Below are 56516 nucleotides of genomic sequence, written 5' to 3'. Positions count from 1 at the left end.
TGGACAAATCATTTCCTGAAACAAATTGAAGAGGATGGTCCATGGGCAAACTGGGAACTTTTTAAGCTAGCGATTGAAGCAGAAAAGCACACGACCATTCCTTCATTCACCGGGTTGCTTGCACCTGCCCACCTTCCACACTTAACACCACATCCGTATCAGCTCGACACGGCTCGCCGTGTCGTCGAGGAAATGAATGGTAAAGCTATCCTCGCGGACGAAGTGGGTCTTGGGAAGACGATTGAAGCCGGCCTTATCATTAAAGAGTATATGATTAGAGGATTAGTTAAAAAAGTTTTGATTCTTGTACCAGCGTCCCTTGTTTCGCAATGGGCCATTGAATTGAATCAGAAATTCTATATCCCTGCTGTTGTGCAAAGGAAAAGCTATGTATGGGATCAATGTGATGTGGTGGTTTCATCAATCGATACGGCGAAGCGTGAACCTCACCGCTCTATTGTATATGAACAGCAGTACGACATGGTTATCATTGATGAAGCACACCGATTAAAAAACAGTCGAACCAAAAACTATGAGTTTGTTCAGCACCTTCCAAGAAAATTTTGCTTACTATTAACCGCAACACCCGTTCAGAATCGATTGGAAGAAGTATTTAACCTCGTATCATTACTTAAACCAGGTCATTTAGGGAGCTTTGAACAATTTGAAAAAGAGTATAAAGGAAAAGAAAAAAGTGTGGAAGATGAAGAAAGACTAAAAAAACTCATCCAAAAAGTCATGGTAAGAAACCGCCGGGAAGATACAGGAATGGATTGGCCTGAACGTATTGTCGAAACTATACCGATTACTTTAAGCCCTGAGGAAGAAGCGTTATACAGGTCAGTAGAAGCATTAAAAAAACAGCCAGTAGCCACTCGTAGTCAGTTTTCAATTATTACCCTACTCCGTGAAATTTGTTCCAGTCGTGAAGCAGCTTACATGACGTTGAAAAAAATGATAGAAAAAGAGCCGGCCAATGAGTCTGCTAAAACCATTATGCTTGATCTAATCAAAAAAATTGAAGGGGTACCAACAAATTCGAAGGCCGTGAAAGCACTTGAACTCATCCAGTCAATCGAAGGGAAAGTCATTATCTTTACTGAATATCGCGCCACTCAACTTTACTTGCAATGGTTTCTTAAAGAGCATGGAATTACATCCGTACCGTTTAGGGGTGGATTTAAGCGCAGTAAGAAAGACTGGATGAAAGAATTGTTTAAAAATCATGCGAAAGTGTTAATTGCGACAGAAGCCGGTGGTGAAGGAATAAACCTTCAGTTCTGCCAGCATGTGATCAATTATGATCTTCCATGGAATCCAATGCGCATCGAGCAGCGAATCGGACGGATCCACCGTCTGGGTCAAGAAGGTGACGTCCATATTTATAATTTCGCAACCAAGCATACCGTTGAAGAACATATCCTAACGTTGCTCTACGAAAAAATACAGCTATTTGAAAGCGTCATCGGCCAGTTAGATGAAATATTAACTCGACTTGGTATGCGCGACATTGAGCATCATATATCTGATATTTTACTTCACTCCGAGAGCGAGGGTGAAATTCGTATTAAAATGGAAAACATTAAAGAACTGATTAACTACCAGAAAAATCAACAGGAGGAGTCCAATGAGACAAGAAAATATTCATAATTACCTCCGCTCATATTTTATAGCAAATAACTGCAGCATCATTAATGAAAAGCCTGGTGTTCTCGCTGTACAACTTACCGTCGATCTTGATAAAGAATTAATGAATCGACCATTTTATTGGCATTATCTTGAAAAGACTGGCGGAACTCCGAGGCCAATGACACTCTCACTTATTACAAATCAAGATGCAAATGAAGAAAAAGGAGAATTCATTCATTTTGGTGCACCAAGGCTTCATCAGATCTTTTCTTCAACAAAAAAGTTGGCTTCGTCCATTCGCTTATATGAGGATGTCCAGACCAATCACCACCGACACCTCCCCCTTCACCCATGGCTCGGCTTGAATATAAAAGTATCTTACCAATGTGATCGAAAAAAACACCGATTGGTCTCGCTCGGTCTTCACCTTGTTAGCGGTGCGGTGGTAGATGATTTTCATGAGTTGTTACTCTCAAAACCGTTAACCCCAAAAATTCCTGACTATACGTTTACGATTAGCCCTATTATTAAACCAGCCAGTGGATTATCACGTCTAGAAGAAGTCGTTAACATGCTTATTTCAAGAGAAGATCACAGCTGGGCGGAAGAAGCGAAAAAGCGGTGGGCAGCTGATCAATTACTGCTCGACCATTTTTATGAAGGAAACAGAGATGCCCCAAGCTATATGGTTGAGAAAGAGGCACTTCGTAATCAATATGAACCCGTGATTACTCTCGATATCATCAATGGAGGAATCTTCTATCTAACGCCTGGTATAGAACAAAGAGTTTAAAGAAAAAGACTCGGACAGGGTTGTCCGAGTCTGCTTTACCGTTTTCTTTTGGTGAAAAACATGGAGATGGCCATTGGTATAATCCCAAACCACCGAAATAGAAATGGTTGTTTTGCCGCTTTGCGCTCAGCGCGCTGATGCTGTCGGTCTTCCTTTGGTTGATCAATATATGATACAACTTGCTGTGTCATGAATTTAACTAGATCATTTGATGACATCCGTTTCACCCTTTTGTTTTTGATGTTCTACATTCAGGATGCCCGAACTCCCAGCTATTTAACCAATGGCCCTTTGAATTTGTTTTACAATTTCAATCACGGATTGATTGGTCGTATCAATTTCATAATGCGCTTCACGATACAATGGAAGTCGCTCTGAAAAAATGGCTTCCACTTTTTCTCGTTTGTTCTTCCCTGCGAGCAATGGTCTTGAAGTATCACCTTCAAGACGGTTAATAATTTCGTCTGGATCGCAGTGCAAATAAATTACCGTTCCATTTTGCTTCATATAAGTACGATTAGCTTCTTTTAACACAATGCCACCGCCTGTACTAATAATGACTCCCTGTGTTGGAAGGTCATGAAGAGATTCAGATTCATACTGTCTAAATGCCGTTTCTCCTTCTTCTTCAAAAATGGTAGGAATCGTCTTTCCAGTACACGTAACGAGATGTTCGTCCGTATCAATCGCTGGTACAGACAATACACGTGATAATTCCTCTGCAATCGTTGTCTTACCGGACCCCATAAATCCTGTTAAGTAGATGGCTTTCATCCTGTTTCTTCTCCCCATTTTACGACTTGTTTCTCTTGATCATTGTAGCGAAATGTTGCCCTTACCCTGGTCTTTTCTTGTGGGAAACCAGTTAATTCACGATTAATTCATGTTCTGACGTTCTCGATATGACCGCTTCTATTGTGCCTTCCTGATAGGAAAACGTTCTATTCTGAAGAGGTATGGCTTGATACTGTATATACGAAATTGTATCTTTCATACCGAGGACTATCAAGGATTCCTTTCTAAGTTCCTCCTCTTCACGATCGAGAAAATTCCGCTCATTCTCTGTTATCGTACACAGGTGCAGTACAAAACCTATAACGAGCGTACTGATAAGCATCATTGTAGCTGTAATATATCCCTTTTCATTGTGATAATTGTGCCATCTGGTATTCGAGGCGCTTTTCTTTTTTGCCATTAATAAGCTCCACCTCAATTATGACTTTTCTTCCTAAACTCTCACACTCCATCTCCTTTACATTCTGTAGCACAATTTCATGCCCTGTCCCATTCACTCTCCGTCTGATCGACGTACCATAACGTTCATAAAGTACAATCGATCCATCCGACTTAACTATTTCAAGACTCACACCTACAGTCGATACCTTCGAAGCTTCCCTGACCTCTTTCGAATCAAATGAAAAAACAGCTGTGCTTCTTCATTTTGAAGATCATCACCAGTACTTTTAACTGCAGCATTCATTAAAAGTGGGAGAACGGTAGCAATTGCCATGAAAATAGTAATTGTCAGTATTAATTCCAACAGTGTAATACCGCTCTCATCCTTCATCTGGAAGACTCCGACAAATAGATGTTCTCCGTTTTCTAACGTCTTCGAACGAAATACATAATTGATCAGTGGACATTTGGAACAGGTAGCTCACTTCTTTACGAGAGAATTCTGAAGGCGGTGACAGACCTTCTAAAACAAACTCTAGCCAGTATTGATCAAGCAGCATGACCGCCTCTCTCCGCTCACTTATCGCTGAACGTTCTTCATAAAGATGCGTATAAAGAGGAAGGATACTGAGTGAAAGTACTGTAAGGATTGAGAGGGCTGTTAACGCATCTAACAGAGTGTAGCCCCTACAGCTTTTGAATATAGAAACGACCGCTTCCGATTTGTACAACAAGCTTATATGCCTTCTCACATCCTTAATATAAAGTGTTCCTGCTTTTTGAACATTTCCATTCCCACCATAAACAATTTGATACCCTAATGTTCCCATTGATGGAAATTTGTTCTGGAATCTGAACCGTCTTTACCACGGTTGATGAATTACTTAGAATGCTATACGTATGCGCTTCAGATGAGATGGAAAAACGATGGGCTTTTCCATCTGTATACGCGAGCTCTTGCGTATATCGAATATCTGCTTGAATCATTTCGAGGAACTGTCTTGTCGATGAGGATGACTGTGTTGGAGTGATCTGAATGAAGATTAAAGCAAGAAGAATGGAGAGGATCGTGAGGACAATCATCATTTCAATAAGTGTATAGCCAGAGGAAGTACCATATTTACGGTGTAGTTGTAGTGCCAACAGTTACTTTTCCTTCAGAAATTGTTAACGTTTCTCCCCCGGGGCACTTCGCTTCATCCGTATCTAAATACCCTCCACTTACTAATTCATCGATAGTAGTAGGCAGTGCACCTGTATCTGCTTTAAAAGCTGCCACCTGGGTTTGAGCAACTTTAACGGTCGCTTCACAGCTCTTTGCTTCCACGACGTCGTTATTCTTCGTCAAGCTCGGCACTGCAATAAGTAAAAGCACCGAAATGATCATAATTGCAATCATCATTTCAATAAGTGTAAAACCCTTTTCCTGTTTGATCCAGCACATTAATTTTCTCATTTTTTCATTTCCTTCCTAAATGGATTGTAGATAATAAAACATCGGCATAAGAATCGACATAAACATCACCATGACAACTAATCCCACCCCAACAAAACTAACAGGCTGAAGGATCACAAATCCTTTCTTTACTAATTCTTCAAATCTTTCCCCCACCACCTCCCCATATAAAATAAGTTCATGACCAAGGTTTCCACTAGCCTGACCGTGCATCAAGATTTCCTTAAACTCTGGCACATAAATTCGACGATTTTCAAACAACATTTCGAGCCTCTCCCCCTTCATCAATGAAAGAGAAACGCGCTCCGCCTCTTCTTGAAAAAAACGAAATGAGACTGCCTTTTAAGCAATTCGAAAGCCTCTGATATAGATAAACCACTTTGTAAAAGCAAACCGAGATGCAAGGATGTATGGTGAGTAAGATACAGAGGGATAAAGAGGTTCACAAATGGAACCTTACTGTAGAAAATCATTTTGTGGACTGCTGAAGTTCGTTTATTTTTCATCAACGATAGGAGATAAAAGGAGATACACAATATTAGAATGACTACTGCGATCGCAGGGGTAAGACGAACCAGTTCCATAAACAGTTTTGAAATGAGCGGAAGTGGAACTTCGAGGGAATCATATAGAGTGTTAAACTGAGGTAATAAATACTTCCCAACAACAAATAGCATAAGGGCTGTCATCCAGAACAGTAAAATCGGATACGCAAGCGTGCTTCGTAGTCTTTTTTGCCATTCACTTCTGGTTTTCATTAATTGACCGGATGAGGATATACCAGTGGCAAAATCTCGCTGCTCGGACATGTATAAGTATGAAAGAATGTCAGCAGGGAATTGAAATTCAGCCAGTACATCGTGAAATGAATCACCACCTTTAAGACGTTGAATAATTATTTCAATCTTTTTGCGTGTATGATCATTCTGGTATAGAGCATATACTTCCAATCCTTTACTGAGTGAATACCCTTCTTCGAGCATTTTTCCTATTCTACATAGAAAATCAGCTTTTCGGTCAAGCTTCCATTTGGATCGTTTCACGGTTCCATAACCCCAATTCCTTTTCTACCGTTCCTTTTTGAATATAGCCGAGCGCATATGCCCTTAGAATTAAATCTTTCATGGTGGACTGACCGGGGATTGAGAGCAGTTCTGGTTCACTGAGGGCTTTCTGAAGATGGAGTCCTGCGAGGATTTCAACGACTGCTAGTTTTCTTCGCGTTCTCCGTTTTAAACATTCAAGCGAGCAAACTTCACAATATGGACATTTAAGGGGAACCAACCTTTGAGTCGCTACACCTCTTAGTGTCTGTGCAATGTTATGAAGAGGAATGCCGAATTCAAGTAGTCTTGGAATGCATTCGAGGGTACTACCGGTATGCAGAGTTGAAACGACAAGATGTCCTGTCATACTTGCTCTTATTGCTAATTCAGCTGTTTGTTCATCTCGTAGGTGTGGGTTTCATCTTGGGGAAGGATTCGAACGACAAGACTTTCGTTGTAAGAAGTGGGGATGGTGGAGAGACGAAGATGAAGCCTGCGCGGATAGAGCACCATATCCATCGCGCCATTTTGCGGACGACGCTTTTCACCAATGTCCATTCCGCTCAAGAACTTAAAGTGGGATAGCAGCTTTTCACTAATGGTCATCGGAATCCACATGGCATCATAAAGGCGATGGTCAACCCGAAACTGGATTAGAGTACCCTTTTCTTTTGGATGAAAATGAACATCAGATGCTCCTACCTCGATCGCTTGTTTAATAATATCTTTACCTTTTTCTTCAATACTAAGCAAGTACACACCTTCCTTTCTAAAATGTGGAGTAGACACGGTTTTCGAACCGTAAGAAGAAGGATTCGCCAGGTAACAGGTAATTCCTTCTTCATGAAAAAGTTTTTCTCAAGCAAGGGTCTCCATAAAACGGTTCACCGAGTCGTTAAAAGCAGATTCTTCTTCAAGAAATGGATAGTGATTACTGTAATTAAACACGACGAGGGAAGCATGAGGGATTCGTTCAGCCATTTCTTCAGAAAATGGAAGCGGGCATTGCTCATCATGTTTCCCACACATGATAAGTGCTGGCGCAGTCACCTTCTGGAGCTGCTTTGTCACATCAAATTGGAGGATTTCTCTTGCAAAAAAGTTCATGCGCTCTGTTGCCATCTTTTTATGTATCGATTTTGAAAAATAATGATGATAGCGTTCAGGTCGATAAAGTGATAGCTTTGTTCGTTCGCTTGAAATCATTTTCCTCTCTTCATTATCCAGTTTAGAATCTTTTAAAGCCTCGATGTATTGCTGCATCCTTTCATATTGAGGGTGGTCTTTGTGATAAATACAAAAGGATGAGGACGTTGCATATTCCCGTGCTGCAGCCCCAACAAGAATCAGCGCGTTAAGCGACAGTGAGGCATGAATACCATACACACAACCTAGCATTCCACCAGTAGAATGACCTGCAAAAACCCACCGGTCAATTCCAAGCGCTTCACGAATACTTTCTAGATCAAATACGGTCTCTACCATCAATAATTCATACGGGGCCTTCACTGCATCAGAACGCCCTGTTTCCTTCAAATTAACTAAATAAACGGTATAATGATCTGTAAAAGCTTCTCCAAAGTAATCCCCGCTTTCGTTAAACTCTGAATACAGGTGTGTGACGCAAAGTGGTGGTCCGTTTCCTCTAGTGAAAACTTCAAATGTTCCCCTGTTAGTCTGAATCAATTGCACATCCCACTTCAATGACAACTCTCCCTTTAGCTTTAGTCAAGGACTACGGCAGTGCCATACGCAATAATCTCAGAAGCACTTGCCATAACTGCTGACGACTGAAGCCTGAATGCTACAATCGCATTTGCACCCTTTCCTTCGGCATCCTTCACCATTCTGGCAATTGCACGTTGCCTTGCTTCCGTCATCATTTCGGTATACTCCGTTATTTCACCCCCAACAATCGTTCTAAGACTTGCAAGAATATCTTTTCCCACGTGTTTCGATTGAACGGTGCTCCCTCGAACATAACCGATTACTTCCTTTATTTCTTTATTCGCAACACCATCAGTAGTTACGATAATCATCCTCTTTCTCCTCCTTTTCAACGTTTCGTTTGTCTTTTAGTAAGGCAATAATTAATAGAGTTAACATCCCCAGATAACCTATTGCAAGTAGCGGTACCCATGAACGATTGACAAACAACATCACAACAATTAAAACTTGAAATACAGCTGAGAAAAAGAGAAGCAGTGTTTTCACCAGAACGGTCACCCACATTCTTCTTTCAATACTATTTATATAATTCAATATTCACAAACGAAAACCTTGAATTTTCTGTTAAACATTTCTACTATTTATTAAAAAAGCGACACGCGGAAAATTTTCCGCATATCGCTGTGACATGGATTATGCTGTTATCTTATTCATTAATGGCTTAGGACATTACATTAAAATCTCACCATTTACAAATTATTCACAAATCAAAAACAGGTTTTTGCAAACCTGCTTTTAGAATAGTGTATAAGAATGTCATCCTTGATTATACTATGTCTTATAAGACCTATTGGGCTATAGCCAAGCGGTAAGGCAACGGATTTTGATTCCGTCATGCGCTGGTTCGAATCCAGCTAGCCCAGCCACCATTTATCAAGAAACAACAGCTAGCTTCTTTTTGCGTTGTTTCAAGTTCTGCAAACCGGATTTATTGTAACCTACAATTAACTTCTTACCATTAGTAACAATTGGTCTTCTTAATAACTTCGGTTCATTGTGCATCAGCTCAAGCATTTCTGTCATTGTTAAGTTCTCAATGTCGATATTGAGTTGTTTAAATGAACTGCTTCTTTTCGCTAGAATTTCTTCAATACCTTCCGTGGATAGGGTGATGACCTCTTTCAATTCATCAATCGACGGTGTGTCTTTAAATAAATGACGTTCTTCAAAATCGACACCATTTTCTTTCAACCAGGCTTTTGTTTTCCTGCATGACGTGCAACTCGGATACGTATAATACTTCAAAGTATCTTCCATTTTTGAGTCCTCCCCGTTTCGTTTTCCGTTAATGACTATCTTCACCATATTATACAACGATTAAACAAACGTTGTACAAGAAAAAGATTTGTATTTTTGTGAACGATTTGGGATAATAAATTGGAACCCTTTTCAAGGTAGTAAAAAGCAAGTCACAATTTTGCCATGAGACTAGCATTTACTTTTTAACAACAACTCATATATAATACGATATGTATGGGAATGAACGAGCAAGGGAGGAACTCATTATGCCTAGAATGTACCGAGTAATTGCTTTCTGGACTGGCATTTTCTCGCTTATGGGCTTTGTCGGTGATATGCCTGTACTTGGATTGCTATTCCTTGGCCAGACCGGCATGTTTTTAGCGTTAAGTTACTTGAACTTCACAGAGCGTACTTATTTGTATATTTTTGGAGTATACTTAACATTATTTATGGTCGGTTTTTCCTACTGGTCAGTGTTCATGATGTCACCTGGATCAGGCGGACATTAAAAGAATGTATAAAAAAGACGACGCTACTGCAGCATCGTCTTTTTTAATTCTCTCTTTTTTCTTGCACGATTACTCGAAACTGATTTGATTGTGAGAGCCACCTTATGGCTCGGTTCTGCCGCTGAGTAGGTGAAAATGGATCTTCAGGACTCGTTTCTTGAATAAAGTTCAACAGACCGTGTTTTAATAGAAAGGCGCCCTGGTATTCACATGAAAGCCAGGTAAGACCGCGCTGTTCTCCGATTTTCTTAACCGCATCGATGTGAATATGTGTCGTTAAATCTATTTTGCCTGGAGTTAACAGGGGATCACCGATTATCTGATGGTTACTGTAACCGCGTAAACTCCCGTTTCTTCGCGCTGGATGTTTCCACTCTTCATTTGTATAACCATAATCAATTGTATATACCCTGCCATTTGAAATCCAGGTCCCTACATCCTTTAACCACTCTGTCATCATCAATGGTATTTCCATCCGCTGACCCTCTTCAATCGAACTTCCATAGTCCTCGATCCAACTCACGATTCTTTTACTTGTACAGGGTTTGTACATATCTATAAGCGTTCCTTGATTATCCAGTCCTACGCAAACTTCTAAAAGCTCACCATCATACTTTTCTACGACACGAACCGGGAAGGCATCAAGCAATTCATTAGAAATAAGAATACCATTTAAACGGGGCAACCTTTCTTTAAGATCCCTTATATTTCCATAAAGAGTCACAGGATGTGATACTGTCAGTTTCTTTATTAACTTTTGATGAAAGGGGCTTGATTCCACTACATAATACTGAATCTTCTTGTAAAGTGAATGATTAATTTCCTTTACTTCATCAAGGAAGGATTGAATAAATCTTCCATCCCCAGAACCCACATCCACAATGACAGGCATTATCTGATTTTCTTGAATGGCTTCTATAAGTGCCCCTGCGATCACCCTGGCAAATACGCCATGCACGCTTGACGAAGTATAGAAATCTCCTTCTCTCCCTGTTTTTTGCTTTTCTACATTGTAGTATCCATAGTCTTTGTCATATAACGCAAGTGACATAAACCTTTCATAAGTGATAGCTTCGTCGAGACTCTGCTCAATTTCGTCTTTAATCCTACTCAGGAGTTGCATCATTTAGAGAGAAAATCCATTAAGAAAAGGATTTCCAGCCATCTCATCCTCAATTGTGGTGACAGGACCGTGTCCCGATGCTACAATTGTTTGCTCTGGTAAGACGAGAAGACGATTATGTATACTTTCAATCAGCTGCTTGTGATTACCACCAGGAAGGTCCGTTCTTCCAATGCTCCCTGCAAATAGTGCATCTCCCGAGAAAACAATGCCAGCTTCCTTAAAGTAAAACGATACGCTACCAGGTGAATGTCCCGGAGTCTCAAATACACTAAACATAAATGATCCAACCGTCATGTCGCATTCATTTTCAATTAAATAATCTGCTGGTTTTCCTTCAATATTTTCTACTATAGGAAACAATTTCGAGCCATTTAATGAAGCATCTGAAAGCCACTTTTCTTCAAATTTATGGAGATAAACCGGGATATTGTAGGCTTCACGAATAAGATCAACTGCACCAATATGGTCAAAGTGTGCATGGGTTAATAAAATCGCTACCGGCTTTAATTCTAACTTTTCTATTTTCCTCTTAATCCTTCCTCCTTCTGCACCCGGATCAATTAAGAGGGCTTCTTTCTTCTCATTCCAAATCAATCCTGCATTAGCCTGAACAGGTCCAACCGCCATCTGTTTCCATTCCATCTCATTCGCCTCCATTGAAAGATTATGTTTCTTATTCTACACTATACAAAAGATTGTTCAAAAGGAGACGATTGCTATGGAAACGGTTTATGGCGTTGAAATGAAGCCACCGATTGGAAAGCTGCCGGGTTTTATTGCGCAAATCATCAAGAAAACAGCTGAGCTTGCTACAGTCATGGATCGAGATAAAAGACTGGTCATCATCTCTAATAAAGAAGAAGCTTTGACACTTCAAGATTACTACCTATCTAAAGGTGTGTTTGAAGAATTCTATTCTCTTCTCCCCCTTTCTCCGAACGCAAATCCCTATGCATCTTTTTATGATTATGGTTTTGTTTCCCAGAATACTAACTATTTTCTATATGAAAATTTGGTTTCTTACTTCATCATATCAACAGGTGTGGAGGAACAGATTGAAATGGCACAACTGCAAATGGATGAACACGTGATCGCGAAGGACGACGACGTTTTTTACATTGACCATATGCACACCGAACTAATGGAAGGAATTGCACGGGCATACCAGCTTGAACTTACATTTTTGCCGGAATAACGCCTCGACAAATGAAAAGAAAACGGTTAAAATAAGAAAGGACTTATTGTACATACCATGCAGAAAAATTTAGAGTTAACCATGCCGTAACTTGCTCGTTTCCGGGTATACTGATAAAAAGTGCATGGATAGGGAGGTATTCCAAATGGGGTTATCAATTATTTTTGCAATCGTTACATTATTTTGTGTATGGGGCATTTTCCGCTCTTTACGTGAAAAAAACTTTATGGGTCTTGCCTTTGCAGGATTAACGGTGCTTGTCTTTGGCGCTTTTACTGTAGCTACAGTGATCGACATTCTTTTCGGATCCGGGGGCGGCGGAGGCCACTAAAAAACAGCCAATATGGCTGTTTTTTTACTGGCTTCCTTTTTTATACTACTTCAGGTGTCTCTCGACTGATTCAAGCTTGTCGTCCATTTTTCCTTTTTTATCACGTCTATCATCAATACGGATATTCGTTGCTACCCGTTCAATTCCAGCTTGAAATGGCGCTTCATGAATGGCCTGTACCACCTCAAGAAGATCAGACAGTTCTCCTTCAATTAGCGTACTCATAGGGGTCAGGCGATACGTAACCCGATCGGTAAACGTTTCTAAGACCTCCTGTACATTTGCAACATACCTACTCACACTTGGTGTTTCTGTTCCTATCGGAATCACAGTGACATCTACTATAGCCATGATTAATTACCTCCTTCATTAGAAATAAGCTGCATATTTTGATTATAGAAGAATCGATACGTAACAAGCGAAATAATCATTGCACAAATCGAAACCGATGAAAAAATACTAATGGAAATAACAATCTGATACCGGATCGCTTCAATTGGGGAAGCTCCTCCAAGTATTAAACCTGTCATCATTCCCGGCAGCTGTACAAGACCAATTGTTTTTAATCCATCCACATTTGGAATCATGGCAGCTCGAATCGTTTTTCTAATAATCATTTGCGATGCTTGAGCCGGATTAGCCCCCAGTGACAGTGCAGCAAGGATCTTCCCCCTGCTATCATGAAATTCATTTTTCATTCGCTCAAAGGCGAGTCCAGATGCTACCATACTATTCCCGATAATCATTCCACTCATAGGAATCACCTGTTCTGATTGGAACGGTATAATATCAAATAGGATCCATAATGATAACACAAACACTTCAATCAGTATCAATGAACCCAATGATAACATAAATGCGTGTGGAATCCCTTTTCCTCTTTTCCCCGCCTGTTTGGCAGCAATCACCAGCATGATAGCTATCCACAAACCTATTCCCTGCCAGTCTGGCATTGAAAACAAAAATGTTAATATATACCCTATAAAAAAGAGCTGAATAACGCCTCGGAAGGAAGACCAGATCGCTGATTTACCGATTCCAAGGGAAAAAAGGTAGGAAAGTGATACCGGAATCATCACAAAAAGGATCATTGTTAATAGCGAGAGATTCGAAATCCCCGTCATGTGCTAGCCCTCAAGAAAATGCGTTAGAGCTTTTGATTTCGGGTGATGAAATAACTCTTCTGTTTCTCCCCGCTCTTCGAGACGCCCTTCATACATAAACAGCGTGTATTGTCCCAATCGTTCTGCCTGCTTTAAATCGTGTGTAATCATAAGAATTGTCTTCCCTTCTTCATAAACGAGCGTATGTAATAGTTCTTCCATCCACTCAACTGTCCTCATATCAAGAGCGCTTGTTACTTCATCTAACAGAAGCACATCTGGATCATTTGCAAGTGTTCGAGCAAAAGCGACTCGCTGTTGTTCCCCTCCTGAGAGATGCTCGACGTCTTTCATTAGAAATTCTTCATGGAGCTGAACTTTTTTCAAGAGTGCTATTCCCTGTTCCTCATCCCAGTACTTTTTCAGATCAGGACCAAATTTTAAATTGTCTTTTACGGTACCGTCAAATAGATGCGCTTGCTGAAACACCATTCCAATGCTGCGTCTTAATTCATCAATCGGATAATCGTCAATCTTCTTCCCTTTTACATAAATGTCTCCCTGGTCTGGATCCTCCAGTCTGTTTAATAACATTAACAGACTACTCTTTCCGGAACCCGAAGGACCGATAATGGTGGTTAGTGTTCCCTCCTTCAAAGCAAAGTTCACACCTGTCACACGTTCACTTTTCACTTTTTTCACTTCAATTATTGGTTTCATAACGTAACCTTTCCTGAAAATGGCTTATGATTATCGTTTATATCATACCCCAATTCTATACACTATCTCGAAGATAACACTCACTTGATTTTAAATCACCTTTTGAAAAGAAAAAAATAACCCTGCATTTAGCAGAGTTACTCGTTTTCTGAATTAAACTCGTTTAAACGATATGCGGCATGATTTGTAGGACCTATTCCTTTACCTATTGGTAAGGAATGTGTAATTGCAGACGTAATAAATGCTTTAGCTCTTGAAACAGCTTCAGGTATGCTTTTATCTTTTGCTAATTCTGCTGCAATACACGCTGAAAACGTGCATCCCGTGCCATGTGTATGTTTGGTTTCGATTCGCTTAGATTGATAGTGATAAAATTGCTCGTTCACATACAGCACGTCGATAGAATTAGCCCCCTCCATATGGCCACCTTTAATCAACACGGCTTTTGACCCACATTGAGCAAGTTCTTTTGCAGCAATTTCCATTTCTTCAATCGAAGCAATCTTCATGTTATTTAGCATTGCTGAGGCTTCAGGGACATTTGGTGTTATCACAGCACCAAGCGGAAGTAATTTTTCTTTCATAGCAAGAACCGCATCCTTTTGTAGTAATGATGCGCCTCCTTTAGCAATCATGACAGGATCTATCACAAGGTTTGAAAGCTGATATTCCCTTATTTTTCCAGCTACAATTTCGATAATGTCACTTGAGAAAAGCATTCCTGTTTTGACTGCATCGGCTCTGATGTCTGATAGGACAGCATCAAGTTGGGAGCGGACTGCCTCCACTGACTGAGGGAAAACCTCATGAACTCCAAGCGTATTTTGAGCAGTTAATGCTGTAATTGCACTCATGCCATATACGTCTCTCTCCTGAAACGTTTTTAAATCGGCCTGGATTCCAGCACCTCCGCCACTATCAGATCCTGCGATCGTAAGCACTTTTTTCATTCGTATCTTCTCCTCTCTATTAACCCTAAAAACGATTTGGTCTAAATCGATCAATAGAGACCATTTGCGGTTCTCCTTCGATTTCATCTGCAACAATTTTTGCTGTAATCGGACTAAGAAGAATTCCGTTACGATAATGTCCTGTAGCTAAAATAACCTCTGGATTCTTTGCGATTCTTCCAATAAGAGGAAAACCATCCTGTGTGGCTGGTCGCAAACCCGCCCATCTATGAAACGGTGCTTTTCCGATAAGTCCAGGGATTACTTTTTTACTCCATTTTTCCAGGCGTCCAACCCCATGCGCCGTTACATTTGTATCAAACCCAGCAATATCTTCTGAAGCACCAGCTACAAGTGATCCGTTGCCTTTTCCAACTAGATATCCCTGACTGGTGAAAATGATATGGTTCAGTTTCGGCCCATCATAAGCGCAAATTTGACCCCTTATCGGATAAACAGGAAGTGAGAAACCAAGTTTTTCTTCCCACTTCATGGACCAAGCACCAGTACAAATAACGTTTATATCCGCTTCAATCTGATGTTGATCAGTTACAACTGTACGATTAACAAGATTTGCTTCACCAGCACGCTCGATTACCCTGACACCAAGATTTCTGCAGGCTTGCAATAACGCTTTTACATAATCAGGGGCATAGATATGAGACTCCTCCGGACACCATAATGCAGCTACAATCTCTTTTGAAAGTTCTGGCTCTTTTTCCCTGACTTCATCACCTGAAAGAATGTAGGATTCAACTCCGAAGTCTTTTTGCCAGCTTTGTTTTGTTTCCAGTGACAAACGGTCAGCTTCATGATAAATACAATAAAGGCTTCCACTCTCGTTATATTCAAAATCCATTTTAGACACCTGTTTAATCGCCTTCTGCCATTCAGGATACAATTGGAGACTTTTTTGACAGAGTCTAAAAAAATCATCAGGATCTTCCTCAATTTCGGAGTATGGGGCCAGCATTCCTGCAGCAGCTCCAGAAGCCTGTCCCCCACATTCAAAAGCTTCTATCACGGTTATGTCGTGCCCTCTTATAGCGCACTCATAAGCAATGGAAAGGCCGATTACCCCTCCACCTACAATCGAAATTTTCGCCAAGAAGTTCCCTCCTTCCACGTACTATATGGGGCTACTAGCAGTCGCATATTTTTTCTTTGGAATTCTACCAGCTAAGTAGGATAATCTCCCCGCATGAATAGCCAGTTTAACTGCTTCAGCCATTTTGACGGGATTTCTGGCTTTTGCAATGGCTGTATTTAGAAGCACACCATCTGCACCAAGCTCCATTGCTTTTGTAACATCAGCAGCCTCCCCCAACCCTGCATCCACAATGACAGGTACAGAAAGCTGTTCTGTAATGATTTCAATATTGTAAGGATTCAATATTCCGAGACCAGTACCAATTGGAGAACCTCCAGGCATGACAGCTGATGCACCAGCTTCCTGTAGTCGGTAACAAAGAGCCGGATCGTCCGATGTGTAAGGAAGTACGATAAACCCTTCACTGGCCAGAACCTCAGTCGCCTTCAGCGTTTCAATAGGGTCTGGCAGAAGTATTTTTTCATCTCTACTAACCTCGATTTTGATCCAATCACTTAGCCCTGAGGCGCGTGCAAGGCGAGCAATCCGTATGGCTTCCTCTGCAGTTGTAGCACCTGAGGTGTTCGGTAAATAATGAAATGTTTTACCTTCCATATGCTGAAGGATCGCATCTTCGTCAGGGTTTTGTAAATTTACTCTCCGAATCGCAAAGGTGAGAACATCGGCTCCTGAAACCTCAATGGCTTGATTTTGAACATATGGATTTGGATATCTGCCTGTCCCGAGAAAAAGACGCGATGACAACTGCTTTCCTGCAATGGTTAACTTATCGTTCATAAACTCATCCCCCTCCTACGAAATGAACTAACTCAATTTTCATCCCATCACTTACTTTCGTTTCAAGCCACTGTGATCGATCAACAATGTTACCTTCCACTTCAGTTACTACGAGGCCCTCCTGTAATTCAAAATGAGCAATAACCTCCTGCAAATTTGTCACATTAAGTTCATAAGGCTCACCATTAATAAATAATGTCATTGATTGGACGCCTCCTCAATTGATTGGTTGAACATCTCACATGTTCCCTTTACATCTTCACTACCAACAACTTCACTGATCACACATATCCGGTTTGCTCCTGCTTTCACTACCTCAGCGACATTATGAAGTTTAATTCCTCCAATAGCTACAAAAGGAATCGTAATTTCCGATGCTACTTCTTTTATATAAGCTGTTGTTACTGGATCTACAACATCACTCTTGCTATTTGTAGGGAAAATAGGGCCAGCGCCTATATAATCTGCCCCGCCCTTTTCCGCTTCACGAGCTTCCTCAATTCGATGAGTAGAAATACCAATTATTTTATTTGGTCCAACAATTGTTCTTGCGACTTCTAAAGGCAAATCATCCTGCCCGAGATGAATACCATCTGCGTCAACCGCAAGTGCTACGTCAATATGGTCATTCACAATGAAGGGGATGTTGTATTCTCGCGTTAACTCTCTTAGCTTCTGCGCTTTCTCAAGAACAACCTTTTTAGAACTAGTTTTGTCACGTAACTGAATAATTTCTGCACCACCACATATGGCTTCTTCCATTACTTCACTTAGATCGCGTGCTGGATGAAACTCTTCTCCTGTAATCACGTATAATTGGAAATCCTTCATCATTAACCTCCTCTATTTATCTAAAATGTTTTATGACCAACACTGGAATATGAGACCCTCGTCCCCTTCTAAAATAAACACATCTTAGAATAAAAGATTCTCTGCACGTAAAAATGCCCTCATTCCGCGTTAGGAATGAGGGCAGTATAAACACCGCTACCGACTTCCCTACGCTGGTATCAACCAGATCAGGTTCAAAAGGGTAAAAGAAATAGTAGTTTCTTTTTCTCAGCCCCCCTATTATGCGGGCACCCCTAGTCACAAACATTATGAAGTTAAGTTTATTATTACAAAAAGAACGGAAAAAAACAAGCAAACTACATGTATAAAGAAGAGAGAAAGATCCCAATTGTATCTTGATAAATTTTACTGAACTGCGAAATTGGAAGTGGGTTTTCTCCTTTACCTATTTCCACTGTAAATCCTGGCTGTCTAAATTCTTTAATAAACCAATCTTTGTAACCTGCAAAACTATCAACGTACCGAATTCCTCTATAACCGCTAAGCCTTGAAAATTCATTTACAAGAATTTCTGACTCAGGCGGTTCAAGTCCTTCGTAACCCCAAAAAATCACTTCTCCCTGCGAGTGAAAAGCTAGCGCGCGGTTAAAATTTTTTCTTCTTGTAAGATCAGCAATAGCAATGGCTTCCGGCTCAGTTAGCGGTTCTGTTCCAGGATAATTTCTTGGAGAGGGTTTTTTGGGTTTACGCTCTGCTTCTACTTCCCACTTAGCCGGATACTGATTGTTTAAATCTACACCTCTGATGTTCGCTTTCCACCGATTAAATTGATCGCTTCCGTTGTTTATGTTGTCGGCAATCGTTCGAAACGGTTCTTCTTCAGGTAAACCGTTTATAACAAGATCCACCCCATCAGGATTAACCATCGGAACGACTGACAATGAAGTGGATTCATACAGAGGCGGGACAACTACCCCACTTAACATCTGTGTATTGGTTAATTCTCGTGCATAATCATCTATAAATTTCATTATGAGCGTCGAGGTAAGCCATTCATTTGCATGAAAAGAGCCATTCATGTGCACCTTTTTTTCCCCTTTACCAATTACTAGCTCCGGTAGTGGCTTTCCCATAACTGATTCACCAATCACCGCTCGTTTAATAAATGGATAAACTGCTAAAAGTTTACGAATGTCGGTTACCATTACATTGTAATCATAGTTTTGATTCGGGTTAATAAGCGACCATGTCACTCGAATTGGGATATCAACTTTTTCCCCAGGGACGAGCGCAAAAGGGTTGGTATCATTGATAAGGAGCACGCCATCAAGCGGAGCTCCATACCAACCCGCTATTTTCCAGAGCGTGTCCCCTTTTTTAATGGTATACCGTTTTGTAACATATCCAGGAATTAAAATGACATCACCAATGACAAGCTGATCTGGATTCTCGAGATTATTACTATCTAAAATAAGCTTGAGTGGCACTTGAAAAACACGACTGTATTTCCAAAGAGTGTTTCCGCTTTTCACTCTGACTCTCATCTTATCCCCCCCACATCCTTTTTCATACTAAGATATGAACAATCACCATGAACCTATGCATAAAAAAAGAAACCATGCAGAGCATGGTTTCTTCAGCTTATTCCTATTCATCTTCTTTTGTATTTCCCTGTTGCTCATCATGCTTTCCTAAAAAGCGTAATAAATCACCATAGACAATCTTGTCTGAGTAGGCAAGGTCAGTTTTTGCTTTTTCCATGTATGGCTCACAGGAAGCTTTATCCGTTTCCTCACCTGTTTCTTTATCATAACAAACGTTGCTTGTATACACATAATCTTCTGTTATAAAGCTACCATCACGAAGAATCGTAAAGTTGTCTTGCTCTTTGGCAAACAAGTCATTACCGAATTTAATCATGTCCTTTGTTTCAATTCCAAGAAGGTGCATAATTGTTGGTTTAAGGTCAATCTGTCCGCCAATCTGTTCCATTACTTTCCCTTCCTGTCCCGGAATGTGAATAATCAAAGGTACTTCTTGTAATTGTGTGGATTCAAATGGCGTAATTTCTTTTCCAAGAAACTCGCCCATTGCTTTATTGTGATTCTCTGAAATTCCATAATGATCACCGTACATCACAAAGATAGAGTCCTCATAAAGCCCTTCTTCTTTCATGCGATCAAAAAATTTCTTGATCGCTTCATCCTGATATCTTACAGTCGTGAAAAAGCGATTGACGGTTCCATCATCAGATGTCCACTCGGGAATATATTCATCTTCAGCTTCCAACGTAAACGGGAAATGGTTTGTCAGTGTAATATACTTTGCATAGTAAGGCTCGGGAAGCGTTTTAAGATATTTAATTGACTGATCGAAGAAATACTCGTCTTTTAGACCCCAACCAATAGAATTATCAGGTGTTACTGTAAAATCATTGATGTCATAAAATTTATCATATTCTAGAGCATCATACATAACATCGCGGTTCCAGAAACTTTTGTTATTTGCATGAAAAACAGCATTATAATAACCATTTTCGCTTAATATTTCAGGAGAAGCATTGTATTCATTACCTGAGTGTGTAAAAAATACTGCTCCACTCGGAAGTCCGTAAAGGGAATTCTCAAGAATAAACTCTGAATCAGATGTTTTTCCCTGAGCAGTCTGGTGATAAAAGTTAGGGAAATAGTAGCTCTCATCAATCAAATCATTTAGAAAAGGTGTAATTTCTTGTCCATCAACTTCCTCATTAATAACAAAATTTTGAGTTGATTCTAGTGAAACAAGAATAATATTCTTCCCTTCTGCTTTACCGAACATTTCCGGATCAGGCTCAACGTGATTGGCCTTTACGTAGTTCTCAATATCGACAATTTCACTTCCGTCAGCAAATGCTCGCTGAGCTTTTGCTTTCGACTGAAGAACAGCATCATAAACGTGATAATTGTATGTGCCGATGTATTTAATTAACATTTCACGGTCAAACGTTCTCGTCAGTAGCTGAGGACGCTCAGTTTCAGCAAGTCCTACGTTAATGGCGAAGAGTGCAATTGCACTAGCAAAAACAATGGCAATTTCCTTCTTTTTCACTTCATATGCTTTCGTTTTGCGAACGATTAAATAAATAGCAAGAATAACAATATCCATGAATAATAGGAAGTCGTAGCCACTGATAAGTTCTTGAATACTGTTGCCTAGTTCCCCCATGTTATTCGTTTGGAATAACAATGGAATGGTGATAAAGTCTGTAAATTCTCGGTAATAGACAACGTTAGCAAAAAGAATGAACGAACCGATAAAATTAATTATAAGTAGAACCCTGTTGCGATACTTTGGTGAAGCGAATAAGGCAAAACCAAGGAACAGCAGGACGGAACTTACTGGATTAAGGAAGAGAATAAATCCTTCCATTTTATTTTCAGGTTCAATGTTAAATGCAAATTCATAGACAAGATAAGTTTTGAGCCATAGCAAAAATGCTACGAGTAAAAAGAATGAATACTTGTTTTGTAGCTTTTTCATAATTTTTCTTAGTACCTCCTTAGTTGATATAAGGAAAAGCTACCATTCGTTTCTCCGACCATACATAAACGCTATCATAGTATGTTTTAGAAATTTTTTCAACTAACTTTAGTCCTTATTTTATAATTTACTTTTTGATTAGATGCCTATTCTCTTTTCCGCGTCCGTTACTAATAACGATTGAGAATGGGGAAAAGTTTCATTCAGCGTCATTTTCCACAAAAAAAAGAAGAGATCAGGCTCTGCTGACCTCACTTTTACCCTTATATGACAAGGTTAAACGCATTCAACTAGGACTATTTCATCAATTTCGTTTTCACAAGCCATGCTCCACCAATTACTCCTGCATCGTTTCCAAGTGTAGCAATTGCAAAGTCTGCCCCTTCTTTAACTCTAGGTAGTGCAAATTTCTCAAACTGCTCTTTAAGAGGAGTCAGAAGGGCTTCTCCCGCTTTTGAAACGCCCCCGCCAATGACAATTTTTGATGGGTTAATTGAATTAGCAAGATTTCCAACAGCCAGCCCGAGATGGAATGTCACATTTTGCACAACTTCTACAGCATACTTATCCTTCGATTGTGCTGTTTCAAAAATATCACGGGCAGTTAACTCGTTATGCTCTTTATATCTAGCATATAGTAAACTATCTTTATGAGATTCAATACTGTTAAGTGCGATACGGACAATACCCGTTGCAGAGGCAACTGTTTCAAGACAACCTGATTTACCACAGTTACAAGGCGCTCCACCCTCTGGTATGGATGTTATGTGACCGATTTCTCCAGCCATTCCATTTGTGCCATGAATGATGGTACCGTTGGTAATAATCCCACCACCAACACCAGTTCCAAGAGTAACACACAATAAGTCTCTTGCACCATCACCAGCCCCTCGCCACATCTCACCAAGAGCTGCTATATTCGCGTCGTTATCAATAATAACAGGAAGACCTGTTTCAATCTCCAATTTATCTTTAAGAGGGAAGTTGAGCCAACCTATATTCACAGCCTGATAGATAAAACCAGTTTCCATTTCAATAAAACCAGGTGCTCCCATCCCAATACCTGCAAACTTATCTTTGGTTATATCCATTTCCGCCATCTTATCGTCAATCGCTCTTGCGATGTGCACCGTAATATGTCGACCTTCTTCGGATTTATCCGTTGGAATTTCCCATTTATTTAAAATCTCTCCGTAATAATCTAGGAATGCAAGCTTAATAGTTGTTCCACCTAAATCGACACCAATCAACCACTTCTCTTCTTTCATCTTCATCCACCCTTTGAACTAAGTATTATTTAATTTAATGGAAATCCTTTTTTCTTGAGAAACTTCTTCATATAAGTGCGAACTGGTTTTGTTAATTTATGAGCCATCAGTGAAGACCATCCCACTGTACGCTCTCCACTAGTTCGATCTGAATAATAGGCCGAAATCGTTTCATCGTACTTTCTTAATCCCTCTTTAAAGGCATCAGGATTCTGTTCATACTCATCCACATGATATATGTTCTCTAGAGGTAAGCGAGGTTTTATATTCGGATCTTGCGCAGGATAACCGACACATAGTCCAAATAACGGAACGACGTAATCAGGAAGCTGTAATACATCACTTACTTCTTCAAGATCGTTCCGAATTCCACCGATATAACAAATACCTAGACCCATCGACTCTGCAGCTATGGAAGCATTCTGGGCTGCTAATGCTGCGTCAATTAAACCCACCATGAATTTCTCTGTTGATTCAGTTGTTTCCTTAACAGATGTTCCATGCATCTCTGCTGCAGCATGGTGACGATTATAATCCGCACAAAAAACAAAGAAATGTCCATTCTTCTCCACATAGCTCTGGTTTCCAGCCAATTGTGCTAGCTTTTTTTTCTTCTCTTGATCTTTCACACCAATAATCGAATAAGCCTGTATGTAACTCGACGTGGAAGCTGCTTGAGCAGCCTTAACGAGAGTATGAACTTGTTCATTCGTTAAAGGTTCATCTTTAAATGACCTTATCGAACGGTGTTCGAGAATCGTTTCAATTGTTTCGTTCATGTTTGTCTCTCTCCCTGCCTATTTCATTTCGCAAAATCATTCTCGCAACAAGATAATTGTCTTGTTCGAGAATCTTCATTTCATAAAGCTCCTTCAGCTCTTCCTCCATTAATTCAAGATCGCCTAACCTGCTTCCCGTATAAACGATCATGCCAAAACGCTTCAGAAGCTGTTGAACATCAAAAAAAGTTTTCATTTTCCTCACCACGTTTATTATAGCAATCCATTACATTAAAAAAAACGTTTCAGCATAAATAGAACGCATTCCACTTACTAAAAGGAATGCGTTCCGCACTTATCGGTCTGGATCTTTTGGGTGTAGAACAGTAGGTCTTCTATTTTTTACAGGCATTGGAAAACGGAGAAGCACATCTCTGAACGCTCTGTAAGAAAACGGGATGAACGGCCAAAGATACGGAATGTGGAAGGACTTAGTTCGAATTAATAAAATCATCCAGAGGGTGAATCCGACTGAGAAACCTATTACACCAAACGCAGCCGTTATAACTAATAAGGCCAGTCGAAACAGTCTATTTGCAAGACTTAATTCATAAGAAGGTGTTGCAAATGTTCCCATCGCTGCGAGCGCAAGGTAAAGGATAACTTCATTTATGAATAAACCCACTTCAACAGCAACCTGACCTATTAGTATAGCTGCAACGAGACCAAGCGCTGTCGCTAGTGAGGTTGGTGTATGAATCGTAGCCATTCTTAAAATATCAAGCCCAAGCTCAATGATAATAAATTGCACAAAAATAGGAAGTGTCCCCCCTTCATCCACACCAATGAACTGCATGTTTGAACCAAGTAGTCGTGGATTAGATGCGAACAAGTACCAAAGAGGCAGGATGAAAATACCTATCCAAACCGCAATAAAACGCACTAGCCTCAAATAGGCACCTACAAGTGGTTTCTGTCTATATTCTTCCGCGTGCTGAAGATGATGCCAGAAGGTGGTTGGAGTGATTAATACACTTGGAGAACCATCTACATAAATCAACACATGGCCTTCATATAGATGAATTGCTGCTGTATCAGGGCGTTCTGTATACCTTACGAGCGGATAGGGATTTAATGGTCGCCCACATATAAATTCTTCTACCGTTTTCTCCCCCATCGGGAGCCCATCTGTGTCAATTTTACTCATCGAATCTTTTATTTTCTTAACAATTTCAGGGTCTGCGATATCCTCGATATAGCTAATACATATGTCTGTTTTGGACCTTCTACCTATTTGCATATATTCCATCCGAAGTGTTTTGTCCCTTACTCTTCTTCTCGTAAGGGACGTATTAAATACAATGGTTTCTACAAACCCATCACGAGCACCCCTTGTCACACGTTCCAAATCTGGTTCCTGCGGGCCTCGTACAGGATAAGTTCTAGCATCAATCATAATGACTTCGCTCATGCCTTCAACAACAAGTGCTGTTGGACCAGCGAGCACTAAGTCCATGACAACATCCAAATCCTTTTGACGGTCAATTTCAACATAGGGAATATGAACTTTCATTAATTTCTCTAGTGGGTCTGGTTCAAGCTGTTCAGGTTCCAGCCTTGAAAGAAGTTTCATGAGATAATGAAGAATATCATCTTTTACAAACCCATCAATTAAAAACATCGCCATTTTTCTGCCTGCGTACTCAAGATCAAGTTGAATCACGTCAAAGCTTTTTCCAACCCCAAGCTCGGTATGCAGGAAATCTATATTCTGCTCAAAGGATTTAGCAACTGGGTGTATTATTTTTTTATCAGACATAGGTCCCCCTCCTCATATCCATCATTCACCAATCGAATCTATTGCATACCTGCTGGATAATTGGGCATATAAAAAACCAACCTCGGGTTCTGAGGCTGGTCAATGTAGGTTAATCAATCATAGAAGACAGTAAATATTTATAAATTAAATTTGCTGTATGAAGCATAGAACCTTTATGTGTACGTTCATAGGCATGTGAAGCATCAATTCCTGGCCCAATGAGAGCGTGCCTGACATCCGCTCCTGCTCGAATCGCTGCAGAAGCGTCCGAGCCATAATAAGGATAAATATCCAGTTTGTATTCAATGCTTGATTCCTCTGCAAGTTTCACCAGGTGCTCCCTTAACCGATAATGATAAGGTCCACTCGAATCCTTCGCGCAAATGGAAACCGTATATTCATCAGAAGCTTGTCCATCTCCAAGTGCCCCCATATCTACAGCTATGTATTCAACCGTTTCAGGCGGAATATTCGAATTCCCTCCGTATCCAATTTCTTCATTATTCGAAATTAAGAAATGAGTTGTATATGGGAGCGTTAGATTTTCTTCTTTAATTTTTTTGATATTTGCCAGAAGGAGAGCTACGCTCGCTTTATCATCAAGGTGTCTAGACTTAATAAAGCCACTTTCTGTAAGTTGTACGCGAGGATCAAAAGCTGTAAAATCACCCACTCGAATTCCAAGGTTCTGAACATCTTCTACAGAAAAAACTCGTTCATCTAGACGAACCTCCATATTTTGCTCATCGCGTTTCACATCTCCATTGTTTTTGTAGACATGAACAGATGTCTGATGCAAAAGAATCGTTCCAGAGAAACGCTTGCCTGATCCAGTAATAATCTCACAATACTCACCTTCAATAGCGTTAAAGCGGAAACCACCAATAAGAGACAACCGCAAGCGACCGTCACTTTTGATTTCCTTAACCATCGCCCCCAGCGTATCAACGTGAGCCGTTAACATACGATGTTTTGAAGTGTTCTCCCCTTCAATCGTCGCGATAAGGCCACCTTTATTGTTACGTGAAGTTGCGACTCCAAGCTCCTGCATCCTTCCATCTACCCAGCTGATCACTTCGTCTGTATAGCCAGAAGGACTGGGAATACTTACTAAATCTTTTGTTGTGTTTAGAAGTTCTTCTGCATGAAAAAAATCATTCATTGTTTTCATCCTCTCTGTTAGCTTCAAAATTTGTCTCTTTGTTATCCCTTTCATAAAAAGAGAACTTTCATCATAAATATGATGACAAGCTTAAAGATTTGGAGGTTAGGGATGATCAAAAAAGGGCACTACATCATAATGATTGGTCTGATTGGGGTTTTTGCTCTCATCCTTGTCAACACAAACAGCAATCCGATTAGGGAATCGTTTACGTATTTCCCTCCTGATCCAGATGTAACATTTGAATCGGCGAGTACTTCACTCACCATTCTAACGCAGGAAGATGAAGATGAATACACATTAAACTGGAAATCAGAATCTACTCTTAGCGAAAGCGCATACCTTCGCCAGGATCTTTCATTTTTATATGAAGAAGGTCGGCTCATTGATACGATGTCGACATGGAAAGAAAATACAGCATCTATTAATCAGAAAAAGAAATTCACCAGTGAAGACAGTGGCCACTATGAGACAATTAGCTACCATTATGGTGAAATTCATTATCCGAACGATGTCATTAAAAGCGCTCAAGAAATGAGCTATGATCAGCTCTATGTCATTGATTCACCAATGACTCCGCTCGAATCTTTTAAAACGGCTCACACAGAAGAAGAAAAAGAATGGGAGTTCATTCTTGATCATGCACTTGTGCAACAATTCCAACACGTTTTTAAAGAAATAATCACTGAATATCAAATTCGTCCAGAAGATTATTACATTATTCCATTAACAGAACTTCATCTTTATCAGGAAAAAGCGCTGCCCGGGTTATCAAAAGAACAAAGTACAGATACCATAGGAGGTATATGGGAAGGTCTTTATAGAAACTACTTTCTTGGCATTCAGGCTTCTGAAGGGCAAACAGCGTCCCCGATTGGCAGCACGATCCCACTATTGTTGCTTCATAAACAATCTCCCTATCTTTTGGTTTTATTTCAGACCGACAGTGGGGAAAATATTCAGCTCATTCAGTATCTAAATGAACCGATTTTGAGCCAAGATAACAATTAGCTGTGGAAGCTCTATAAATTTAGCACATTCAATAGTTCTCGGTACGAAGTAACTTCAGGAATCTCTTTAAGTGAATGACTCCCCTTCTCCTTTCGTGAGTTAAAGTAAATGACGTCAAATCCTGCTTCTAATGCAGGTTGAATGTCCTGATCCCATGAATCACCTATGTAAAGGTAGTTGCCTATTTCTTCCCGGACATGGTGAAAAACATCCGTGTGGGGTTTTGACAAGCCTATTTCTTCTGAAATAAAGATCATATCAGGCTCAAACCACTTCATCAGATCAAGTGCTCTAATTTTTTGCATTTGTGTCTTCTTTGCACCATTCGTAATGATCCCAAGCTTTATCTTGTTTTTCTTAAGAATTGAAAGTACATCTCCCATGCTGGAAAAAGGTTCTGCGAAAGAGGCAACCTTTGACTGGTATTCTTCCTGAAATGCAAGAGCTTCTTCATCAGAACTCGATATGTTAAACTCGTTGTTTGTACTCTCGTAACGTTTAATCTGATAGGTCGCTCTAGACCAGATGCCATTTTCGTAATTCTTCCAATACGTGTCGCAGTATAATTTAAATACATCAAACCATTGTCCAGCCGCTACCGATACTCCTTTTCTAGCTAGCATTAGCGCTGCACAATGCTGAATCGTTTTTTTGAAGGCCAATTCGTGATTATATAACGTATTATCAAGATCAAAAAACACGTGTGTCCATTTCATAAAATCGCCACCTTTAAAAAGGGTTGAGTTATTTCCTTACATTCTACCCCTTAGCTTTCTATTAATAAAGTTTCAGGCAATGATGAAATTGAAAAACCTCCACCAGTGAGGTGAAGGTTTAAGATAAGAAAGTTGTAAAAAGTTTTTTTCGAACACCTGGCATTTTCAGCGTATTTCCAACAACAAATCGTCGAATGACTGCAATGCCTAGCAATCCGTTTAGAATACGGTACCGATACTCATATACGCCAACAAGAAGCAATAGTAAAACGATCAGCCTTGATAGCCTCATTAATCCTCCTCCTGAAACATTATTATAGTTCTACTGTTTACAGGTGAAGGCGTTTTTATCCATTTTGAGCTCGAGAAGTATTTCTATATTTAATATCATACCAGTAACCAATAATGATGGTGAAAATAGGTGAAAGCCATAGAAAAATGGCAAATGGCAAATAGCTCATGACTGAGACGCCAAGTGTTTCAGCAAAGAAAGCTCCTGAAACTCCCCAGGGAATAAGAGGATTCACTAATGTTCCAGCATCTTCAAGCGTTCGTGATAAATATTTCCGCTCAACGCCTGCTTGATCATAGAAAGGCTCAAACGTTTGACCCGGCAGAAGAATCGATAAATACTGTTCTCCTGTTAGTAAATTTACTCCAATTGATGAACCTGCAGTAGCTGAAATTAAATGTCCTCTTCTATTTAGCAGTTTCGTTAATCCACTCATAAGTGTTTGAATAATCCCCATTACTTGAAGAACCCCGCCAAGTGCTAAAGCGAGAATAATGAGAGAGACGCTCCACATCATCGATTGCAAGCCACCTCTATTTACGATGCCATTTACAAGCTCACTTGAAGTCTCACTTACAAATCCACTTTGCATTGTTGTAAGGATCGACGTTGCCGATGTCACACCCTGTGTAAGCATAGCAACAATAATACCCGCAAAAAGACCAGTAAATAAGGTCAGTAAGACTGGGACGCGCCGTACAGCGAGCACAACGACGATAATCGGTGGGATCAATGTCCAGAGTGATAGATGAAATTCGCTCTCAAGTACGCTAATTGCTTGCTGCATGTCCTCAGGATTCACCGAAGCCGGCAGTTGCTTACTCATCATCAAAAAGAAGATTATCGTAACGATGATAGCTGGGATCGTAGTATTCATCATATGTCGTATGTGTGTGAATAAATCCACTTTTGCTACAGCTGGTGCAAAATTTGTTGTATCCGAGAGCGGTGACATCTTATCACCAAAACAAGCACCTGAAATGACCGCACCCGCTGCTAAAGCTGGACTAATCCCCATCGCCGATCCAATTCCCATCATTGCAACACCGATTGTTCCAATTGTCGTGAACGAACTTCCTGTGAAACTTGAGACGATAATCGTTACAACAAGGGCGCTAATTAAGAACCATTCAGGTTTAATAAACTGAAGGCCACCATACAGTAGTGTTGGAACCGTGCCACTCTGCATCCATACAGCGATCATCATTCCGACGATAAATAAAATCAATATTGGCTTAAGGCCAGTGGTAATACTATCAAGTAAACCTTTTTCAATAACATCCCATTTTATCCCAAGTGCTAACCCAAGAAGCCCTGTTCCTACAATTCCAGCTAACAGAGGCATATGAGGTTCTACTTTCAATACAATGATACTGAACAGCATCCAGCTCATTAAGAGCGCAATCACTGTTAAGGCCATTGGAAATGATATTCTTTTCATTTCGTTCTCTCCCTTAATTCATGTTGTCGTATCTTCTAGTTTGTCTCCTGCAGAATTTCCCCATTAAAAAAAGCCCTTCACGTATGAAGGGACGAATTACTTCGCGGTACCACCCTTGTTGACAGTCTGCCTGTCCACTCAAATCCTTAATAACGGCAGGATCCCGGGTTTCACCAAGCTCATCAGATGTAATTTCACTCTTATATGCCCTGACTCTCACCATCCACCAGGTCTCTGCTGCTGCTCAACATAAGAAGTTACTCTTCTGACTCATCACTTTATTTTATAGTCAATTCAACAATCACTTTTATACTTTTATGCTTTTGTGCGTTTAAGTAACATTGTTATTCTATAACCGATCTCACAATGTGTCAAGTAGTGTCCTCGATGGTAAAAAGCACCAGCCCTCAGGCTGGCGCTTTTTACATTCCAATATATCGGGCATAAAGTGCTTTCGCCCTCCCACTATCTTCTGTACCCTGAACAAGAACTCGGCCATCAGGGAATATAACGAGTCGCTCTCCTTCTTCCAACTGCGCTTTGAGAAGAAAAGGCGTTTCTTTAACTTCAGCTGTTTTTTGAAGCTTTATAGCCCACTCCTTTAAATCAAACCGACTTTCGAGCTGGATTTGGATCGTTTCTCTCCCACACAATGAAGTAACATCTTTCCTCGTTCCAGCTTGTAAGGCAGGATACTCTTTCTTCTGACAGGTAGTGCATCCTTCTTTTGGAGAAGAAAACTTCATTGCATAACTGTGGTTGTTCCAGATATCCATCGTTAATAAGCTTTTATGGAGCTTGTCATGATCACCTGCTACATATTTCATGATCTCTGTCACCTGATAAGAGGCAATCACATCCACGATTGGCGAAATTACGCCGATCGTATCACACGTCTCACCAGATGTTTGTTCTCCTCCTTGAATAAAGCAACGTAAGCAGGGTGTCACGTCGGGGACGAACAACGCAGTCATCCCTCTCGAACTTACGGCACCGCCATACACAAATGGGATTTTTTTCTTAAAACAGGCATCATTTAAGAGAAACCTGGTCGAAAAATTATCTGTGCCATCCATCACAAAGTCGATTCCTTCAAGTAAATCCATTATATTACTAGCGTTCACATCCGTCGTAATCGCATCAATCGTAACCGACGAATTCATTTTCTCTAGTTTTTTCTTTGCCGCCACTGTTTTCGGTAAGGCCGCTGCCACATCTTCTTCATCGAAAAGCATTTGACGTTGCAAATTACTTTTCTCCACATAATCGCGATCCACGATTCTAACATAACCAAATCCTGCTCGAACAAGATGGTTAGCGATCGCGGTCCCAAGGGCCCCCATTCCAACCACAAGGGCTTTGGATTGATTAAACTTCTTCTGTCCATCTTCGCCTATTGGTGTAAAAAGCATTTGGCGGGAATATCGTTTTAGCTCATCCATTTACTCTTTCTCCTCCTGCACGAATTTATAATCATCACTTGTGTTAATATTCATAAACCACTGTTTATGATCAACTCCAAAAGGGGCATAGTGGATCTCACAATCTTTTAGAAAATCGCTCATTCGCTTTCTGCCTGCTTTAAGATTAGCTTCAATCGTTGGTTTACAAGAAGCATGATAAATTGCGCAAAGTGGCTGTACCCGTCCATCTACAACAGGTACCACACTTGCATCATGTCGTTTCGCTTTATCCACCAAAAAAGCAAAAATGTCGCTTGTAACAAGTGGCATATCACAGGCTACTGTTATGTAATAATCGGCATCCAGTGATTTCATAGCTGAGTATATACCCGCAAGTGGCCCCATCCCACAATATGACTCGTTATCAGTGATGACATTAACTGGATAAGAAGATACTTGTTGAAACTTTCCTATTAACTCCTGCTTTGATACGATAACACTTCTATCTACAATCGAGTCAAGTTGGTTAAGAATAATCCGATAAAATGGCTCACCTTTATAAGTTGCAAAAGCTTTAGGTGAACCGAATCTACGCGACTCCCCACCTGCAAGCAAAATACCAGCTACCTTCATAAAAACCAGACACCTCCAGCAATTCCACCAGTAATAGAGGATAAGAAATTTACCACATCGTTATTTAAACCGGAAAGACCTTTTATCTTCACTGTTTTCATTCCGCAATGAACATGCCGCTCAGTTTTAATCCCGCATACCTGACAACGAAATTCTTCCTGTATCAAACCACCAAGGAATGTATCAACTAAACAACCCAGAAAACCTCCAAATGTAACAGAAACTAACAGCAACAATGACTTTTCAAACAAAACAGCACCCAAGCTTCCAATTAATAATGCACCCATTAAAGAAGATAACAGACCGAGCACGCTAACCGCTCCAGATGTGCCTGCAGGAACCAATTTTAATTTTAGTATATGGAGTGGCAGACGTTTTGAAAGCACTCCAAGCTCAGACGCCCACGTATCCGCATTAGAAGTAGCCAGTGCAGCCAGGAAGAAGACTGCCAACCAGTAATTTGGATACAGTCCCATCCAAATTCCAGCAAAGGCTGCTGCCCCTCCATTAGCTAGTACCTGGTAGTGATCTCTTGCTGCACCCTTCTCTACAATCTGCTCGACAGCTTCTTTTTGTTTCACTTTATATTTACTCCATAATGAAGAAGATACAAAGAAAACACCCAATAGCAGTAAACCCTTCCAACCAAATCCATAGGCAATGGCACTGCCGACTATGGCTGCAGTGATAGCTCCTCCTGCTGTAAGGGATTTAGCCTTATATCCAGCAAAACCTGTTATTGCACTTAGAACGAAATAGATGATCAGCATGTGAAGTGGACAATTTGTTCATTCGTAATAAGTGCTTGGACAGGAAGATCAAATGATTCGGTTGGTACTGCTTCAGTGACTTGAATTTCGTAAGCGAGTGAAACCGTTTCATTTGGGTAGTTCTGCAAATACCGATCGTAATACCCACCACCAAATCCAATTCTAAATCCTTGCATATCGAAGATAAGCCCGGGTACTAGCAAAAGGTTAATATCGCGACTATCACATATATAGGTTTTATCTGGTTTTGGTTCTTTTAATCCAAAATAGACGGTTTCAAGCTGATTCCATTCAGTTAGGTAATAAAAAGTCATCTGCTTTGATTTAGGATCACATTTTGGTACAGCGACTTTCTTACCGTCTAACCAGGCCCTCTCTATAATTTTCTGTGTATTCACTTCGTTCTTCATTGCAATGGTCAGCCCAACCGTTTGGGCTTTTAAATAAGAATCATATGTAAACAGCCGCTCTAATATATCGTTATCAAGAAGCTCCTTTTCTGAAGCTGTAAGCTCACTAAGTCTAGTCTTCATCTTTGTACGCCACTCATGTTTTGACTGCATGACCATTCCTCCTAATTCACTCTTCTATTAGTGTAAGGGAAAATAAGCAAATAAAAAAGCAGTAGGATAACCTACTGCTTACTTTGTTTCGCGATGTAACGTCTGCTTTTTGAGTCTTGGGCTGTATTTTTTAAGTTCAAGACGATCAGGGTTAGTACGTTTGTTCTTCGTTGTGATGTAGTTACGATCGCCTGTTTCAGTGCAAGCCAATGTAATTTGTACGCGCATGAATATCCCTCCAAATCCTATCAAACTGTTCATTTAACAACATACTTCATTATGATAACAAACATATCGCGTTCAATCAAGTTGTTTTTCTTCTTAATGAAAGAGCTTCATATTTCTCTAGATAATCTTTTACAACATCCACGTACGTAGCATGTGACCACGTAAGGGGCGCGACTGATAGAGGTTTACCTGAATAAGGATGAACCTGCTCTGGCAATATTCCACTTGAAAGTGCCTGTTTACACACCCATTCAAGCTGACTTTTCGCCAGGTCCAATTCCTCAACCGTTTCTGCTAGAGCAATTTTCCACTTAGCAATCCATAGTGTACATATTACCCACGGATTCCCTGGCACTTCTTCAACGTTCTGTGACTGTTGGAAATAGTAATCACTCACGTAACGAGCAACACCACCAATACTCGTTTTAACAGTCAGCCGTTTTTCAATTCCTTCCATTGTACGGATAATTCGTGGGTCATTTGCAGGAAAAACTCCGAAAGCAAACAAACCAAAGACGCTGCTTTCGATCGTATAGTCCTTCGTAACTTCACCAGTATCTGAATTGGTATATAACCCTCTAATAAAGCACGAGCGATCATGATCATACAAGTGTGTCTCGATCCCCTTTTTAATGCGCTCTGCTCCTTCATAATACGTATCTGCGCGATCATCTTCACCAAACAGCCGTGCAAATGAATGAGCTGCCATTAGACCTCCATATACAGCAGAAGCTGTAAAGCTAAATATTCCAAATCGCTCTTCCCACAGATCATAAGAAGGTAAAGGCAAATTGAGATCCTCATCCATAAATTGCAGTAAGAATTTAGCCGCTGGTCGTACAAGGAATTTATACAGAGTCTGGGCAAACTCAATATCTCCTGTTGATTGGTAGTGCTCCCAGAATGCCCATAATACAAGGGCAGTTTCGTCTTCTTGAATCGGTAGCTGCGACCGTTTCATCCTATCAATATATGGATGCCAGCTTGATCCAATCGAACCATCCGGATTATATTTATGATGTAAATACCCTTCTTTAGATAGTAGTTCCGCACAGCAACGATAGAAATTCGCAACCATGCCATGATAACCTGCTTTTGACATAGCTGATGCAATTAGTGCACCATCTCTTGGCCACATGTAGCTATAATGATCGCGATTGTAATGAAGAATATCTGAATCATTAGCTGCAATGATGGTACCATTTTGATTCGTTTGCGTACGAACAATTAATAGACTCCGCTTGTATAAGGAAAGAAGTTCTGGACTTAAATCCGATTCAGGCAAAACTGACTTGTTAACCCATCGATTCCAGTACATTCTGATTTTTTCAACTGTTAGTAATGTGCCAATTTCACTTACGTACTCGTGGATGCTGCTTACTTCTTCTTTTGTTCTTCCCACCGTCAACCAGTAATAAGCTGTCTTTTTACTAGTTGCTTCTAGCGTTGTTTCAAGAGAAAAGGTACTATCAACCGACCCTTGAGCAATTGGATTTTCATGTAAATGACCATCCTCTGCATCACGCCACGTTCCTTCAGCTGCTTGAAATCGTTTGACTCCTGTCGTGTACTGCTTAATTCCCGTCCCATCCATTTCCCCATTAAATAAAAAATAACGATACCGCTTATAATGAATGATTGACTTTGTATCTGGACAATAATAAGCCGTGTCCCCAACCTCAGTTTCGTAAATATTTAAATCCTGATGGAAAAACAATCTCACTTCTCGTTTCTGTTCTTCTAAATTATGAATCGTAATTTTACGAATCATCAGCATCTCTCGCTGGTGCACACCTTCTTCAAAAACGAGTTTGATCCCTAAGTGGGAATGATAAGCTGTGCTATAAGTTACAAGCGTATCCTGATCGTAATTCGGTGTAATATCCCATTCAGACGAATGCAGCCAGGAGAACTTTCCATCCACCCAAACGCCAATTCGATTCGCATGTCCCTGTACGTGGTTCTGTTGTCCAACATACGGGTAATAAATATCCCGTATTTGTAAAAATTGATCCATGTTAATTAATAACTGCCCGTTCCCTATCACTAAGTGTCTCGGCATCTTGTTCCCTCCTATCCATCTCCTACCTTAGTCTATTGCAGAAATGGACAGGTCATTACTCAAGACTATCTATTCAGGAAATCAAACAAAAACCACATCCAAATTGGATGTGGTTTCCTTTTATTTACGCATTTAAATCGTAACGTTTTCCTTTAACAACGTAGATGACGCTCTCTGAAATGTTCGTACAGTGATCACCAATTCGCTCAATATAACGGCAGATAAAGGAAAGCTGCTGAATTTGACTAATGCTTTCCGGATGCTCTGTCATTAGTTCAAGCAATTCTTTTACAAGACGACCGTACATACTATCAATTTCGTCATCAGCGTCGGCAACTGCAATGGATCGATTAACATCTTCCTCGTAGAATGAAGCCAGTACTTCTCTTAGCATGTTATTCGCTTTTTGAGCCAGTGCAGGAATTTCTTCAATCGGTTTTACGAATGGTTTGTCACCGATACGAATGATCGATTTAGCAATATTCACTGCTAGATCACCAACTCGCTCAACATCAGTCGTGATTTTTAAAGCTGAAATTAATCGTCTTAAATCTGTCGCGACAGGCTGTTCCTTAGCAATAAGCCAGATCGCTCTTTCATTAATCTCTTCTTCAAGGCGATTGATCTTATAATCATTATCAATAATTTCTAGAGCTTTATCAACATCCTGATTTTTTAATGCTGTAATTGCATCATCTACTGCAATTTGTGCTAGAGAGCCAAGTTCTAATAGCTGTGCCTTAATTTCATCTAATTGTTCCTGAAAATTTCCTCTTACCACCATGATTGCTCACCCCCGAAATAATTAACCGAAACGGCCTGTAATATAGTCCTCTGTACGCTTATCAGATGGATTTGAGAACAACTGATTCGTATCAGAGAACTCAATTACTTCACCATTTAAGAAAAACGCAGTTTTATCAGAGATACGAGCGGCCTGTTGCATATTGTGAGTAACGATAATAATACTGAAGTCTTTTTTGAGTTCCTGCACAAGCTCCTCTACCTTAAGCGTTGAAATTGGGTCAAGAGCTGAAGTAGGCTCATCCATTAGAATAACATCTGGTTCGATCGCAAGGCATCGAGCAATACATAGTCGCTGTTGCTGACCACCTGATAGTCCATATGCATTTTCGTTTAAACGATCCTTTACCTCTTCCCAGATTGCAGCCCCTTTCAGGCTTTTTTCTACAATTTCATCAAGAACTTTCTTATTCTTAATTCCATGAATCTTCGGCCCATAAACAACATTTTCATAAATAGATTTCGGGAAAGGGTTTGGCTTTTGAAAGACCATACCAACCTTCGTGCGAAGATCTTCTACTTTGTATTTGTTTTCGAAAATATTCTTCCCACGATAGTTGATATCACCGGACATTTTCACAATCGGCACCATTTCAACCATGCGGTTAAGTGCTTTAATAAACGTTGACTTTCCACAACCAGACGGACCAATGATTGCTGTAACCTGCTTCTCAGGAATCTCAAATTTAATATCTTTCAGCGCTTGATCTTTACCATACCAAAGATTGAAATTCTGTATGCTATAAACAGATTTCTCTTCTTTTGGCTGTTCTTCTGCTCGCGGAGTTTTAACTATTTTCTTTTCATCCATGATTGTTTTCATTATCAAATTCCCCTTTTCACATTGATGAGAGCGATACTGTTCCTATAGTCTCTTTGAAAATTTATTTCGAATTAACACTGCAATTGAATTCATAATAAGTAGCATTGCAAGCAAGACGATAATTCCAGCTGCTGCTACATCGTGGAAATCCGTCTGTGGACGACTGGTCCAGTTGAAAATCTGAATCGGCATAACGGTAAAGCCGGACAAGAAATTCTCAGGCAAGTATGCAACAAACGTTAATGCACCAATCATAAGTAGTGGTGCTGTTTCACCGATCGCACGTGATAGAGCAAGGATGCCTCCTGTTAAGATTCCAGGAATTGCTGCTGGTAATACAACCTTTTTGATTGTTTGCCATTTAGTAGCCCCCATCGCATAAGAAGCCTCTCGAAGCTCTTTTGGAACGGAACGTACGGCTTCCTGAGCAGCAACGACGATAATAGGCAAAATTAATAAGCTCATCGTCAAACCACCCGCTAGAACACTTCGCCCCATCTCCAACATACGAACGAACACAGTTAGTCCTAGTAAGCCGAATACGATAGACGGTACGCCTGCAAGATTCGAGATATTAATTTGAATAAACGTTGTCAACTTATTTTTCTTTGCATATTCTTCAAGGTAAATCGCGGTTCCAACTCCAAGTGTAAGTGCCACCGGAGCAATAACTGCCATCATCCATAAAGTACCGAAAAATGCTGCTTTGATTCCTGCTTTTTCAGGGAATCGAGATGCAAAATTTTGAAAGAACTCAATATCTAAGTAACCAATTCCTTGAGTGAATATCCGATATAACAAGATAACAAGCACAACGAGTGCTAGCATTGTTGCACCAAAGAAGACCCCTTTAAGAATCTTATTTTGCGCTAATCTGGTTTGCATTTTACTTTTAACTTTTGCTTGATCTACTAATTGCATTAGTATTCCTCCCTGAATCTACGAGAAATATATTGAGCGATAAGATTCATGATTAGAGTAAATAGGAACAAAGTCATACCAACAGCATAAATACTGTAGTATATTGTCGTTCCAAATCCTGCGTCACCAAGGCTTACCTGCACAATATAAGAAGTCATTGTCTGGATCGACTCCGTTACATCTAGCGTAAGTTTTGGTGTTGCTCCACCTGCTACTGTTACGATCATTGTTTCACCGATTGCTCTTGAAATCGCAAGCACAAATGAAGCAATAATTCCTGATAATGCAGCTGGTAGAACAACTTTCACAGCAACCTCAAATCGTGTAGCGCCAAGTCCGAGTGCTCCTTCCCGAATAGCATTCGGTACAGAACTCATCGCGTCCTCTGAGAGAGATGCAATCATAGGAATAATCATAATTCCTACAACGATACCGGGGCTCAATGCGTTGAAAATCGGAAGACTCGGAATAACATTTTGTAGAACAGGTGTAACAAAAGTTAAAGCAAAGAAACCATACACAATCGTAGGAATACCTGCTAATACTTCCAGAATCGGCTTAATGATTCTTCTTACGCTATCACTTGCGTATTCACTCAAATAAATGGCTGCTGCTAATCCCAATGGGATGGCAACGAGCATGGCAATGCCGGTAATCATTAGTGTCCCAGAAATCAGTGGCCAGATTCCATAATCCGGGTTGTCTCCAAAAAACGGATACCAATCTTTGTTTGTAAAGAACTCAATAATCGATACCCGATTAAAGAAGGTAATCGTTTCTACAATCAATGTAAAAACAATTCCAAGCGTCGTAAGTACAGAAATTATTGCGCACAAAAGCAACAACCCCGGTACAAGCTTCTCCATAAATTTCATACGTGATTGATTTTTCTCTTTTTTATCTTTAATCATTTGACGAACTGATCCTTGCATTTATTACTCCCCCTCACAAAAGAGCAAAACAGGATAAAGTGAGGAGCCTTAACTCCTCACCAATCTGTTTCTATTTAGTATTACTTACCAGCAATTTCATTAAGCTTTTCCTTAGCTTCTGTATACTTCTCTTCTGGAAGTGCTACATAACCAACAGCTTCAGCCATTTCACCAGCATTTTCAAGTGTATACTTAGCGAAGTCATATACAGCAGGATTGTCTTTAACTGCAGAGTGCTTCACATAAGTGAATAGTGGACGTGAAAGTGGCTCATAAGATCCATCTTGAATTGTTTCAGGAGTCGGCTCAACAGCTTCACCTTCACCATTTACAATTGGTACTACATTAAGGCTATCTTTGTTCTCAAGGTAGTATGCATAACCAAAGAATGCCATTCCGTTCTTAGAACCAGTTACACCACTTACAAGTACGTTATCATCTTCAGAAAGTGTTGCTTCTTTCACCATTTGCTCATCTTCCAGTACTACTTCATTGAAGTAATCGTACGTACCAGAGTCAGTACCAGGGCTGAAAAGTTTGATTTCTTCTTCAGGCCATTCAGGGTTAACGTCGCTCCACATAGTCGCTTCGCCTAACCAGATTTTCTTAAGGTCATCAATAGTAAGCTGATCTACCCAGTCATTTTCAGAGTTAACTACGATTGAAAGACCGTCCTTAGCAACTTCGAATTCAGTAAACTCAATTCCAGCTTCTTCAAGTGCTGCCTTTTCTTCTTCTTTAATTGGACGAGAAGCGTTACTCATATCTGTCTCGCCTGCTGCAAATTTCTCGAATCCACCACCGGAACCAGATACACCAACACTTACTTTAACGTCAGGTTGTACTGCAGCATATTCTTCAGCGACAGCTTCCATAATTGGGAATACTGTCGAAGATCCGTCCATTAGTACTTCGCCAGATACTTCTCCTGAAGCTTCTCCGCCGTTGTTTCCAGAGTTATTTCCGCAAGCTGCCGTGAAAATCATTACCATCGACATAACTACCATGAGCATAATGCCTTTGAACTTCATTAAATTTCCCCCTAAATGGATGTTTGATGTACTTGTGACTCACCAGTGTGTTTGTTGTACTGGCCTCTCGATCACAATACTTAGAATACAGACCGGATGTTAATTACATATAAACCGAATGTAAAGATATTGTAAATGTGTCGAAAAACGTTTTATTCCGTTTTTTTTTGGAGAACATTAGTGATTTTTCTGGATATTCGATCCATAACTGTAAAAATCATTGCTGTTTCTCACCTTAATATATCCTTATTCCATAAAAAAAACCGCTTTTCAGCGGCTTTAATTAACATCTTCCTCAACTGTTTCTTCACCTTCAGCCCCAACAGGCTTTTTAGCTTCATCTTTTAAATCAAAATAAGCATCTAGGATTCGTCCACCGATCTTTTTATTTACGTATCCTGAGCTAGAATCATTTACTTCTGGGATGACAACCGAGAAGGCTACTTCTGGATTATCAAAAGGAGCATAACCAACAAGCGTCAAATTATAACCATCCCCTATTTGTGCCGTTCCAGTTTTACCAGCCGCAATGTAATCATCGCTCTGGAAATAAGGATAACCGGTTCCTGCAGTCCCTTGCTTAGTATTCATCACCATCCACATTCCTTGCTGCACTTGTTGAACCTCTTCTTCACTCATCTTTATTTTGTTCAAGACTTCTGGTGTATTTTGGAATAGGATCGTATTTGATAACCCTTCCTGTTCAGATGGTTCATGCACTTCTTTTAAAATATTCGGTTCAATACGGTATCCCCCATTTGCGATAGTAGACATGTATTGAGCCATTTGCATAGGCGTATACGTATCATACTGACCAATTGCAAAGTCAAGAATTTTACTAAATTCATCCGATCCACCGTTTAGACCAGTACTTTCACCTGGAAGATCGATGCCAGTTTTCACACCTAAACCAAATTGTGAAAATGATTCTTTAAATTCACTGTAAGTAGCTGAATCATAACTACTACTTTGCTTTGGTACATAATCGTAATCAGCCATCATCATTGCGATTTTCCACATATATACGTTAGAAGATCTTTGTAAAGCAACAAGATCATTAATTGATCCCATTGCATTTGCAGTGTAGGAAGATTTTGGTCCTTCTTTGAAATACAATACTTCATCGACAAGTGTTGTATATGGATTAATCACATCATACTGATACCCAGTTAAAACAGTGGCTCCCTTTACAGTAGAACCCATTGCATAAGAATCCCCGATAACACCAAATGTGCGATCAATAAACTTTCCATCGCTATAGGATTTTCCAGCAATCGAAAGGACCTCTCCTGTATTTGGATCCATCATAACGACATAACCACGAGTGGCACCGTATTGCCTTGCAGCCCTCAACTCTTCATCAAGAATTTTTTCGACTTCCTGTTGAAGATCAATATCGAGAGAAAGTACGAGATCATTCCCTCTCTGGCCTTCAACAACTTCAGGTTCCCCTACTGGTTCTCCCGACTTATCAGTTACATACGTTTGCTTTTCTTTTTGTCCTTTTAAGTATTCTTCGTATTCTTTCTCAAGGTAGCTAATACCTACCTGGTCGTTTCGTTCATAGTTTCTTACCTCATAATAGTTAAGATCCTCACGTGGAATTTGCCCTACATTTCCGAAGATTGTCTGGAGTGTTTCTCCATAAGGGTATTCTCTTGTGGCATCCGCTTGAATTTCCACTCCTGGTAAGTTACCAAGATTTTCACTTATTTGCGCGATTTCGTCTTTAGTTAATCCCACTTTAATAATTTGAGAAGAAAGCGCATAGCCATTGTCCATCGCTCGTTTAATTGCGGCTACTTCAAGTTCTGAAGGGTTATCCTTGATTTCTTGTAAATCTTCATCTGTTATACGCTTAATTTGAAGCTGATAAGCATCACTCGATTCCAGTTCTGCCCATTCTTTCTCAGTCAACTTCGCTTTAGCTTCTTCAGGGTTTGCAGTAATCCAATAATCTTTAAGATCACGGTCAATCACATCATCGGTCTCTTTTTCAATATATCCTGCCAGTTTCTCTGCTAACTCGAGACGCTCAGCTTGTTTCGTGTTTTGCGTACGAATATATGTAAGCGTGAATTCAGGGTTATTGTCTACAAGTACCCGTCCATAACGGTCATACATTTTTCCTCTAGGCGCAGTTGATTCTGCTGTCACATTTTCTGTTTGTTCAGACACACGTTCATATTCTTCACCGTTAACGATTTGGATAACCCCTAACCTGAGAATTAACGCTGAGAACAACAGGAATACAGATAAAAACAATATATTGAGCCTCAAAGGAACATGGCTTTTCTTTTTAAAAGGTTTCACGATAAACTTCCTTCCCTCCAACACATATAGACACCTGTTTTAGACAGGTGTCACAGAACTCCCTCCTAACTATACTTAGTGGTGTCCTAAAAGTAAAGGGACTAATGAGCTATTGTGTCGGCTCAGGAGATGGTTCAGTTTTGGCAGGAGATGATGTTTGAAGTTTTCTAATAAATAAATAGAGCACTGAATGACCAGCCCCGAGGAATAACAGCAGGATCGGAATACTTTTCGTACTGTCATAAATCGAAATGGTCAAAAGAAAGAGAAGAATCGATACAATTCTGCCTAAATTCAGATAAACTTCCCTCACTACAATGTACTCAATTCTCATTTCTGCTGCGTTCCACGCTTTTCCAATTACATCATAGGTTAGAGAAATGTAAGGTACAAGAAGCAAGGGATAAGCAATCGAAATACAAATTCCGTATACAAGTAACCGTCCAAAGGTTAAATCTGATAGGAGCAGAAAAACCGATGCATAAAGGATAAGCCCACCATATAGAATGGCTTTTTTTCGATAGCGAGGTTTAATCAACCTTGTCGCTATATAATAAGCAAGAAAAGATACAGCGGAATTCACTAGTCCGAACGTACCAATGGCAAGTTCACTCTCTGTTGTAATAAATACAAGAACGACGATGATGAAAATAAAGGTACCCTCTCTTATACCCTGAAAAAAATGAGCATGTAGCACATTTAGCCAATCAGAATTTGCTTTGCGCTCTTGGAATACCCTTTTAAATGAGAAATTTCCTTTAGCTGAACGCCTTTTCAAGAAGAAGCTAAGAATTACCGCTGTAAAAAACAGCGCAAGCGATACTCCAAATATCACTTTATAACCGGCAAATGCTTCAAGGCTTGAGATCACAAACCCAGCGAAAATCGGGCCAATCATGCCAGCGAAAGAAGTGAGCAGTCCTAAAAACCCATTAAAAAAATCTCTAGTTTCTGGTTCAGTAATTTCAAATGTTAGCACGTTAAAAGCAAGCCAATAGAACCCGAATCCAATACCAAGTAACGCTCCAAGTAGAACAAGTAAGTGACTTGCGTTCTGACCGAGTAAGAGCACTGTAACATAGAAGAGAGACAGAAAGATAACCCCTATTCTAAGTACAATCACCCTGTCCATTTTCTTAGCCCATTTCCCAGCGAGTATGAATGTCAATGGCTGGCTAATGACGGCAGAAAGATTGTATATTCCTATGTCTGCAAATTCGCCGGACTGTTTCCACAGGTATACATTAACGAATGTATTCGATAGCGCAATGCTCAGTGCGTATAACCCACCAATTGAAAGCAATAACAATAAATCTTTCGTTACTTCAATTTCGCCGATCATATGCTTCAGTACTTTCATAACAAACTCCCCTTTTTTCATCCACCCTTATTTTGTATTAATTCACGTTCGTTATGCGGAAGATCGAAAAAGGATAAGCTGTTTTTGAAAGGAGACTAATGATGTATGGATTTATTCACCAAAAGAAATTAATCACTTCAGAGATGCAAAGTCAATTTATTTCAATCATTCACCGAGAGCTTACTATGTATAATATTCCTTATAACTTAACCACAACTTCTTCTGCCTCATTCATTCATATAAGTACATACGAAGGATTGTTATGTGTAACAGTAAACCGAAAACAGATACTTGTATGGAGTCAACATGACTTCGAAACAGGTTGTTTACTAACTGATCTTGTCCTAAATCACGTTCTAACTATATTTGGGGAACTTTACACCGTCATTGAACAGTAAAAAACCCCGGCAGAAATGCCGGGGTAGAGGGAATTAATTATTATTTTGCTGCTTCGTAACGCTTAGCAACTTCATCCCAGTTTACTACATTCCAGAAGGCGCTGATGTAATCAGGACGCTTGTTTTGATACTTAAGGTAATAAGCATGCTCCCAAACATCAAGTCCAAGGATTGGTGTAACACCATCCATTACTGGAGTATCCTGGTTAGGAGTGCTTGTAACTTCAAGTTCTCCACCTTTAACTACGAGCCATGCCCAGCCAGAACCGAACCGGCCTGCTGCAGCGTTAGAGAAATCTTCTTTAAAGCTTTCAAAGCTACCGAATTTCTTCTTAAGTGCTTCACTCAAGTCTCCAGATGGTTCACCGCCGCCATTAGGGCTTAGCAGTTGCCAGAATAGTGAGTGGTTAGCGTGTCCGCCACCATTGTTACGAACAGCAGTACGGATGCCTTCAGGTAAAGCATCAAGATTGCCAAGTAAATCTTCAAGGCTTTTAGATGCATGATCTTCATGACCTTCTAGTGCACCATTCAATTTTGTTACATATGCGTTATGATGCTTGTCGTGGTGGATCTTCATTGTTTCTTCGTCAATATGTGGTTCTAGTGCGTTGTAATCGTAAGGTAGTTCTGGTAGTTCAAATTTAGCCATTGTGAATCTCCTCCTTAGAATAATATGTAACTTGCTGTCAGGACGGGTTTCCCGCCACGTGAACATGTTGTCCTCACAAGTTTACAGTAGCAGATTTGGTATTCGTTTTCAAATAATAAACATTACTAAATATCCGCAACACATATAAAGCTTCCCGAGAGTATATCGAATTAAACATCTGATTGAAATTCAATCAAAAAAACTCGCCATAATATGACGAGTGGGATCTTTATTGAGTGGTGGCTCCGGACGGAATCGAACCGCCGACACGAGGATTTTCAGTCCTCTGCTCTACCGACTGAGCTACAGAGCCATGTTTTATGTAGTAAAAAGTTTAAATTGGTTGCGGGGGCAGGATTTGAACCTGCGACCTTCGGATTATGAGCCCGACGAGCTACCGAACTGCTCCACCCCGCGACGGTAAAATGAAACTGTGCTTTGCATGCAAGCTTCTAAAGCATATTAATGAATAAAATGGAGGAGGAAGAGGGATTCGAACCCCCGCGGGCGATTAAGCCCCTGTCGGTTTTCAAGACCGATCCCTTCAGCCAGACTTGGGTATTCCTCCGATATGCATTTGGTGGACCCTGCAGGACTCGAACCTGCGACCGGACGGTTATGAGCCGTCAGCTCTAACCAGCTGAGCTAAGGGTCCTTTATGTATTTAAGTGGGGCGGCTGATGGGAATTGAACCCACGAATGCCGGAATCACAATCCGGTGCGTTAACCACTTCGCCACAACCGCCATGGTTTGAATTATATGGTAGCGGCGGAGGGGATCGAACCCCCGACCTCACGGGTATGAACCGTACGCTCTAGCCAGCTGAGCTACACCGCCATATGGCTCCACAGGTAGGATTCGAACCTACGACCGATCGGTTAACAGCCGATAGCTCTACCACTGAGCTACTGTGGAATAATTCTTAACGACAAGAACTAATATACCACATCCCTATTATTAGCGTCAATAATTTATTAGGAATTTATTTTCGGAAATAAAAATCAGTGATGAAATTAATATATCATTGTTCCACTTCGTCATCAAGAACTCATATTACGTATACTAGGAAAATAACAATCATAATCGCTTGCAAAACACCTTTCGCGACTGCTCCTCCAAGAAAACCAAGTAGCGAACCAACCCCTACTTGCACAGACTCTTTAAAAGACTTGCGATGGAATAGGAGTTCTGCAACTACAGCTCCTATAAATGGACCCAGAATAATGCCTGCTAATGGAATAACAAAGGGTCCGATTAATAATCCAATCGTGCTTCCCCAGATCGCCGCTTTTGAACCGCCATATTTCTTCACTCCAAATAAATTACTTGCATAATCTGCTGCGAACAACAATGCTGTAAGTAGGACTTGTAAGATCCAAAAGCTGATTGTCATGGAGCTGAATTCATATAATATCCCATATAAAATAAAACCTATGTAAATGAACAATACAGATGGAATAATCGGATAAATAAGCCCGACAAAGGCTACGAGAAATGCAATACTCACTAGACCCCAAACCAATATATCCATGTTGCAACTCCTTTCTTCCTTCTATTATATACATTTGTTCCTATTCATTCTACGTATATGTGATTGAGAAAGATTCATAAAAAAACGGAAGCAGAGTAGAAAAACCTCTGCTTCCATAGTATTATTCTTCCCCAATAACTGCTTCTGCTATGTTAACTGCATGGTCACCTATTCGTTCGAGGTTACTGATGATATCGACAAATACAATTCCTGCACTTCCAGAACACTCTCCTTCATTTAAACGAAGAATATGCTGTTTACGAAGCGTTCTTTCCATTTTGTCAATTTTATCTTCAAGCTTAACAACTTCCTGCGCTTTCTCAACATCCCATTTATCAAGAGAATCAAATGCTTCTTGAAGTGCTGAAAGTGTAAGGTTGAACATTTCATCAAGATCAGTCATAGCAACATCAGTCATTTTAACTTTGTTACTAAGTTGATAATCAACGAGCTCTACAATGTTTTCCATATGATCCCCAATTCGCTCAATGTCACGAACTGAATCCATCAACATACCATGGCGAGTTGATTCTTCTCCCGAAAGAGAAGTAGCGGATAACTGAATAAGATAGTCAGTAATTTTGTTATCAAGATTGTTGATTGCTTCTTCATACTGAACAGTTTTCTCAGCACTTTTTGGACTTTTTGATGTTAAATAAATTGAAGCTTCTTTTACACCTTTATATGCGAATTCACTCATACGAATGACTTCTTCTTTAGCCTGGCCAAGCGCTACAGATGGAGAACGCTCAATGAACACAGGATCTAAATGCTTCGGCTTATATTGAATGGCTGAATCATCACCTGGAATAATCTTTGTAACAAGTACTGCTAGCAACGCTATAAATGGAAACTGGATAACAGTATTAGAAACGTTGAAAATACCATGAGCAAATGCGATCGTCATTTCTTCATTTAGATTGAGTACTCCCTGAAGATAAGCGATAAAAGGAGTGTAAAGAGATAAAATGATTAAAAATATCGTTGTACCAATCAGATTAAATATGACATGAGTAAGAGCTGCTCTCCTTGCTGCTACTGATGCTCCAATTGATGCGAGAACAGCTGTAACTGTTGTACCTATATTATCACCAAATAGGACAGGCATAGCTGCTTGTAAGCTCATTGCATCCTGTGAAAAGAGGCTTTGAAGAACACCAATTGTTGCACTGGAACTTTGCACAATGACCGTGAAGACTGTTCCAATTACTACTCCGAGTATAGGATTGTCACTCATACTAACCGTAAGATCTTGAAAAGCTTGAAGGGTTCTTAAAGGCTTCATACCATTACTCATAAGTTCAAGACCGTAGAATAGGCCACCAAAACCAAAAATGATTTGGCCAAGATAACTGATTTTCTTGTTTTTAACAAAGAAAATTAGCACGGCACCTATAAAGATAATCGGTAGTGCGTAATCTTTAATTGGAATACCGATGATAAATGCAGTAACAGTAGTACCAATGTTAGCACCCATTATGACACCAATTGCCTGTCTTAAGGTCATAAACCCTGCGTTTACTAAGCCGACAGTAAGAACCGTAGTCCCTGAGCTAGTTTGCAATAATATGGTAACTACTATACCAGCGAGCACACCCATAAATGGATTCGTTGTAAAGCGATCCAGAATGTCTCTTAAGCGATCACCTGCTGATCGTTGAAGGCCATCTCCCATGTACTTAAGTCCAAACAGGAAAATACCCAGACCTCCCACAAATTGAAAGATCATCTCCTGAACGTTGAGTTCCATCATTTCAACCCCTTGCACCATGATTTATTTTTTCGACAATACTCAACAAAGTCCCTTGTCTATTATCTACATCACCCCCACCTTTGTAAAGAGTTAATATAGATTTGTAAAGATATTATTGAATAACCAGGTTTGTTTCAAAAAAGTTTCAATATCATTATTGTTCCTATCTCCTTTTATAAGCTAAACTAGTTCTGGGGAGATACACCCTGAAGTGGAGAGGAGATTTTGATTTGAACATTTTCAAACAACTTTTTTACAGTTTATTTTCACCAAAAATGATGGCTCGCTTTCGTTTTCAAAAACTCGGCAAGCCGATTCTTTATGTTTTCTTGTTAATGTTTTTAACATCCGTACCTGTTGGCATCATCACCGCCATCTCATTTACAAATGCGTACGATGAATTAAAAACGTATATGACGGAGGTTCCTGATTTCACTCTTCAAGACGGGACGTTAACCTCAGATCAAGATAAGCCACTTGTTCGAGAGGAAGGTGAAGGCACTTTCATTTTCGATGCAACAGGTGAAACAAAGCCTGACGATGTTGAAGCTTACGATTCGGTCATTGCGTTTTTAGAAGACAGAATTATTATCAATGAAAACGGAGCCCGGCAGGAGTTTGATTACAGTAACTTTAGTACAATGACATTTACTAAACATGACGTAATGGAGCTTTCTAAAAACCTTGATAGCTTGCTCCCTATTTTCATTCCTTTACTTATATTTGTCGTCTATTTACTACAAACGGGTCTTAAATTTATCGGTATTACCGTTCTGGCAACGATCGGCCTACTATTGCGCAGTATGACCAAACGTAAAGTGTCCTACAAACAATTATGGGTGCTCTCCGTTTATGCTGTTACAATTCCTACGATATTCTTTGCCATCATGGCATTGATTAGGACAACTGTTCCTTTTGGATTCCTTGTTTATTGGTTTGTTGCAATCACACTTCTTTATTTGACGTTAAAAGAGATACCTCTTCCTAAATCGCGTGGTGTATCTAATGAACGTCATCACGAAGAAAGCAATAAATAGAAGGAAGTTTCAGATTATTTTGCATAAACCCTTGCAATTCACTTTAAAGTGATGTAGATTATTGAAATAACATTCATTTAATTAACTCCATATTATTTTAATTCTTATCAAGAGAAGCAGAGGGACTGGCCCTACGAAGCTTCAGCAACCACCGTTTTTTTTTACGGAAAGGTGCTAATTCCAGCAAGTTGATTTCAACTTGAACGATAAGAAGAAGAGCAGCCAAAGTCTTCTTCTTATAGAGGGCTTTTTTTTATTGCCCTAATTAATAAAAAAAGGAGAATGATTATGCGAAATCACCACCATGAAACGTTACTTGTCCAATTAGGAAATAAATCAGACCCACAAACCGGAGCGGTTAATCCACCTGTGTACTTTTCTACATCATATAGTCACGAAGGCATCGGACAATCAACAGGGTTTGATTATTCAAGAACCAAAAACCCAACGAGAGCTGTTCTTGAATCTGCTGTAACTGAACTTGAACACGGTGATCAAAGTTTCGCCTTTAGTTCAGGAATGGCTGCGATTCAAGCGGTTCTTTCCCTCTTTAAAAGTGGTGATCACATCCTCGTGTCAGATGACCTTTATGGAGGGACCTATAGGTTGTTCGCTCATGCAGAAAGTCATTTTGGTATTGCTTTCACCTATTTTGATAGCCAGAATACAGACTCAATTCAAACAATGTTGACTGATCAAACAAGAGCAATTTTTGTAGAGAACCCATCTAACCCGTTAATGATACTTGCTGATTTAAAAGAAATAAGCCAGATCACTAAACAGAATGATTTATTGTTTATTGTTGATAACACCCTTTTCACCCCGTTACTACAGAATCCATTAAAACTAGGCGCAGATATTGTTGTGCATAGTGCGACCAAATATCTGGGAGGTCATAATGATGTCCTTGCAGGACTGGTCATAGCCAGAGGACAAATGATCTGTTCTGAAATAGAAATGTATCAAAATGGAGCCGGAGCTGTTCTTTCCCCACTTGATTCTTGGTTATTAATACGAGGTATGAAAACACTCCCGCTTAGAATGAAACAACATGAAGCAAACGCTAGAATCGTCGAGGAATACCTGGTCCAGCATGACGCTATTACAGATGTCTTTTACCCCGGTAAGGGAGGCATGCTCTCCTTTCGGCTGCGTTCAGAAGAGTGGGTTGATCTCTTTCTAAGAAACCTAAAGCTTATTACTTTTGCCGAAAGCCTTGGAGGTGTAGAGAGTTTTATTACCTATCCTGCCACACAAACACATGCTGACATTCCTGAGGACATCAGAATCAAGAAAGGCGTCTGTAACCGGTTGCTTCGATTTTCTGTCGGAATCGAACAAATTGATGACCTACTCGAAGATTTAGAACAAGCGCTGGCTATTTTCACTAAGGAGGGTGTACAACATGAACAATAAATCGTATTCATTTCAAACGAAACTGCTTCATAACGATCACAAATTTGATAAACAAACAGGTGCTGTTAGCGTTCCGATCCAACAGGCTTCAACCTTTCATCAAATTGATTTTGATCAGCCTGGTAAATATGATTATAGCCGCTCTGGAAATCCCACTCGTGAGGCGCTAGAAACGACAATCGCTAACCTCGAAGGCGGTGCAAGGGGTTTTGCATTCGCTTCAGGTATGGCAGCGATCTCTACTTCTTTTATGCTGCTATCTCAAAACGATCATGTACTGATTTCAGAGGATGTTTATGGAGGCACTTACCGCATGATCCATGACGTTCTTGGCAGGTTTGGTATCGAGCACACATTTGTCGATATGACAGATCTCGAACAGGTCGCAACAGCCATTCAATCCAACACAAAAGTAGTCTACATTGAAACGCCCTCCAATCCGCTCCTCAAAATCACGGATATCCAGGCTGTCGTTAAACTCGCTAAAGCAAATGAGTGTTTGACGTTTGTTGACAATACATTTATGACCCCGCTTCTGCAACGTCCACTGGAATTGGGGGCAGATATTGTCCTTCATAGTGCTACTAAATTTATCGCTGGGCATAGTGATGTTGTTGCTGGCCTTGCAGTTGTGAAGGATGAAACGTTAGGGGAAAAGCTTGCCTTCTTACAAAACTCATTCGGCTCTATCTTAAGTGCTCACGATTCATGGCTCGTTCTAAGAGGAATCAAAACCCTGCATTGCCGGCTTGAGCAATCCTCCATATCTGCGTTCCGAATTGCACATGGTTTATCTAAGGAACCACTGGTTGAGGAAGTTTATTATCCTGGCTTCTCTTATCATCCCGGTCATTCTACCCATCTTTATCAGGCGTCAGGCCCTGGAGCAGTTCTATCCTTCCGCCTCCCTGATGAACATGCAGTAAGGATGTTTACGAAGCACATTCAAATCCCGGTGTATGCCGTTAGCCTTGGAGCTGTAGAATCAATCCTTTCCTATCCTGCTAGAATGTCACATGCGTCAATGCCTCCTTTAGAGCGACAAAAGCGTGGCATAACAGACGGATTATTACGACTTTCAGTAGGGCTTGAGAATGCTGATGATCTGCTAGATGATTTCAAGAAGGCATTTGCTGAAATAAACAAACACTATAAGGCCGTCTCGGAAGGAGTGCAATTATGAACCTTTTAGAAAAACTAGAAACTTCAGTATTAATAGCAGATGGCGCGATGGGAACTTTACTCTATTCGTACGGCATTGATCAATGCTATGAAGAACTAAATCTTTCACATCCGGAAAAAGTATTGAATGTCCACAGAGCTTATGTAGAAGCCGGTTCAGATGTGATCCAGACGAATACGTATGGAGCTAATTATATAAAATTAGCCCGCTATGGGCTTGAAGATCTTGTAAAAGAAATCAATACAGAAGCTGTCAGGCTAGCAAAAAAGGCTGCTAATGATGAAACCTACGTATTGGGGACGATCGGTGGCATTAGAGGTATAAATACAAAAGGTATCTCGCTTGATGAAATTAAACGGAGTTTCCGAGAACAGCTATACTGTCTACTGCTTGAAGGTGTGGATGGGATTTTACTTGAAACGTATTATGATCTCGAAGAACTGATTACAGTGTTAGAGATAGCAAGAAAACAGACTGATCTTCCATTAATTGCACAGGTTTCCATGCATGAACCAGGCGTTCTGCAAAATGGCACACCTCTCCCCACTGCTCTTAAAGAACTTGAAGTAGCAGGCGCTGATGTAACTGGAGTAAATTGTCGACTCGGACCCTATCATATGATTCAGGCTCTAGAACAGGTTCCTCTTTCCAGAAGTTACCTTTCTGCCTATCCAAATGCGAGTTTACCTGACTATGAAGATGGAAGACTCATCTATCCCACTGCACCAGATTACTTCCGTGCAAGTGCTGAAGCACTTCATAAACAGGGGATCAGGTTGATCGGAGGCTGCTGTGGTACAACACCAGAACACATAGCAGCCATCGCCAGCTCTTTGAAAGATGCCAATCCTGTCACTCAAAAAAAGGTGATCGTGAAAGAAAAAGCTCCTTTAATGCTAGAAGCTGATGCTAATCGAGAACCGCACCTTCATGAAATTGCTAAGAAGCATCGATCCATTATTGTCGAGCTTGATCCCCCGAAGAAATTAAATACTGAAAAATACTTGAAAGGTGCGAAAGCTCTTCAAGAAATAGGAGTAGATGCGATCACACTGGCTGATAATTCCCTTGCGTCACCAAGAATAAGCAACACTGCTATGGCGTCGATTATCCAATCTCAATTTAATGTACGTCCTCTTGTTCATATTGCTTGTCGAGATCGAAACATAATTGGACTTCAATCGCATATAATGGGTCTTCACACTCTCGGTATCAATCAGGTTCTGGCTGTTACAGGCGACCCTACGAAAATAGGAGACTTTCCAGGTGCAACTTCTGTCTATGACGCATCCTCTTTAGATCTGATTCAGCTGATCAAACAATTTAATGAGGGAATTTCTTACTCAGGAAAATCACTGGGTTTAAAAACCTCATTTTCAGTAGCAGCTGCTTTTAATCCAAATACCCGTCACCTGGATCGCGCCGTTGCAAGACTTGAGAAAAAGCAACAATATGGTGCTGATTATTTCATTAGTCAACCGATCTACAACGAAGAACAACTACTTCAAGTTCATCAAGAAACAAAGCATTTAACCTGCCCGATTTATATCGGCATTATGCCATTAACAAGCTCTCGTAATGCAGAATTCCTCCATAATGAAGTGCCTGGAATTAAATTATCAGATTCAATTCGCCATAGGATGGCTTCAGCACCAGACAAGACCGCTCAAGAAGAAGGAATGGCAATAGCTAAATCGTTGATCGATGCTGCCATTGACTTATTTAATGGGATTTACTTGATTACGCCCTTCCTTCGCTATGAGTTAACCGTTGAACTAACTCGCTATATTAAAGAAAAGACCCGACAACAGGAAGAAAGGAAGATACGTAATGGCCTCCACATTGTTTGAAGAACAATTAAAGAATCGGATTTTAGTCCTTGACGGCGCAATGGGAACGATGATTCAACAAGCGAATCTGTCATTTGAGGATTTTGGCGGTGAAGAATATGAAGGTTGCAATGAATACCTGTCCTTAACAGCTCCAGAGCTCATTTCTTCTATTCATGATGAATATTTAGCTGCCGGTGCTGACATCATTGAAACAAATACTTTTGGTGCTACAGATCTTGTTCTTGATGAATACGACCTTGGTGCATATGCAGAAAAGCTTAATTACGAATCTGCACTTCTCGCAAAGACAGCAGCTACAAAATTATCGTCTAAAGAAAAACCCAGATTTGTTGCCGGGGCGATGGGACCTACAACCAAAACATTGTCCGTTACTGGTGGAACCACGTTTGAAGCCCTCTCTCATTCATACGCCATTCAAGCAAGAGGACTTCTCAAGGGCGGCGTTGATCTCTTACTTGTGGAAACAAGTCAGGATATGTTGAATGTGAAAGCTGCATTTATTGGCATTACGAGAGCTTTTGAAGAATTAAACCGGTCGGTACCACTAATTATTTCAGGAACAATTGAACCAATGGGAACAACCCTTGCAGGGCAAAGCATCGAAGCCTTCTATTTATCGTTGGAGCACATGAACCCTGCTGTTGTAGGACTAAACTGTGCAACTGGCCCTGAATTTATGAGAGATCACCTTCGCTCTCTTTCAGATCTTGCCACAACTGCTGTGAGCTGTTATCCAAATGCTGGCCTTCCTGATGAAGAAGGAAATTATCATGAAACACCAGAAAGTCTCGCGGCTAAAATAACTGGCTTCGCAGAAAAAGGCTGGCTTAATGTTGTTGGAGGATGTTGTGGAACGACTCCTGCACATATTGAAGCCATTGCTGAATCTGTAAGGGGACTTAAACCAAGAAACGCGCCTGAATCGCACCCACACGCGATTTCCGGGATAGAACCATTCGTATATGACGAAAGCACTAGACCTATTCTAGTTGGAGAACGTACGAATGTGATTGGGTCACGCAAATTTAAACGCCTTATAGCTGAAGAGAAATTCGAGGAGGCGTCCGAAATTGCACGTTCACAGGTGAAGAAAGGCGCACAGGTTATTGATATTTGTCTTGCAAATCCCGACAGCGATGAGCTTGCTGATATCGAAAACTTTATGAAATATGTCGTGAATAAGGTGAAAACGCCTTTGATCATTGACTCTACTGATGATGCTGTCATAGAAAAAGCTTTATCCTATTCACAGGGAAAAGCAATCATCAATTCGATTAACCTTGAAGATGGAGAAGAGCGATTTGAAGCAGTCGTTCCACTCATTCATAAATACGGGGCTGCGGTGGTGGTTGGAACAATCGATGAAACCGGTATGGCAGTTTCATCTGAACGAAAGCTCGAAATCGCGAAGCGGTCTCATGACTTACTTGTTTACAAATATGGGCTGAAGTCCTCTGACATCATCTTTGATCCACTCGTTTTCCCAATAGGAACTGGTGATGCACAATACATTGGTTCAGCAGCCGAAACTATCGAAGGAATTAGACTGATTAAAAAGAATCTGCCGTATTGTCAAACGATTTTAGGCATCAGCAATGTTTCTTTTGGTCTTCCTCCAGTTGGGCGAGAGGTCCTGAATGCCTCTTATCTTTACCACTGTACTAAAGCTGGCCTTGATTACGCCATTGTTAACACGGAAAAGCTTGAACGATATGCGTCTATTTCTGAAAAGGAAATTCAGCTAGCAGATGAGCTGCTTTTCCAAACTACTGATCAGACACTTGCAGATTTTACAGCGTTTTATAGAGGTAAGAAAAAGGAAAGTAAGGTTCAAATCTCTACTCTAACACTTCAAGAACGCCTTGCACTTTATGTAGTAGAAGGAACCAAAGAAGGATTAATCCCTGATCTAGAAAAGGCATTACTGGAGTATCCTTCCCCTCTCCAAATCATTAATGGTCCATTGATGGCGGGTATGGCAGAGGTAGGCAAGCTATTTAATGATAATCAACTGATTGTAGCTGAAGTGCTTCAAAGTGCTGAGGTTATGAAAGCATCTGTCGCCTACTTAGAACCTCATATGGAAAAAGAAGATTCGTCCAGTACAAAAGGGAAAGTATTATTAGCTACCGTTAAAGGTGACGTGCACGATATTGGAAAGAACCTGGTTGAAATCATTTTAAGTAATAATGGCTTTAAAGTTCTTGATCTAGGAATAAAAGTGACTCCAACCGACCTGATCAAACAGGTTGAGGAACATCAACCTGATTTCATTGGACTTTCTGGACTGCTTGTGAAATCAGCTCAGCAAATGGTATTAACCGCCCAGGATATGAAGCAAGCTAATATCTCTATTCCAATTTTGGTTGGCGGTGCCGCTTTATCGCGTAAATTTACCGACAATAAAATCTCTGCTGAGTACGATGGTCCAGTATTTTATGCGAAAGATGCAATGTCTGGATTGTCAATTTCTAACCAGCTTAGCAATGAAGAAGAGAAGAAAATGTTAGTTGAAGAACATTCTAAAAAAATTGCTTCTCTCCCATCTACTATTTCGCCCCGTGCATCGGGGGGAGGGACAGCTGTAGCTGTTAAACCTGTATCAACCGTCTCATCAGCACCGGTATTTACGCCTGATGATCTCAAACCACATATCTTAAGGAATTATTCTGTAGCACATATCGAGCCATATATTAATATGCAAATGCTAATAGGCCATCATCTTGGACTTAAAGGAAAGGTATCAAGACTTTTAAACGAAAAAAATGAAAAGGCTCTTCACTTAAAAGAAGTTGTTGACCAACTTTTAACCCGTGCCAAAAAGGAAAACTGGATAAAGCCTTCAGCTAAATACCAGTTCTTCCCTGCCCAGTCTGACGGAAATGATGTCATTATTTACGATCCTGACGATACTCAAACGATTATTGAACGATTTACATTTCCTCGTCAGCAAAAAGAGCCTTTCTTATGTCTTGCAGATTATCTTAAATCTGTATCCAGTGGTGATATGGACTATGTTGGATTTTTCGCTGTTACAGCAGGCAAAGGAATTAGAGAACGATCTGTGGAGTTAAAGAATCAGGGAAACTACCTTGAAAGTCACGCTTTACAGGCTCTCGCGCTTGAAACAGCTGAAGGGCTCGCCGAGCATGTCCATCAGCTTATGCGTGATAAATGGGGGTTCCCTGACCCAACAGATTTCACAATGCAGAATC

General features: G+C 40.3%; 64 protein-coding genes, 8 tRNA genes, 2 riboswitches and 1 other annotated feature (2 of these 75 running past the window's edge). Of the genes, 13 read left to right on the top strand and 59 right to left on the bottom strand.

Translation table 11 applies throughout. The annotated features are described in order from the left end of the window. Both ABFG93_RS19355 and ABFG93_RS19350 read left to right on the top strand, forming a co-directional pair. Positions 1-1650, top strand: the 3' portion of a protein-coding gene (locus ABFG93_RS19355; protein WP_347549644.1) for a DEAD/DEAH box helicase. Its footprint begins 30 nt before the window's first position; the window shows 1650 of its 1680 coding nt (coding positions 31-1680); its start codon lies beyond the left edge, outside the window; it ends in the stop codon at positions 1648-1650. Then, positions 1628-2422: a YqhG family protein gene (locus ABFG93_RS19350; RefSeq protein WP_347549643.1), complete on the top strand. Its 795-nt coding sequence runs from the start codon at positions 1628-1630 to the stop codon at positions 2420-2422. The genes ABFG93_RS19355 and ABFG93_RS19350 overlap by 23 nt, the downstream gene beginning before the upstream one ends. Before the next feature lie 35 nt (positions 2423-2457). On the opposite strand, the gene ABFG93_RS19345 is transcribed toward ABFG93_RS19350, so the two are convergent. The 15 genes from ABFG93_RS19345 to ABFG93_RS19280 form a co-directional block, all read right to left on the bottom strand. Further along, the gene (locus ABFG93_RS19345; RefSeq protein WP_347549642.1) at positions 2458-2640 is read right to left on the bottom strand and encodes a YqzE family protein; all 183 of its coding nucleotides are present in this window, start codon (positions 2638-2640) and stop codon (positions 2458-2460) included. Between the two features lie 58 nt (positions 2641-2698). Next, positions 2699-3196 (bottom strand): shikimate kinase, encoded by a 498-nt coding sequence (locus ABFG93_RS19340; RefSeq protein ID WP_347549641.1) that lies wholly within the window; start codon positions 3194-3196, stop codon positions 2699-2701. A gap of 91 nt (positions 3197-3287) precedes the next feature. Beyond that, the gene (locus ABFG93_RS19335; protein ID WP_347549640.1) at positions 3288-3617 is read right to left on the bottom strand and encodes a hypothetical protein; all 330 of its coding nucleotides are present in this window, start codon (positions 3615-3617) and stop codon (positions 3288-3290) included. Continuing rightward, positions 3565-3789: a competence type IV pilus minor pilin ComGF gene (locus tag ABFG93_RS23180; RefSeq protein ID WP_431522022.1), complete on the bottom strand. Its 225-nt coding sequence runs from the start codon at positions 3787-3789 to the stop codon at positions 3565-3567. Before ABFG93_RS23180 ends, ABFG93_RS19335 begins: the two co-directional genes overlap by 53 nt. Positions 3790-3791: 2 nt before the next feature. Further along, positions 3792-3989: a type II secretion system protein gene (locus tag ABFG93_RS19330; RefSeq protein WP_347549639.1), complete on the bottom strand. Its 198-nt coding sequence runs from the start codon at positions 3987-3989 to the stop codon at positions 3792-3794. After that, on the bottom strand, positions 3979-4332 hold the full coding sequence (locus ABFG93_RS19325; RefSeq protein ID WP_347549638.1) for a type II secretion system protein: 354 nt from the start codon (positions 4330-4332) through the stop codon (positions 3979-3981). Before ABFG93_RS19325 ends, ABFG93_RS19330 begins: the two co-directional genes overlap by 11 nt. A gap of 22 nt (positions 4333-4354) precedes the next feature. Beyond that, positions 4355-4741, bottom strand: a complete 387-nt coding sequence (locus ABFG93_RS19320) for a type II secretion system protein (protein ID WP_347549637.1) — start codon at positions 4739-4741, stop codon at positions 4355-4357. Continuing rightward, on the bottom strand, positions 4719-5054 hold the full coding sequence (comGC, locus tag ABFG93_RS19315; RefSeq protein WP_347549636.1) for a competence type IV pilus major pilin ComGC: 336 nt from the start codon (positions 5052-5054) through the stop codon (positions 4719-4721). The genes ABFG93_RS19320 and comGC overlap by 23 nt, the downstream gene beginning before the upstream one ends. A gap of 15 nt (positions 5055-5069) precedes the next feature. After that, a complete protein-coding gene (locus tag ABFG93_RS19310; protein WP_347552897.1) occupies positions 5070-5339 on the bottom strand; it encodes a type II secretion system F family protein in 270 nt (89 codons plus the stop codon). Then, entirely contained in the window at positions 5339-6097 is a 759-nt protein-coding gene (locus ABFG93_RS19305; protein ID WP_347549635.1) for a type II secretion system F family protein, read from the bottom strand. The genes ABFG93_RS19310 and ABFG93_RS19305 overlap by 1 nt, the downstream gene beginning before the upstream one ends. After that, complete coding sequence (locus tag ABFG93_RS19300) at positions 6072-6467, bottom strand: ATPase, T2SS/T4P/T4SS family (protein ID WP_347549634.1); 396 nt, start codon at positions 6465-6467, stop codon at positions 6072-6074. Before ABFG93_RS19300 ends, ABFG93_RS19305 begins: the two co-directional genes overlap by 26 nt. A gap of 14 nt (positions 6468-6481) precedes the next feature. Beyond that, positions 6482-6853 (bottom strand): ATPase, T2SS/T4P/T4SS family, encoded by a 372-nt coding sequence (locus tag ABFG93_RS19295; protein WP_347549633.1) that lies wholly within the window; start codon positions 6851-6853, stop codon positions 6482-6484. A 105-nt stretch (positions 6854-6958) separates the two neighbouring features. Beyond that, positions 6959-7804, bottom strand: coding sequence for an alpha/beta fold hydrolase (locus ABFG93_RS19290; protein WP_347549632.1), 846 nt, complete (start codon positions 7802-7804; stop codon positions 6959-6961). Positions 7805-7824: 20 nt separating this feature from the next. Further along, complete coding sequence (locus tag ABFG93_RS19285) at positions 7825-8139, bottom strand: YbjQ family protein (protein WP_347549631.1); 315 nt, start codon at positions 8137-8139, stop codon at positions 7825-7827. Further along, positions 8120-8314 (bottom strand): hypothetical protein, encoded by a 195-nt coding sequence (locus ABFG93_RS19280; protein ID WP_347549630.1) that lies wholly within the window; start codon positions 8312-8314, stop codon positions 8120-8122. Before ABFG93_RS19280 ends, ABFG93_RS19285 begins: the two co-directional genes overlap by 20 nt. A 305-nt stretch (positions 8315-8619) precedes the next feature. On the opposite strand from ABFG93_RS19280, the gene ABFG93_RS19275 reads away from it, so the two are divergent. Further along, positions 8620-8694, top strand: a tRNA-Gln gene (locus tag ABFG93_RS19275). A 7-nt stretch (positions 8695-8701) separates the two neighbouring features. Here the strand turns inward: ABFG93_RS19275 and ABFG93_RS19270 are convergent. After that, a complete protein-coding gene (locus ABFG93_RS19270) occupies positions 8702-9085 on the bottom strand; it encodes a Spx/MgsR family RNA polymerase-binding regulatory protein (protein WP_347549629.1) in 384 nt (127 codons plus the stop codon). A 248-nt stretch (positions 9086-9333) separates the two neighbouring features. Between ABFG93_RS19270 and ABFG93_RS19265 the strand changes: the two genes are divergently transcribed. Further along, entirely contained in the window at positions 9334-9579 is a 246-nt protein-coding gene (locus ABFG93_RS19265) for a DUF2626 domain-containing protein (protein ID WP_347549628.1), read from the top strand. Between the two features lie 43 nt (positions 9580-9622). On the opposite strand, the gene ABFG93_RS19260 is transcribed toward ABFG93_RS19265, so the two are convergent. After that, positions 9623-10705, bottom strand: a complete 1083-nt coding sequence (locus ABFG93_RS19260; protein WP_347549627.1) for an SAM-dependent methyltransferase — start codon at positions 10703-10705, stop codon at positions 9623-9625. Continuing rightward, positions 10706-11347 carry an MBL fold metallo-hydrolase gene (locus ABFG93_RS19255; RefSeq protein ID WP_347549626.1) on the bottom strand — a complete coding sequence of 214 codons (642 nt, stop codon included), beginning with the start codon at positions 11345-11347 and terminating at the stop codon, positions 10706-10708. A 76-nt stretch (positions 11348-11423) separates the two neighbouring features. Between ABFG93_RS19255 and ABFG93_RS19250 the strand changes: the two genes are divergently transcribed. After that, positions 11424-11900 carry a hypothetical protein gene (locus ABFG93_RS19250; protein ID WP_347549625.1) on the top strand — a complete coding sequence of 159 codons (477 nt, stop codon included), beginning with the start codon at positions 11424-11426 and terminating at the stop codon, positions 11898-11900. A gap of 145 nt (positions 11901-12045) precedes the next feature. Then, positions 12046-12231: a DUF2759 domain-containing protein gene (locus tag ABFG93_RS19245; protein WP_347549624.1), complete on the top strand. Its 186-nt coding sequence runs from the start codon at positions 12046-12048 to the stop codon at positions 12229-12231. A gap of 45 nt (positions 12232-12276) precedes the next feature. Here the strand turns inward: ABFG93_RS19245 and ABFG93_RS19240 are convergent, their stop codons facing one another. The 15 genes from ABFG93_RS19240 to ABFG93_RS19170 all read right to left on the bottom strand — a co-directional run bounded on the left by ABFG93_RS19240 (position 12277) and on the right by ABFG93_RS19170 (position 26174). After that, the gene (locus ABFG93_RS19240) at positions 12277-12582 is read right to left on the bottom strand and encodes an MTH1187 family thiamine-binding protein (RefSeq protein WP_347549623.1); all 306 of its coding nucleotides are present in this window, start codon (positions 12580-12582) and stop codon (positions 12277-12279) included. Positions 12583-12584: 2 nt separating this feature from the next. After that, on the bottom strand, positions 12585-13355 hold the full coding sequence (locus ABFG93_RS19235) for an ABC transporter permease (protein ID WP_347549622.1): 771 nt from the start codon (positions 13353-13355) through the stop codon (positions 12585-12587). 3 nt (positions 13356-13358) lie between these two features. After that, on the bottom strand, positions 13359-14054 hold the full coding sequence (locus ABFG93_RS19230) for an ABC transporter ATP-binding protein (RefSeq protein WP_347549621.1): 696 nt from the start codon (positions 14052-14054) through the stop codon (positions 13359-13361). A 137-nt stretch (positions 14055-14191) separates the two neighbouring features. After that, a complete protein-coding gene (gene thiD, locus ABFG93_RS19225) occupies positions 14192-15004 on the bottom strand; it encodes a bifunctional hydroxymethylpyrimidine kinase/phosphomethylpyrimidine kinase (protein WP_347549620.1) in 813 nt (270 codons plus the stop codon). Positions 15005-15029: 25 nt separating this feature from the next. Continuing rightward, positions 15030-16112, bottom strand: a complete 1083-nt coding sequence (gene thiO / locus ABFG93_RS19220) for a glycine oxidase ThiO (protein ID WP_347549619.1) — start codon at positions 16110-16112, stop codon at positions 15030-15032. Between the two features lie 21 nt (positions 16113-16133). Further along, entirely contained in the window at positions 16134-16892 is a 759-nt protein-coding gene (locus ABFG93_RS19215) for a thiazole synthase (RefSeq protein WP_347549618.1), read from the bottom strand. A 4-nt stretch (positions 16893-16896) separates the two neighbouring features. Then, positions 16897-17094, bottom strand: a complete 198-nt coding sequence (thiS, locus tag ABFG93_RS19210; protein ID WP_347549617.1) for a sulfur carrier protein ThiS — start codon at positions 17092-17094, stop codon at positions 16897-16899. Continuing rightward, positions 17091-17723: a thiamine phosphate synthase gene (gene thiE, locus ABFG93_RS19205; RefSeq protein WP_347552896.1), complete on the bottom strand. Its 633-nt coding sequence runs from the start codon at positions 17721-17723 to the stop codon at positions 17091-17093. The genes thiS and thiE overlap by 4 nt, the downstream gene beginning before the upstream one ends. 148 nt (positions 17724-17871) lie before the next feature. Beyond that, positions 17872-17989: riboswitch (TPP riboswitch) on the bottom strand. Positions 17990-18040: 51 nt separating this feature from the next. After that, positions 18041-19228 (bottom strand): M14 family metallopeptidase, encoded by a 1188-nt coding sequence (locus ABFG93_RS19200; RefSeq protein WP_347549616.1) that lies wholly within the window; start codon positions 19226-19228, stop codon positions 18041-18043. 103 nt (positions 19229-19331) lie between these two features. Then, complete coding sequence (locus ABFG93_RS19195; RefSeq protein ID WP_347549615.1) at positions 19332-21206, bottom strand: LTA synthase family protein; 1875 nt, start codon at positions 21204-21206, stop codon at positions 19332-19334. Positions 21207-21502: 296 nt separating this feature from the next. Then, positions 21503-22480, bottom strand: a complete 978-nt coding sequence (locus ABFG93_RS19190) for an ROK family glucokinase (protein ID WP_347549614.1) — start codon at positions 22478-22480, stop codon at positions 21503-21505. 23 nt (positions 22481-22503) lie between these two features. Continuing rightward, positions 22504-23253, bottom strand: coding sequence for an oxygen-insensitive NADPH nitroreductase (nfsA, locus tag ABFG93_RS19185; RefSeq protein ID WP_347549613.1), 750 nt, complete (start codon positions 23251-23253; stop codon positions 22504-22506). Next, positions 23237-23449, bottom strand: coding sequence for a YqgQ family protein (locus ABFG93_RS19180; RefSeq protein WP_347549612.1), 213 nt, complete (start codon positions 23447-23449; stop codon positions 23237-23239). Before ABFG93_RS19180 ends, nfsA begins: the two co-directional genes overlap by 17 nt. Before the next feature lie 99 nt (positions 23450-23548). Beyond that, the gene (locus ABFG93_RS19175) at positions 23549-25012 is read right to left on the bottom strand and encodes a spore germination protein (RefSeq protein ID WP_347549611.1); all 1464 of its coding nucleotides are present in this window, start codon (positions 25010-25012) and stop codon (positions 23549-23551) included. Positions 25013-25121: 109 nt separating this feature from the next. Continuing rightward, entirely contained in the window at positions 25122-26174 is a 1053-nt protein-coding gene (locus tag ABFG93_RS19170; RefSeq protein WP_347549610.1) for a M42 family metallopeptidase, read from the bottom strand. Positions 26175-26285: 111 nt separating this feature from the next. On the opposite strand from ABFG93_RS19170, the gene ABFG93_RS19165 reads away from it, so the two are divergent. Next, positions 26286-27185, top strand: a complete 900-nt coding sequence (locus ABFG93_RS19165) for a hypothetical protein (protein ID WP_347549609.1) — start codon at positions 26286-26288, stop codon at positions 27183-27185. Positions 27186-27196: 11 nt separating this feature from the next. On the opposite strand, the gene ABFG93_RS19160 is transcribed toward ABFG93_RS19165, so the two are convergent. The 16 genes from ABFG93_RS19160 to ABFG93_RS19085 all read right to left on the bottom strand — a co-directional run bounded on the left by ABFG93_RS19160 (position 27197) and on the right by ABFG93_RS19085 (position 43477). Next, the gene (locus tag ABFG93_RS19160) at positions 27197-27901 is read right to left on the bottom strand and encodes an HAD family hydrolase (RefSeq protein WP_347549608.1); all 705 of its coding nucleotides are present in this window, start codon (positions 27899-27901) and stop codon (positions 27197-27199) included. Positions 27902-28019: 118 nt separating this feature from the next. Further along, the gene (locus ABFG93_RS19155) at positions 28020-28193 is read right to left on the bottom strand and encodes a hypothetical protein (protein WP_347549607.1); all 174 of its coding nucleotides are present in this window, start codon (positions 28191-28193) and stop codon (positions 28020-28022) included. 55 nt (positions 28194-28248) lie between these two features. Continuing rightward, positions 28249-29634 (bottom strand): Na+/H+ antiporter NhaC, encoded by a 1386-nt coding sequence (gene nhaC, locus ABFG93_RS19150; protein WP_347549606.1) that lies wholly within the window; start codon positions 29632-29634, stop codon positions 28249-28251. Positions 29635-29718: 84 nt separating this feature from the next. Continuing rightward, positions 29719-29917 (bottom strand) — a binding site (T-box leader). Between the two features lie 139 nt (positions 29918-30056). Continuing rightward, on the bottom strand, positions 30057-31076 hold the full coding sequence (locus ABFG93_RS19145) for a ThiF family adenylyltransferase (protein WP_347549605.1): 1020 nt from the start codon (positions 31074-31076) through the stop codon (positions 30057-30059). Then, on the bottom strand, positions 31077-31670 hold the full coding sequence (gene mobA / locus ABFG93_RS19140; protein ID WP_347549604.1) for a molybdenum cofactor guanylyltransferase: 594 nt from the start codon (positions 31668-31670) through the stop codon (positions 31077-31079). Beyond that, positions 31667-32440: a DUF92 domain-containing protein gene (locus ABFG93_RS19135; protein ID WP_347549603.1), complete on the bottom strand. Its 774-nt coding sequence runs from the start codon at positions 32438-32440 to the stop codon at positions 31667-31669. The genes mobA and ABFG93_RS19135 overlap by 4 nt, the downstream gene beginning before the upstream one ends. Beyond that, positions 32434-33003 carry a 5-formyltetrahydrofolate cyclo-ligase gene (locus ABFG93_RS19130; protein ID WP_347549602.1) on the bottom strand — a complete coding sequence of 190 codons (570 nt, stop codon included), beginning with the start codon at positions 33001-33003 and terminating at the stop codon, positions 32434-32436. The genes ABFG93_RS19135 and ABFG93_RS19130 overlap by 7 nt, the downstream gene beginning before the upstream one ends. A gap of 78 nt (positions 33004-33081) precedes the next feature. Continuing rightward, entirely contained in the window at positions 33082-33231 is a 150-nt protein-coding gene (gene rpmG, locus ABFG93_RS19125; protein WP_048308894.1) for a 50S ribosomal protein L33, read from the bottom strand. A 76-nt stretch (positions 33232-33307) separates the two neighbouring features. Next, on the bottom strand, positions 33308-35293 hold the full coding sequence (locus tag ABFG93_RS19120) for a glycoside hydrolase family 15 protein (protein WP_347549601.1): 1986 nt from the start codon (positions 35291-35293) through the stop codon (positions 33308-33310). Between the two features lie 124 nt (positions 35294-35417). After that, positions 35418-36077, bottom strand: a complete 660-nt coding sequence (gene phoU, locus ABFG93_RS19115) for a phosphate signaling complex protein PhoU (protein ID WP_347549600.1) — start codon at positions 36075-36077, stop codon at positions 35418-35420. A 21-nt stretch (positions 36078-36098) separates the two neighbouring features. Continuing rightward, positions 36099-36920, bottom strand: a complete 822-nt coding sequence (pstB, locus tag ABFG93_RS19110) for a phosphate ABC transporter ATP-binding protein PstB (protein WP_431522021.1) — start codon at positions 36918-36920, stop codon at positions 36099-36101. 42 nt (positions 36921-36962) lie between these two features. Beyond that, positions 36963-37841 (bottom strand): phosphate ABC transporter permease PstA, encoded by an 879-nt coding sequence (gene pstA, locus ABFG93_RS19105; protein ID WP_347549599.1) that lies wholly within the window; start codon positions 37839-37841, stop codon positions 36963-36965. Continuing rightward, positions 37841-38773, bottom strand: coding sequence for a phosphate ABC transporter permease subunit PstC (pstC, locus tag ABFG93_RS19100; protein ID WP_347549598.1), 933 nt, complete (start codon positions 38771-38773; stop codon positions 37841-37843). Before pstC ends, pstA begins: the two co-directional genes overlap by 1 nt. An 80-nt stretch (positions 38774-38853) precedes the next feature. After that, positions 38854-39804 (bottom strand): PstS family phosphate ABC transporter substrate-binding protein, encoded by a 951-nt coding sequence (locus ABFG93_RS19095; RefSeq protein ID WP_347549597.1) that lies wholly within the window; start codon positions 39802-39804, stop codon positions 38854-38856. A 279-nt stretch (positions 39805-40083) separates the two neighbouring features. After that, complete coding sequence (locus ABFG93_RS19090) at positions 40084-42117, bottom strand: peptidoglycan D,D-transpeptidase FtsI family protein (RefSeq protein WP_347549596.1); 2034 nt, start codon at positions 42115-42117, stop codon at positions 40084-40086. Positions 42118-42226: 109 nt separating this feature from the next. Continuing rightward, the gene (locus tag ABFG93_RS19085; RefSeq protein WP_347549595.1) at positions 42227-43477 is read right to left on the bottom strand and encodes an MFS transporter; all 1251 of its coding nucleotides are present in this window, start codon (positions 43475-43477) and stop codon (positions 42227-42229) included. Positions 43478-43575: 98 nt separating this feature from the next. On the opposite strand from ABFG93_RS19085, the gene ABFG93_RS19080 reads away from it, so the two are divergent. Beyond that, the gene (locus ABFG93_RS19080) at positions 43576-43875 is read left to right on the top strand and encodes a hypothetical protein (protein ID WP_347549594.1); all 300 of its coding nucleotides are present in this window, start codon (positions 43576-43578) and stop codon (positions 43873-43875) included. 40 nt (positions 43876-43915) lie between these two features. Here ABFG93_RS19080 and ABFG93_RS19075 read toward each other — a convergent pair whose 3' ends face one another. The 10 genes from ABFG93_RS19075 to ABFG93_RS19030 form a co-directional block, all read right to left on the bottom strand. Next, complete coding sequence (locus ABFG93_RS19075; protein ID WP_347549593.1) at positions 43916-44527, bottom strand: superoxide dismutase; 612 nt, start codon at positions 44525-44527, stop codon at positions 43916-43918. 237 nt (positions 44528-44764) lie between these two features. Then, positions 44765-44840: transfer RNA gene (locus ABFG93_RS19070), tRNA-Phe, on the bottom strand. Positions 44841-44867: 27 nt separating this feature from the next. Beyond that, positions 44868-44944 (bottom strand) — tRNA-Met (locus ABFG93_RS19065). Positions 44945-45002: 58 nt separating this feature from the next. Further along, positions 45003-45095 (bottom strand) — tRNA-Ser (locus ABFG93_RS19060). 10 nt (positions 45096-45105) lie between these two features. Beyond that, positions 45106-45182, bottom strand: a tRNA-Ile gene (locus ABFG93_RS19055). Positions 45183-45196: 14 nt separating this feature from the next. Then, a tRNA-His gene (locus ABFG93_RS19050) sits at positions 45197-45272 on the bottom strand. 16 nt (positions 45273-45288) lie between these two features. Further along, a tRNA-Met gene (locus ABFG93_RS19045) sits at positions 45289-45365 on the bottom strand. A gap of 3 nt (positions 45366-45368) precedes the next feature. Further along, positions 45369-45443: transfer RNA gene (locus ABFG93_RS19040), tRNA-Asn, on the bottom strand. 133 nt (positions 45444-45576) lie between these two features. Then, complete coding sequence (locus tag ABFG93_RS19035) at positions 45577-46059, bottom strand: DUF456 domain-containing protein (RefSeq protein WP_347549592.1); 483 nt, start codon at positions 46057-46059, stop codon at positions 45577-45579. A 121-nt stretch (positions 46060-46180) separates the two neighbouring features. Further along, a complete protein-coding gene (locus ABFG93_RS19030) occupies positions 46181-47809 on the bottom strand; it encodes a Na/Pi cotransporter family protein (protein ID WP_347552894.1) in 1629 nt (542 codons plus the stop codon). A 233-nt stretch (positions 47810-48042) separates the two neighbouring features. On the opposite strand from ABFG93_RS19030, the gene ABFG93_RS19025 reads away from it, so the two are divergent. From ABFG93_RS19025 to metH, 5 genes are all read left to right on the top strand, one after another. Continuing rightward, positions 48043-48849, top strand: a complete 807-nt coding sequence (locus ABFG93_RS19025; RefSeq protein WP_347549591.1) for a DUF1189 domain-containing protein — start codon at positions 48043-48045, stop codon at positions 48847-48849. Between the two features lie 101 nt (positions 48850-48950). Next, positions 48951-49062, top strand: a riboswitch (SAM riboswitch). 75 nt (positions 49063-49137) lie between these two features. Then, the gene (locus tag ABFG93_RS19020) at positions 49138-50265 is read left to right on the top strand and encodes a methionine biosynthesis PLP-dependent protein (RefSeq protein WP_347549590.1); all 1128 of its coding nucleotides are present in this window, start codon (positions 49138-49140) and stop codon (positions 50263-50265) included. Next, on the top strand, positions 50255-51448 hold the full coding sequence (gene metC / locus ABFG93_RS19015) for a cystathionine beta-lyase (protein WP_347549589.1): 1194 nt from the start codon (positions 50255-50257) through the stop codon (positions 51446-51448). The genes ABFG93_RS19020 and metC overlap by 11 nt, the downstream gene beginning before the upstream one ends. Continuing rightward, entirely contained in the window at positions 51445-53298 is a 1854-nt protein-coding gene (locus ABFG93_RS19010) for a bifunctional homocysteine S-methyltransferase/methylenetetrahydrofolate reductase (RefSeq protein WP_347549588.1), read from the top strand. Before metC ends, ABFG93_RS19010 begins: the two co-directional genes overlap by 4 nt. After that, positions 53279-56516, top strand: partial view of a methionine synthase gene (metH, locus tag ABFG93_RS19005; protein ID WP_347549587.1) — the 5' portion only. The gene runs 206 nt beyond the window's last position; only the first 3238 of its 3444 coding nucleotides appear in the window; it begins with the start codon at positions 53279-53281; its stop codon lies beyond the right edge, outside the window. The genes ABFG93_RS19010 and metH overlap by 20 nt, the downstream gene beginning before the upstream one ends.

Source organism: Pseudalkalibacillus hwajinpoensis, from assembly GCF_039851965.1.
Classification (GTDB): Bacteria; Bacillota; Bacilli; order Bacillales; family Guptibacillaceae; genus Guptibacillus; species Guptibacillus hwajinpoensis_E.
Note: the sequence above shows the minus strand (reverse complement) of the source record. Positions and strands in the feature narration are given on the sequence as shown.

Coding starts and splice junctions, on each gene's coding strand:
- ABFG93_RS19350 (WP_347549643.1), top strand. CDS start 1,628: ATGAGACAAGAAAATATTCATAATTACCTCCGCTCATATTTTATAGCA.
- ABFG93_RS19345 (WP_347549642.1), bottom strand. CDS start 2,640: ATGTCATCAAATGATCTAGTTAAATTCATGACACAGCAAGTTGTATCA.
- ABFG93_RS19340 (WP_347549641.1), bottom strand. CDS start 3,196: ATGAAAGCCATCTACTTAACAGGATTTATGGGGTCCGGTAAGACAACG.
- ABFG93_RS19335 (WP_347549640.1), bottom strand. CDS start 3,617: ATGGCAAAAAAGAAAAGCGCCTCGAATACCAGATGGCACAATTATCAC.
- ABFG93_RS19330 (WP_347549639.1), bottom strand. CDS start 3,989: ATGAAGGATGAGAGCGGTATTACACTGTTGGAATTAATACTGACAATT.
- comGC (WP_347549636.1), bottom strand. CDS start 5,054: ATGAGAAAATTAATGTGCTGGATCAAACAGGAAAAGGGTTTTACACTT.
- ABFG93_RS19310 (WP_347552897.1), bottom strand. CDS start 5,339: ATGAAGGGGGAGAGGCTCGAAATGTTGTTTGAAAATCGTCGAATTTAT.
- ABFG93_RS19300 (WP_347549634.1), bottom strand. CDS start 6,467: ATGACAGGACATCTTGTCGTTTCAACTCTGCATACCGGTAGTACCCTC.
- ABFG93_RS19285 (WP_347549631.1), bottom strand. CDS start 8,139: ATGATTATCGTAACTACTGATGGTGTTGCGAATAAAGAAATAAAGGAA.
- ABFG93_RS19270 (WP_347549629.1), bottom strand. CDS start 9,085: ATGGAAGATACTTTGAAGTATTATACGTATCCGAGTTGCACGTCATGC.
- ABFG93_RS19265 (WP_347549628.1), top strand. CDS start 9,334: ATGCCTAGAATGTACCGAGTAATTGCTTTCTGGACTGGCATTTTCTCG.
- ABFG93_RS19260 (WP_347549627.1), bottom strand. CDS start 10,705: ATGATGCAACTCCTGAGTAGGATTAAAGACGAAATTGAGCAGAGTCTC.
- ABFG93_RS19255 (WP_347549626.1), bottom strand. CDS start 11,347: ATGGAATGGAAACAGATGGCGGTTGGACCTGTTCAGGCTAATGCAGGA.
- ABFG93_RS19250 (WP_347549625.1), top strand. CDS start 11,424: ATGGAAACGGTTTATGGCGTTGAAATGAAGCCACCGATTGGAAAGCTG.
- ABFG93_RS19245 (WP_347549624.1), top strand. CDS start 12,046: ATGGGGTTATCAATTATTTTTGCAATCGTTACATTATTTTGTGTATGG.
- ABFG93_RS19240 (WP_347549623.1), bottom strand. CDS start 12,582: ATGGCTATAGTAGATGTCACTGTGATTCCGATAGGAACAGAAACACCA.
- ABFG93_RS19235 (WP_347549622.1), bottom strand. CDS start 13,355: ATGACGGGGATTTCGAATCTCTCGCTATTAACAATGATCCTTTTTGTG.
- ABFG93_RS19230 (WP_347549621.1), bottom strand. CDS start 14,054: ATGAAACCAATAATTGAAGTGAAAAAAGTGAAAAGTGAACGTGTGACA.
- thiD (WP_347549620.1), bottom strand. CDS start 15,004: ATGAAAAAAGTGCTTACGATCGCAGGATCTGATAGTGGCGGAGGTGCT.
- ABFG93_RS19215 (WP_347549618.1), bottom strand. CDS start 16,892: ATGAACGATAAGTTAACCATTGCAGGAAAGCAGTTGTCATCGCGTCTT.
- thiS (WP_347549617.1), bottom strand. CDS start 17,094: ATGACATTATTTATTAATGGTGAGCCTTATGAACTTAATGTGACAAAT.
- thiE (WP_347552896.1), bottom strand. CDS start 17,723: ATGAAGGATTTCCAATTATACGTGATTACAGGAGAAGAGTTTCATCCA.
- ABFG93_RS19200 (WP_347549616.1), bottom strand. CDS start 19,228: ATGAGAGTCAGAGTGAAAAGCGGAAACACTCTTTGGAAATACAGTCGT.
- ABFG93_RS19195 (WP_347549615.1), bottom strand. CDS start 21,206: ATGAAAAAGCTACAAAACAAGTATTCATTCTTTTTACTCGTAGCATTT.
- ABFG93_RS19190 (WP_347549614.1), bottom strand. CDS start 22,480: ATGAAGATGAAAGAAGAGAAGTGGTTGATTGGTGTCGATTTAGGTGGA.
- nfsA (WP_347549613.1), bottom strand. CDS start 23,253: ATGAACGAAACAATTGAAACGATTCTCGAACACCGTTCGATAAGGTCA.
- ABFG93_RS19180 (WP_347549612.1), bottom strand. CDS start 23,449: ATGAAAACTTTTTTTGATGTTCAACAGCTTCTGAAGCGTTTTGGCATG.
- ABFG93_RS19175 (WP_347549611.1), bottom strand. CDS start 25,012: ATGTCTGATAAAAAAATAATACACCCAGTTGCTAAATCCTTTGAGCAG.
- ABFG93_RS19170 (WP_347549610.1), bottom strand. CDS start 26,174: ATGAATGATTTTTTTCATGCAGAAGAACTTCTAAACACAACAAAAGAT.
- ABFG93_RS19165 (WP_347549609.1), top strand. CDS start 26,286: ATGATCAAAAAAGGGCACTACATCATAATGATTGGTCTGATTGGGGTT.
- ABFG93_RS19160 (WP_347549608.1), bottom strand. CDS start 27,901: ATGAAATGGACACACGTGTTTTTTGATCTTGATAATACGTTATATAAT.
- ABFG93_RS19155 (WP_347549607.1), bottom strand. CDS start 28,193: ATGAGGCTATCAAGGCTGATCGTTTTACTATTGCTTCTTGTTGGCGTA.
- nhaC (WP_347549606.1), bottom strand. CDS start 29,634: ATGAAAAGAATATCATTTCCAATGGCCTTAACAGTGATTGCGCTCTTA.
- ABFG93_RS19145 (WP_347549605.1), bottom strand. CDS start 31,076: ATGGATGAGCTAAAACGATATTCCCGCCAAATGCTTTTTACACCAATA.
- mobA (WP_347549604.1), bottom strand. CDS start 31,670: ATGAAGGTAGCTGGTATTTTGCTTGCAGGTGGGGAGTCGCGTAGATTC.
- ABFG93_RS19135 (WP_347549603.1), bottom strand. CDS start 32,440: ATGCTGATCATCTATTTCGTTCTAAGTGCAATAACAGGTTTTGCTGGA.
- ABFG93_RS19130 (WP_347549602.1), bottom strand. CDS start 33,003: ATGCAGTCAAAACATGAGTGGCGTACAAAGATGAAGACTAGACTTAGT.
- rpmG (WP_048308894.1), bottom strand. CDS start 33,231: ATGCGCGTACAAATTACATTGGCTTGCACTGAAACAGGCGATCGTAAC.
- ABFG93_RS19120 (WP_347549601.1), bottom strand. CDS start 35,293: ATGCCGAGACACTTAGTGATAGGGAACGGGCAGTTATTAATTAACATG.
- phoU (WP_347549600.1), bottom strand. CDS start 36,077: ATGGTGGTAAGAGGAAATTTTCAGGAACAATTAGATGAAATTAAGGCA.
- pstB (WP_431522021.1), bottom strand. CDS start 36,920: ATGAAAACAATCATGGATGAAAAGAAAATAGTTAAAACTCCGCGAGCA.
- pstA (WP_347549599.1), bottom strand. CDS start 37,841: ATGCAATTAGTAGATCAAGCAAAAGTTAAAAGTAAAATGCAAACCAGA.
- pstC (WP_347549598.1), bottom strand. CDS start 38,773: ATGCAAGGATCAGTTCGTCAAATGATTAAAGATAAAAAAGAGAAAAAT.
- ABFG93_RS19095 (WP_347549597.1), bottom strand. CDS start 39,804: ATGAAGTTCAAAGGCATTATGCTCATGGTAGTTATGTCGATGGTAATG.
- ABFG93_RS19085 (WP_347549595.1), bottom strand. CDS start 43,477: ATGAAAGTACTGAAGCATATGATCGGCGAAATTGAAGTAACGAAAGAT.
- ABFG93_RS19080 (WP_347549594.1), top strand. CDS start 43,576: ATGATGTATGGATTTATTCACCAAAAGAAATTAATCACTTCAGAGATG.
- ABFG93_RS19075 (WP_347549593.1), bottom strand. CDS start 44,527: ATGGCTAAATTTGAACTACCAGAACTACCTTACGATTACAACGCACTA.
- ABFG93_RS19035 (WP_347549592.1), bottom strand. CDS start 46,059: ATGGATATATTGGTTTGGGGTCTAGTGAGTATTGCATTTCTCGTAGCC.
- ABFG93_RS19030 (WP_347552894.1), bottom strand. CDS start 47,809: ATGGAACTCAACGTTCAGGAGATGATCTTTCAATTTGTGGGAGGTCTG.
- ABFG93_RS19020 (WP_347549590.1), top strand. CDS start 49,138: ATGCGAAATCACCACCATGAAACGTTACTTGTCCAATTAGGAAATAAA.
- metC (WP_347549589.1), top strand. CDS start 50,255: ATGAACAATAAATCGTATTCATTTCAAACGAAACTGCTTCATAACGAT.
- ABFG93_RS19010 (WP_347549588.1), top strand. CDS start 51,445: ATGAACCTTTTAGAAAAACTAGAAACTTCAGTATTAATAGCAGATGGC.